This is a genomic window from Actinoalloteichus sp. GBA129-24 (assembly GCF_001941645.1).
Lineage (GTDB): Bacteria > Actinomycetota > Actinomycetes > Mycobacteriales > Pseudonocardiaceae > Actinoalloteichus_A > Actinoalloteichus_A fjordicus.
On the sequence record NZ_CP016077.1, the window covers coordinates 2,469,066 to 2,526,736 of the forward strand.

Genomic DNA, 57,671 nt, shown 5'->3' on the forward strand with positions numbered 1-57,671 from the left:
GGCCTGTCGGCGGGTGTGTTGGTAGGTACACAACTCGGCGGCTGGCCGTTGCTGGCGTCGCTGCCGCCCGGGCGCTACGTCCACGCACACGCCTTCTTCTCCACTCGCTACGACCCGTTCATGCCTGCGTGTCTGCTCCTCACGGTGCTCCTCGACGGGGTGCTGCTCGTCGTGGCGCCCACTCCGGCGCTGCGGCTGTTATGCGCCTTGGCGGCATTGCTGGCCCTGGGCACCGTGCTTATCTCGCTGATCAAGAACGTCCCCGTCAACAAGTGGATCCAGCGGCTCGACCCGGACGATCTGCCCGCCGACTTCGATCGGGTCGATCCCCGGCGGAGCTGGGGCGGCTGGAACCAGACGCGGAGCACCCTGGCGGTACTCGCACTGCTGGTCAACTGCCTCGTCGCCGGGCTGCTCCTCTGATCACGTCGATCTTCGCGTACATCACGAGAGGAAGATGATGGACCTCAATCTCAAGGGCAAGAAGGCACTGGTGACCGGCGGCACCCGTGGCGTCGGGCGGGGGGTGGTGCTGGCGCTGGCGAGGGCGGGTGTCGACGTGGTCACCTGCCACCGGCAGGAGAGCGAGGCGGTCGCCTCCCTGGAACGCGAGCTGAAGGAGATCGGCGGCAATCACCGCGTCGTGCTGGCCGACCTGGCCGAGCCGACCCAGATCGCCGAGCTGCTGGACGAGGCGGGCAAGCACCTCGGGCATCTCGACCTGGTGGTGAACAACGCAGGCGCGATCAGCCACGTCCCCTACGGCGATCTCGACCTCGCCGAGTGGCGACGAGTCATCGACACCAACCTCACCGCGTCGCACCTGGTGATCCAGCACTCCCTGCCGCTGCTGAGCGAGGGAGCCTCGGTGATCAGCATCGGCTCGAAGTCCTCCGAGGTCGGCATTCCGCTGCGCGCGCACTACACCGCGACCAAGGCGGCGCTGCGCGGACTGAGCCGGTCCCTGGCCAAGGAGTTCGGCAAGAAGGGCTATCGATTCAACGTCCTGGCCCTCGGCGTCATCGAGACCGAGGCCATGCAGGCGATGCCTGCCGAGCAGCGCGAACTGATGGTTCAGCGCTACAGCGACAAGACCGCCCTCGGCAGGCTCGGCAAGCCGGAGGAGGTCGCGGGTGCGGTCCTCTGGCTGGCCAGCGACCTGTCCCGTTACGTCACCGGCGCCACTATCCACGTCGACGGAGGAATCTCCTGATGTCTGAATCCACTGCTTTTCGCGTGATGCTTCGCATGCAGATCAAGCCGGGAATGGAGCAGGACTTCGAGCGGGTCTGGCTCGAAGTCGGCGACTCCGTCACCTCGCATCCGGCCAACCTCGGCCAGTGGCTGTCGCGCAGTGACGAGGAGGGCGTCTACTACATCGTCAGCGACTGGGTGAGCGAGCCGCTCTTCCGCGAGTTCGAGACCAGCGACCGCCACCTCCAGCACCGGCAGCAGCTCCATCCCTACCGGTCCGGCGGCTCCATGACGACCATGCACGTCGTCGCCCATCTTCGGGGCGATGGCGCCGATGTGACACATCGGGAGTGGGAGGCCGCTCGATGACGGGGGAGGTGCGGGTCCTCGTCTATCACGCGGCCGAGGACCCCTCCGCCATCGAGCAGGCCTACCACCAGGCCAGCCATCAACTTCAGGGCGTTCCCGGGCTGCGCGGCAACGAGCTGCTGCGATCGGTGCACGACCAGAGCGGGTTCGTGGTGGCCAGTTCCTGGGAGAGTCTCGAGGCTTTCCAGGCCTGGGAACAGGGCGCAACGCACCGGGACAGCACGGCGCCGCTGCGGCCCTTCCGCGACACGCGGCTGCCGGTTCCCTTCGCGATCTATCAGGTGGCGGCGGCGTACTAGTCCGCCGCTCTCCACCGCTCAGCTCTTGGGACGGGGGCACGATGACCAGCACCTGGAAGCAGACGACCCGTGCGGCCTCGGCGGACGGGACGGAGTCCGACTGGTTCCACTGCCGCGGCTGTCACACGTTGATCTACCGGAGGCGCTTCGACCGACTGGGCCAGGTCTGCCCGGAGTGCGGGCGACACGGCCCGCTGACCGCCCGGCAACGGATCGACCAGCTCTTCGACGTCGGGACGGTGAAACCCGTCGACCTCCAGGCCACGGTCGACGACCCCCTGACCTTCACCGATCTGGTGCCCTACCCGCAGCGACTGGCCAAAGCGCGGCGGGACACCGGCCTCGACGACGCGGTGACGGTGGTGCACGCCAGTCTGCGTGGGCACCAGGTCGTCGCGGCGATCATGGACTTCCGGTTCCTCGGCGGAAGTCTGGGCACGGCGGCGGGTGAGGCGATCACCTGTGCCGCCGAGACCGCCCTCGAACAGGGCTGCCCTCTCCTGCTGGTCACCGCCTCCGGCGGCGCCCGCATGCAGGAGGGGGCGCTGTCGCTGATGCAGATGGCCAAGACGAGCAACGCCATCGCGGCACTGGGTGAGGCGGGGCTGCTGACCATCAGCCTGATCACCGACCCCACCTATGGAGGCGTGGCCGCCTCCTTCGCCACCCTCTCGGACCTGATCATCGCCGAGCCGGGCGCGCGAATGGGCTTCGCCGGGCCGCGCGTGATCGAGCAGACGATCCGGCAGCGTCTCCCGGAGGGCTTCCAGACCGCCGAGTTCCTGCGGGCGCACGGCCTCGTCGACGACGTGCGTCCGCGTTCCGAGCTGCCGCACGTCCTGGACGTGCTGCTCTCGGGGGACTCCCCGGTCGCGGCCGACTGGGGAGCCGAGCGCGTCGATCCGGTCACCACCGACGTCGACCGACTGCCCGGCCGGGAGATCGGCGAACTCGTCGCCACCGCACGACACCTGCGGCGGCCGACGACGCTCGATCACATGGCGTACTGGATGGACGGGTTCATCGAACTCCACGGCGACCGTCGGGGCGCGGACTGCCCGGCCGTCGTCGGCGGAGTCGGGCTGTTGGAGGGCCTGCCGGTCGTGGTCATCGGACACCAGAAGGGCCACACCACGGCCGAGATGGTGCGCCGAGGCTTCGGGATGCCCTCGCCTGCCGGGTACCGCAAGGTGATCCGGTTGATGCAGCTCGCCGCCAGGATGGGCGTCCCGGTGGTGACCCTGGTGGACACGCCGGGCGCCGACCCCGGTCTGGCGGCCGAGGAGAACAACCAGGCGGGGGCCATCGCGGAGTGTCTGCGCGTGATCGGCGGCCTGCCCGTCCCCGTGGTCAGCGTGATCACGGGAGAAGGCGGCAGCGGTGGCGCAATCGCTCTGGCCGCCGGAGATCGCGTGCTGCTCTGCGAGAACGCGATCTACTCGGTGATCAGTCCGGAGGGCTGTGCCGCGATCCTCTGGAAGACCCCCGAGGCCGCTCCGACGGCCGCGTCCGCCCTGTGGCTGGACGCCGCGTCGCTGCTGCGGCTCGGGGTCGTCGACGGGGTGATTCCCGAGCCGCCCGGCGGCGCGCACTTCGATCCGGCCTCGGCGGCGGAGACGGTGCGGGACGCGGTGATCTGTGCGGTACGTGAGCTGCGCGGACGTGACGGTGCCGATCTCGTCGCCGAGCGGCGACGGAGGTTCCGGCGCTTCGGAGTCGCCTCGGCGGCCAACGACGTGAAGGAGATCCGGAAATGACCGGCGTAGACGTGCACCCGCCGAGGAACGGGCAGTCGCTCGACGAGAGCTCGATGGACGTCGCGGTGGCCGCGCTGGGGGCCCAGGACGCTCTCCAGCTCCTCTGCCGCAGCGTCTCCGACGTGGTGCGGACGACACCGCAGCATCCGATGCGGGTCAACGTCCGCTTCGGCTGCGCCAGCATCGAGGTCGAGTGGCCGGGTGCGGGCCAGACTCCCGCCGAGGGTGCACCCGCTTCGGCAGCCGTGGCCGCCGCCGTGCCGCCGCAGGCCGCCGAGTCGGACGGCGTCGAGCGACAGGCCGTCTGTGCCCCGTTGGTGGGCACCTTCTACCGAGCCGAGGAGCCGGGCGCCCGACCATTCGTCGAGATCGGCGACGTCGTCGAGCCCGGCCAGCAGATCGGGATCATGGAGGCGATGAAGCTGATGAACCCGATCCTCACCGAGCATCGCGGTCGGGTCGTCGAGGTGGTCGTCGGCGACGGTCAGCCGGTCGAGTACGGCCAGGCCCTGGTGCTCCTCGAGCACGTGGAGGAGGAGTGAGCAGCATGCCGGACCCGGTCCGGGAGATCGCGACGCAGGTCAGGCCGTTCGACACCGTCCTGATCGCCAATCGGGGCGAGATCGCGCTGCGGGTGGTGCGGACCTGTCGCGAGATGGGCATCCGCTCGGTGGTGGTGCACTCCACGGTGGACCGCGACTCTGCGGCGGTGCTGGCCGCCGACCACTCGGTCCAGATCGGTCCGGCCGCGCCGAAACGCAGCTACCTGTTCGCCCCGGCGATCATCGAGGCGGCGTTGCAGAGCGGCGCGCAGGCGGTGCATCCCGGGTACGGCTTCCTCTCCGAGGACCCCGACTTCGCGGAGATCTGCGCGCGCAACGGACTGGTGTTCATCGGCCCTCGGCCCGAGGTCGTCTCCCGACTCGGGGACAAGTCGTTGGCCCGAGCACTGATGGCCGAGGCAGGCCTGCCGGTGCTGCCGGGCACGATCGAGCCGGTGCGCAGCGCGGGCGAGGTGGTCGAGGAGGCGAATCGGATCGGCCTGCCGCTGATCATCAAGGCGACGGCGGGCGGCGGCGGCCGGGGCATGGCGGTGGTGCGGGACTGGGCGGAGCTGCTGCCGACCTACCGAGCGACCAGGGCGGCGGCGCGCGCGGTGTTCGGCGACGAGCGGGTCTACCTCGAACGCTTCTGGGAGAAGGCCCGGCACGTCGAGGTGCAGATCCTCGCCGACGAGCACGGCAACGTGGTGCACCTGGGGGAGCGGGACTGCTCGGTGCAGCGCAGGCACCAGAAGCTCATCGAGGAGAGCCCGGCGCCGGGGCTGAGCCGGGATCTGGCGCGCAGGCTCGCCGAGCATGCCGTGCAGGGGGCCCGCGCCGCGGGGTACACGGGCGCCGGGACCTTCGAGTTCCTGGTCGACGGCGACGAGGCGGCCTTCATCGAGGTCAACTGTCGAATCCAGGTCGAGCACCCCGTGACCGAGGCAGTGACCGGCATCGACCTCATCCGGGAACAGCTGCGGGTGGCTGCGGGGATGCCGCTGTCCTTCACCCAGGACGAGGTGGAGCTGCGAGGTGTCGCGGTCGAATGTCGGGTCAACGCCGAGGACCCGGATCGGGACTTCGCGCCCTGCCCGGGAGAGTTGAGCGAGTTCGTCCCGCCCGGCGGGCAGTTCGTCCGAGTCGACACCGGCGCCTATCCGGGCTGGCGCGTCCCCCCGGACTACGACTCGCTGCTGGCGAAGGTGATCGCCTGGGCGCCGGATCGGCCGCAGGCACTGGCCAGGATGGACCGGGCGCTGCAGGAGTTCCGCATCCGGGGTCGCGGGGTGCACACGACCAAGGAGCTGCTCCGTGAGGTCTTGGTCCATCCGAGCTTCCAGCTCGCCGAGCACACGACGTCGTTCCTGGATGAGGAGCAGTCGAAGGCGGCGGTGGAGCCGGCGGAGACACAGGTGCACGACCGAGCGAGCTGAGCACCCTCGCTGCTCGCCCAGGTCGTGCGGCAGGGGCGCAGGCACGCCGTGTCCGGGGACTGTCTCGTCACCGGGCACGGCGTGCGGTGTGCAGGTCTCGCCACTCCTGGACCCCGTCGAGCGACTGACTGCTGATGTCCTGGAGGAGGCTGCGCACCCACGTCAGCTCAGTCTCCTTGAGTGCGAGCTGGTATTCGTCCTCCACCAGGAAGAGCCGAGGCAGCGGCGGCCGGTCCTTGCCGCCCTCGCTGCTGATGCGCAGCTCCTCGCGGTCGCGTTCGACCTCCTTCTCCAGTCGATGCGCCCGCAGCGCGAGCTGGGCGGCCACGTCGTCGGGCGAGAGCGCCGTCATGAAGGTGAGCCCCGCCGCGAGCAGCGTGTACTCCTTCATGGGAGTGCTGAGCAGCTCGCGGAGTCGCTGTGCGAGCTCCTCGCGACCGTCGTCGGTGATCTCGTAGATCGTCCGTTCTGGACGGTTGCCCTGCCTTCCGGTGCTCTGCACGTCGATCAACTCGGACTTGCGCAGCGTCTCGACCGCGTTGTACAGCGAACCGAAGTTGATCTTCACTGCGGAGTCGTGATGCTGATCCCGCATGGTCGTGGCCATCTCGTAGGGATGCATCGGACGCTGAGCGAGGCAGGCCAACACTGCCAGCGTCAACGGGCTGGACGCCCGTCGCTTCGCCATGGGGGACCTCCTGGTTTATTCGTCTAGGAATATACAGCCATCGCACCGGTTGTGCACACCCTAAGACATCCCTCGGCGATTCGGCGAATCTCCCGCCGTGTCGTGCGGTGACGCAACTCTGCCGCCAAGATGACGTCATTCATGACACTATTCGCTGTTGACTTGACCCGAGTGCTTTAATTAAAGTATTTCGTATGGCGAGCGAGACGAGTTCTGCGCGTAAGCGGGCTATGATCATCGGTTGCGGTGTGGCGGGCCCGGTATTGGCGATGTTCCTCCAACGAGCTGGCATCGAGGCCGTCGTCTACGAAGGGCGACCCGAGGCGCGTGACGAGGTCGGCGCTTTCCTGGGAATAGCACCCAACGGTCGAGACGTGCTCGAGACACTGGGGATTCGAGAGGAGGTCGAAGCCGTCGGCATCCCGAGTCCGAGGATCGCCTTCCTCAATCACAAGGCCAAGGTCCTCGGCCGGAATCCGCAGCCGGTGGTCACCTTGAAGCGAGGTCGACTCACCAAGGCGGTGCGGGAGGCGGCTGAGGATCGAGGCATCCGGGTCGAGTGGAACAAGCGTCTGGTGGACCTGACCGAGACCGACCGGGACTCCGTCATCGCCCGGTTCGCCGACGGGACCTCCGCGGAGGCGGACTTCCTCGTGGGCTGTGACGGCATCAACTCCGAAGTGCGGCGGCGGATCCTGCCCGACGCGCCCCTGCCCGCCTTCACCGGGACCGTCGGGACCGGCGCCTACACCCGTGTCCCCGGCCTCGCCTCGACCGAGGGCACCATGTACATGACCTTCTGCCTCAACGGCTTCTTCGGCTACCAGGTGACGGACGCCGGGGAGGTCTGCTGGTTTGAGAACTTCCACCAGAAGACCGAACCCGGTGCCGCCGAACTGGCCGGGATCTCCGACGAGTCCTGGCAGCGGCGACTGCTGGAGCTGCACCGGAACGATCACGACCCGATTCCCGCGATCATCGCGGCGAAGCAGGAGACGATGGTGCGGTACACGGTCTCGGAGATGCCGGTGCTGTCCACCTGGCATCGGGGTCGGGTCTGCCTGCTCGGGGACGCGGCCCATGCGATGGGTCCGCACTCGGGGCAGGGCGGCTCGATGGCGCTGGAGGACTGCATCGTGCTGGCCAAGTGCCTGCGGGACATCCCGGATCTGTCGCAGGCCTTCGCCACCTATCAGTCCATCCGCAAGGCGCGGGTGGAGAACGTCGTCAAGGAGACGCGACGCAACGGCGACCGGAAGGCCCCGCCCGGACTACTGGGCCGGATCACGCGGGACCTGGTGCTGCCCTTCTTTCTCAAGAACGGCGTCGACTTGTTCACCGAGATCTATCAGCACCACATCGAGTGGGACGAGAAGGTGCTCGTCAACGGCTGACACGGCACGGGCTGGAACCGGCGGACCCCGCAGCAGGCCTGCGGGGTCCGCGGGCGCGCGGGGAGGGCGGGCACGTGCGGACGCCTGAGTGCACGAGGATCGGGGCGCAGCGGGCCTGGCCGCTGGAGGGTCTGGGCTCTGGGTGCTGCGGCGCCGGGGTACCTCGGCGAGGAAGCGCCTCGGCCTTGGCGCGCATCGGCGAGTCGGGGTGCGTGCGGATCTGACCGGGCGCACTCCCGGAAACGGTCCCGACTCGACCTCGCGCCGGGGCGCCTGTCTGCCGAGATGACGTCGCGGCCGTGGCGTCTGCGGGCGCCGAACAGGCTGTGCCGTTCTGCCGTCCGGTCTCCTGCGGTTCGGCGTCGAAGCCGAAGCAGGCCGATGATCTGAGCGCCTCGGCCCGTCCGAACTCCTCGGCCTGGGCCGAGGCATTGCGGCCGTCCCGCCGGGCCCTCCCACCGCACGCGAGACGCCGCCCGGCCTGGCGGCCCGGCGGCGTTCGTCTGCGGTGTGGCGGGGCGTCGAGCCGGGCCGCCGATCATCCGGGGCGGCGGCCAGGCGGACGGCGCCTATTCGTTGTGCGTCGAGATGTGCACGTAGTTGCCTGCGGGGTCGGAGACGAAGCCGCCGCGCTCGCCCCACCAGAAGTCCTGCGGCCTGCTCACGGGGCGGCCGCCTGCCCGGATCGACGCCCGCCAGGTCTTGTCCACGTCCTCGACGAGGACCGTGAGGTCGTTGCTCCGTCGACGGCCCGGCAACGGCCCGAAGTCGAGGCCGGTGGCATCACTGATCTCGTCGGCACTGGCCAGCGCAAGGAAGAAGGTGTCATTCTGCAGAGTCGCGAAGACCGGCGGGCCCTCGCCGTCCTCCGGCATTCGGTACAACTCCTCGAAACCGAGAGACTCGTAAAAGGTGATCATCGGAACCAGGTCGTGGCCGTACAAGGTCGGCTGTCCGTAACGCGCCACCTGCTGGGTCGGCTGTGGCGAATTCGCCGCCGCGCTCGCAGTGGCGTTCGAGTCTTGCGGGGCCGCCGTCGACGTCAGGCCGAGGGTCACTGCGGCGGCCATCGCTAATCCGGAAATCCATTGCGAGGTGACTACAGCTCTCATTCCGTCACTCCTTGCTTGCTGATTCCGGTCGCATGGCACGGAATCACTTCGGTGCCGCATTCATGAGGCTTGGTCACGATATCTGGAGAGGCCTCGTATTCCACTCGAATGCATCTTGCGTGCATCGAGCGGCACCGAAATTGCTGCGGAGAGTGAGTGAATGAACTCGTAGGGCGATGGGCGACGGACGGCCCGGCCACGGGATCGGGCGATGGGGCCGGCCGGCCGGCGCTGCTCGGTCGCTTCGAATCAGTTCCAGGCGGGCGGCGGAGTGGTCAGGCCGATGATGTTGCCGTCCGGGTCGGTGATGTCGGCCTGACGTCCCCACGGCAGGTCCTGCGGGCCGTCCACCGGGACTCCGGCCGCCGACAGTCGTGCGCAGTCCGCGTCGATGTCCGAGGTCAGCAGCATTAGTCCGCGCACGCTGCCGGGGACCAGACTCGGATACCAGGTGACCAGCACGATGCTGGTGGTCGATCCCTTCGGTGCGACCTGGAGCCATCGTCGCCCGCCCAGATCTCGATCGAGGATCAACTCGAATCCGAGCTTGTCGACGTAGAACTCCAGTGCCTTGTCCTGATCGGACACCGGAACCGAGAACAGCTGAACGCCAGTAATACTCATAATACGAATATTACGTCTCTGACTCGGGGCAGTCAACGGATCTCTGGCAGGCGGCCCGGCCCGCAGGGCAGGCCGGAACCGGATCGGATGAGGCGAACGCCACGGCCGCCGCGCAGGCAAGGCCTCGGGTCGATTCTGCGACCGTGCGCTCCACGGCTGCTGTTGCTCGCGTATGCCGTCCGGGGCACCGGCGGACGTCGTCGCGAGCGCCCTGTTCCATCGGCGGGACTCGTGGTGCGCGTGGTGCCACGGCGCGGCATGGTCAACCGGTAGCCTCACTCGAACTGATGTTCGTGGGCGGGAGGCGGCGGGGTGCGGGTGCTCGGTGTTGACCCGGGGCTGACCCGGTGCGGTCTGGGCGTGGTGGACGGCGGGTCCGGCCGAGCGATCTCCTGTGTGTCGGTCGGCGTCGTGCGCTCCCCACCGGAGGCCGAGCTGCCCGTGCGGCTGGGGCTGATCGCCGACGGAGTCGAGCAGTGGCTCGACGAGTACCGGCCGGACGTGGTCGCCGTCGAGCGCGTCTTCAGCCAGCACAACGTGCGGTCCGCGATGGGGACCGCACAGGCGGGCGGGGTCGTCGCGCTGCTGGCCGGGCGACGGGGCCTCCCGGTGCGATTCCACACGCCCAGCGAGGTCAAGGCCGCCGTCACGGGGTCCGGCCGGGCCGACAAGGCCCAGGTGACCGCCATGGTGACCCGCCTGCTCCGGCTGGACGAGCCGCCGAAGCCCGCCGACGCCGCCGACGCCCTCGCGCTGGCCGTCTGTCACCTCTGGCGGGCACCCGTGATGGATCGGATGGCCAGGGCCGAGGCGGAGTCCGAGCGGCTCGCCAAGGCCCACCGCGCCCGGCTGTCCGAAGCAGGCGTTCGGCCCGCCCGGCCCGCCTCGGTGCCCGCCGCCCGGCCCGCGACGCCGCCGAACGCCGCCGCCCGGTCGACGCGGGCTGCGGCCGAGCCGAGAGGCAGGCAGGCGGCGGGCGCGGCCGCCTCGCCCCGGGCCGCCAGGCAGGCGACCGACGCCCCGCCGCAGGCGGCTGCCTCGGCGGCCCGCCGGGCGCGGCAGTCTGATCCGAGGAAGCCTGCCGGTCGGACGCCGCCTGCCGATGCGCCGACGGCCCCGGCGCCGGGCGGGCAGCCGACGTCGGCGTCCGACGGGGACGCGCGGTCGAACAAGACGAGAGAGGTGCGGGAATGATCGCTTCGGTACGCGGCCGGGTGCAGGCGGTCGCCCTCGACCACGTGGTGGTGGAGGTCGCAGGCATCGGCTTGGCGGTTCGCACGACGCCTGCGACGCTGGCCACACTGCGGCGAGGCGACGAGGCCGAGCTGATGACCAGCCTGGTGATCCGGGAGGACTCCTGGACGCTCTACGGATTCGTCGACGCCGACGCGCGGACGCTCTTCGAGCTGGTGCAGACGGTCTCGGGCATCGGGCCCCGGATAGCGCTGGCCATGCTGGCGGTCCTGGAACCCGACCAGCTTCGACACGCGCTGTCGGACGGCGATCTCACGGCCTTGACCCAGGTGCCGGGCATCGGCAGGAAGGGTGCGGAGCGGCTCGTCGTCGAGCTGCGAGACAAGGTCGGCCCCGCAGGGTCCGCCGGAGCCGGTCTGCCGAGTTCCGCCGTCTCGCAGGTCCGGCCGAGCGTGGTCGACGCGCTGGTCGGCCTCGGCTTCACCGGCAAGCAGGCCGAACAGGCAGTGGACGCCGTGCTCGCCGAACCGGACGGGCCCGACGACACCGCCGGGGTGCTCCGGCGGTCGCTGGCGATACTGGGGCGCAAGAGATAGTCCGGTGTGACGACGTCGCAGGCCCCCGATCCCCGGTGCCAGGACCGGCGGCGCGCCGACCGGCGCGTACGACGGAGCAGGCCGCACGAACCCTGTGCAGGTCGGAGCCGGTTTTGATCACGCTGGCACGCCGAGCGGAGCCGGACGTCGTACCCGACAGATCGCGAACAGCACGGGAGCGGGGGAGCAGCTGGTGACCGAGGAACGCTTCACTGCCGAGGAGGAGCGGGTGGCCGAGGAGGACTGGGAGGTCGATGCCGTCGACCTCGACGCGGTCGGGCTGTCGCCGCACGCCGAGCCTGCGGAGCAGGACGTCGAGTCGACGCTGCGACCCCGCGACCTCCGCGAGTTCATCGGCCAGCCCCGCGTCCGCGAGCAGCTCGAACTGGTGCTCTCCGGGGCGTTGCGACGCGGCAGGCCGCCGGACCACGTCCTGCTCTCCGGGCCGCCCGGTCTCGGCAAGACCAGCCTCTCGATGATCATCGCCGCCGAGCTGGGCTCGGCGCTGCGGGTCACCTCGGGGCCCGCGATGGAGCGTGCGGGCGACCTGGCCGCGATGCTGTCCAACCTCGTCGAGGGCGACGTGTTGTTCATCGACGAGATCCACCGCATCGCCCGGCCCGCCGAGGAGATGCTGTATCTGGCGATGGAGGACCTCCGCGTCGACGTGGTGGTCGGCAAGGGGCCGGGCGCGACGAGCATCCCGTTGGAGATCGCCCCGTTCACCCTCGTCGGGGCGACCACGCGGGCGGGTTCGCTGACGGGCCCGCTGCGGGACCGGTTCGGCTTCACCGCGCATATGGAGTTCTACAGTCCCGCCGAGTTGGAACAGGTGCTGCGGCGGTCCGCTGCGATCCTGGGGGTGGCCCTGCACCCGGAGGGCGCGGACGAGATCGCGGGCCGGTCGCGCGGCACGCCCCGGATCGCCAACCGCCTGCTGCGTCGGGTCCGTGACTTCGCCGAGGTCCGAGCGGACGGCACCGTGACGAGGTCGGTGGCCAGGGCCGCACTGGAGGTCTACGAGGTCGATGAGCTCGGCCTGGATCGGCTGGACCTCGCGGTCCTCGGCGCCCTGGTCCGATCGTTCGGCGGCGGCCCGGTGGGGGTGTCGACGCTGGCGGTCGCGGTCGGTGAACAGCCGACCACCGTCGAGGAGGTCTGCGAGCCGTTCCTGGTCCGGGCCGGGATGCTGGCCAGGACTCCGAGGGGCCGGGTCGCCACCGCCGCTGCCTGGCATCACCTCGGTCTCACACCGCCGCCGGAGGCCGTCGGCGGCACCGGATCACTCTTCGCGATGGATCAGGACTAGACTCGGTGTCTGACCTGACGTCTCAGTGCGCTCACCGGAGTCGGGGAGTGTCCCGCAGGCACGGGTGGTGGGTCATCAGCACAGCAGGCCTGGCACACTGGGTAGTCGATACCCGAACAACCGGACGAACCGTGCGTCGAGCAGGCGTCCGCTGAACGGAGAACGATGGAATCCTTCATCTTTCCGCTGCTCCTGCTCCTGCTGGTGCTGCCGCTGTTCCTGGCCAGCCGAAAGCAGAAGCGCGCGATGCAGGAGATGCAGCAGCTGCAGAGCTCCCTTGCTCCTGGCGACCGTGTGATGACCAGCTCTGGCCTCTACGGAACCGTCACCGACACCGCTGAGGACACCATCGACGTGGAGATCGCCCCCGGCGTCACCACGACGTGGGTCCGGGCGGCCGTCCGCGAGAAGGTGGTGACCGCCGACGAGCTTCCCGAGAGCATCGACGAGACCGACGACTCCGACGACCTCGAGCGTTCGCTCGACGCGGACGCCGACACCACGAAGGCCACCGACTCGGCTGATGTGACCGAGGACACGGTCGACGCCGAGAAGGCCACCTCCGGTGCGGGCGCGAAGTCCGCCGAGGCGGGCAAGACCGCCTGACGACGCCGAGCACGACCGGTCACGATCGCCCGCAGTTCGGCCTGCTCCCTTCGGGGGAGCCGGGTCGAGCAGGCGGGCGATCGTCGTCAGCGGGCGTGCCGCCGTGACGGAGGCCCATGCCATGGGGTGTCCCCTGCCGTGGGGAGAGTTCGACACGGCTGCTTCACCCTGACGGAACACGGCGGTCGGGATCGGCGTTATCCTCGTCATCCGGGTCACCCGGAGACGGACTCGGGTCGTGCCCCCCGCGCGGGGACAACGAACAACGCAATGAGTCTGGAGCATGCCGGTGAGTCAGGACGTCGAACAGGCCTCGCCGGGCCAGGCTGAGGCGCCGAGGCAGCCGTCGGCCACCCGTCGCGTCCGGGCCAGGCTCGCCCGCCGCATCACGGCTCAGCGGTCCTCTTCGGTCAAACAGGTGCTCGAGCCCCTGGCGGCCGTGCACCGGCAACTGCACCCGAAGGCCGATCTCGCGCTTCTGCAGGGCGCCTACGACGTGGCCGAGGAGAAGCACCGCAGTCAGCGACGCAAGTCCGGCGACCCCTACATCACCCACCCGCTCGCGGTGGCCACCATCCTGGCCGAGCTGGGCATGGACACCACCACCCTGGTCGCGGCCCTGCTCCACGACACGGTTGAGGACACCGACTACTCGCTCGACCGGCTGCGCACCGACTTCAGCGACGAGATCGCCCACCTCGTGGACGGGGTGACCAAGCTCGACAAGGTCAAGCTCGGCGCAGCCGCCGAGGCCGAGACGATTCGCAAGATGGTCATCGCGATGGCCCGTGATCCTCGGGTCCTGGTCATCAAGCTCGCCGACCGGCTGCACAACATGCGCACCATGCGCTTCCTCCCGCCGGAGAAGCAGGCCCGCAAGGCCCGCGAGACCCTGGAGGTACTGGCTCCGCTGGCACATCGGCTAGGCATGGCGACCGTCAAGTGGGAACTGGAGGACCTGGCCTTCGCCATCCTCCAGCCCAAGAAGTACGACGAGATCGTTCGGCTGGTCGCCAACCGCGCCCCCTCGCGCGACACCTACCTGCGAGGCGTGGTCAGCCAGCTCACCGACAATCTGAACAGCGCCCGGCTGGTCGCCAGGGTCGAGGGCAGGCCCAAGCACTACTACTCGATCCACCAGAAGATGATCGTGCGGGGCCGCGACTTCGACGACATCCACGATCTGGTCGGCGTGCGCATCCTGGTCGACGAGGTGCGGGACTGCTACGCGGCGATGGGCGTCGTCCACGCACTCTGGCAGCCGATGCCCGGCCGGTTCAAGGACTACATCGCCCAGCCTCGGTTCGGCGTCTACCAGTCGCTGCACACGACCGTCATCGGCCCGGACGGCAAGCCGCTCGAAGTGCAGATCCGCACCCACGAGATGCACCGCACCGCCGAGTACGGCATCGCAGCGCACTGGCGGTACAAGGAGACCAAGGGCAACAACGGCAGCGGCACCTCCGCCGTCGAGGTCGACGAGATGGCGTGGATGCGCCAGCTGCTCGACTGGCAGCGCGAGGCGGCCGATCCCGGCGACTTCCTGGAGTCGCTGCGATACGACCTCGCGACCCGCGAGATCTTCGTCTTCACGCCCAAGGGCGATGTCATCACGTTGCCCACGGGTTCCACGCCCGTCGACTTCGCCTACGCCGTGCACACCGAGGTCGGCCACCGCTGCATCGGCGCCAGGGTCAACGGCAGGCTCGTGGCGCTGGAGCGCGAGCTGGAGAACGGCGAGGTCGTCGAGATCTTCACCTCGAAGGCCGAGGGCGCCGGGCCCAGCCGGGACTGGCTGTCCTTCACCGCCTCGCCGCGCGCGCGGGCCAAGATCAAGCAATGGTTCGCCAAGGAGCGCCGCGAGGAGGCCATCGAGAGCGGCAAGGAGGCCATCGCCCGCGAGCTGCGGCGGGTCGGCCTGCCGCTGCAGCGGCTCGTCTCGGCGGACTCCCTCGGCGCGGTCGCGCGCGAGCTGCACTACACCGACATCAGCACGCTGTACGCGGCGGTCGGGGAGCATCACTCCTCGGCCAAGCACGTCGTCACCCGCCTGATGGCGCTGGTCGGCGGCGAGGAGCATGCCGAGGAGGAGCTGGCCGAGCGGTCGACCCCCTCCACGATGCATCACCGCAGGCGGGCCACCGCCGACGCGGGCGTCGTCGTGAAGGACGCGGGCGACGTGTGGGTCAAGCTCGCGCGCTGCTGCACGCCCGTGCCCGGCGACGAGATCCTCGGCTTCGTCACGCGGGGCGGCGGGGTCAGCGTGCACCGCACCGACTGCACCAACGCCGACGAACTGCGTGCCACGCCCGAGCGGCTGCTCCCGGTGGAGTGGGCGCCGTCCTCCTCCTCGGTGTTCCTGGTGGCCATTCAGGTCGAGGCGCTCGATCGGCACCGGCTGCTCTCCGACGTCACGAAGATCCTCGCCGACGAGCGGGTCAACATCCTCTCGGCCTCGGTCACCACCACCAGGGACCGGGTGGCGGTCAGCCGCTTCTCCTTCGAGATGGGCGACCCGAAGCACCTCGGCCACGTGTTGAAGGCGGTCCGCAACATCGAGGGCGTCTACGACGTCTACCGGGTGACCTCCACCGCCTGAGGCCCGGAGTCCTCGGCGCGAGCTGCGCAGGCCGTCCGGCGCGTCAGCGGGAACTGCGGTGTGCCGCCCGAGCCGCTTGGGGAGGGGAGGCGTCGGGCGACACGCCGGGTCAGTCCGAAGCGTTTCTTGGGCGTGTCGGTCACGAGTCGGTAACCTGGGGTCGCTTGATCACGCAACACCCCTGGAAGTACAGGGTGGCACCGGCCCTCCGGGGCCGGTGAGGATCGCAACGAGGACGTCCTCGCGGTAGGTGGCGAGGACGTCGATGGTGGCACCGGCCCTCCGGGGCCGGTGAGGATCGCAACCCCGACCGCCGGTGACCGCGCGGCCGAGATACTGGCCGTGGCACCGGCCCTCCGGGGCCGGTGAGGATCGCAACAGGTCGGCGATGCGGATCTCCACATGCGGATCGAGCAGGTGGCACCGGCCCTCCGGGGCCGGTGAGGATCGCAACGGCGGGATAGGACCGGGGTCGGCCGGTGCGGCGGCAGGTGGCACCGGCCCTCCGGGGCCGGTGAGGATCGCAACCGTGCCTTCTCCTCCTTGGCCGCAGCGCGGCGGGCGGGTGGCACCGGCCCTCCGGGGCCGGTGAGGATCGCAACCGTGCCTTCTCCTCCTTGGCCGCAGCGCGGCGGGCGGGTGGCACCGGCCCTCCGGGGCCGGTGAGGATCGCAACGCCCGCGTTGAGCGGTGCGGGCCGCGACTCCGCTCGGGTGGCACCGGCCCTCCGGGGCCGGTGAGGATCGCAACCGCAAGACCCGGTTCCGACCAGCGCAGCTCGCGGTCGGGTGGCACCGGCCCTCCAGGGCCGGTGAGGATCGCAACCACCCCCGGCGACGCCTGCGATTGCCGCGAGCCGTGGGTGTGGCACCGGCCCTCCGGGGCCGGTGAGGATCGCAACTACCGGCGCGAGAAGGTGCGCCACGTCGCCGAGGAGTGGCACCGGCCCTCCGGGGCCGGTGAGGATCGCAACCTCGCTGGCTGGACGGCGCGGCACACGCCGAGGGCCGGTGGCACCGGCCCTGCGGGGCCGGTGAGGATCGAACGCCCGCCGCCGAGCGAGATCGCACCAACGCCGCCGAGCGACCCGCAGCCCGCCCACCCCGGCCCCTGCACACACCCGAACATGCAGACAGCCCCGGCCCGCCGTCAGCGGCGTCGACCGGGGCTGTCGTGGTCGTGCGGGGAGAGGATCAGCTCGCGATGCCGACGCTCTCGATGATGGTCTCGGTGTTCGGCGGACCGTCGCCTGCACCGGTGGCCTCGCCTGCCTCGGCGATCTCGTCGACCACGCCGAGTCCGGCCTCGTCGACGGTGCCGAAGACCGTGTACGACGGGGGAAGCTCGGAGTCGCCGTAGACGATGAAGAACTGCGAGCCGCTGGTGTCGGGGCCCGCGTTGGCCATGGCCAGCGTTCCCCGGCCGTAGGTCTCCTCGCCGGTCAGCTCGTCGGCGACGGCGTAGCCGGGGCCGCCGCTGCCGGTGCCCGTCGGGTCGCCGCACTGGAGGACCTCGAGGGAGCCCTCCGAGGTGACCAGCCGGTGGCAGGGCGACTCGTCGAAGTAGCCGCTCTCGGCGAGGTGCAGGAAGCTCTGTACCGTGCACGGCGCTGCCGCACGATCCAGGCTCACTCCGACCTCGCCCTGATTCGTCGTCAGCGTGGCCTCGACGGTGCCCTCGGCGGGCGTCGGATCGACGTCCTCGGGGACCGCGACCTCCTTGGCGGGCGGCTCGCCGCCGATGATGTAGCCGCAGGGGCCCTCGGTGGTCTCGGTCGGGGGCATCTCGTCCGAGGCGGCGGGCGGATCGGTCTGTCCGGCGGCCTCCGCGTCGTCGCCCCCGCCCTGGGTGGCGAAGAAGTAGACGAGGCCGACGACCAGGACCGTCCCCAGCACCGTCGCGCTCATCGCGATCGTGCGACGGCGTTTGGCACGTTGGGCACGGCGTTGGAGCTGCCGTTCAAGCTTCCGCTTGGCGGCTGCGCGACGTTGCTCGTTGGTGGGCACCGGCTCCCTCCTAGGGATGCTGGAGACGGGGGTGGCAGGCGGCAGTCTAGAGCGCCCGGGTGTGGTCTGTGTGTACCGGGAGGCGCCGGCTAGGCTGACCTGTCTGCGGGGCTGGTCGACGACTCGCCCCGATCACCGGTTCACACGAAAGGCACCTCGTGCTCGTCGTCGGCTTCCCCAGCGGTCCGTTGCAGGCTAACTGCTATCTGCTCGCCGGTGGACCGGACAGACCGTGCGTGATCATCGATCCAGGTCAGCATGTCATGGGGGAGCTGGCCGACAGGCTGACCGAGCATCGGCTGACTCCCGTGGCCGTCCTGCTGACCCACGGCCACTTCGACCACGCCTACTCGGCGACCGAGGTGTCCGAGGCGTACGACATCCCGGTGTGGGTGCATCCCGGCGACCGGACGCTGCTGTCCGAGCCCCTGCGCGGCGTCGGCTCGGAGCTGGCCAGACTGCTCGGACCCGAACTGGCGATGAGCGAGCCGCAGCGGATCGCCGAGCTGACCGACGACCAGGCGATGGACCTGGCGGGGCTGCGGATCACGGTCCTGCACACGCCGGGTCATACCGAGGGGTCGGTGTGCTTCCGGGCCGCGACCACAGGGGGCCCTGCCGTGGACGGCGGCGTCGAGCCGGACGTGCTGGCGGCGGGAGACACCCTCTTCGCGGGCACGGTGGGCCGCACCGACCTGCCCGGCGGCGACCCCCAGACGATGATCGAGACACTGCGTCGTCGCATCCTGCCGCTGCCGGACGACCTGGTGGTGCTCCCCGGTCACGGTCCGGCGACGACCATCGGGCGGGAACGGAGCCGCAATCCCTTCCTTCGCGGCCTGACCCCTCCGGAGGGCTGAGCCCTGTCGTCCCGCCGTCCGAAGACGCAGGATGCCGCCCTCCGACGGCCGGCTGTGCGGGAGCCTCTCCTGACGAGCGGTCCTCGCGGGCTCGAGACCGGGTCTTCGTCGAGCCCCGCTGGCGCTGGTGGATCATGCGAGAGGACACGCCGAAGATGAAGGAGACATCGATCCGGTGACCGAGAACGATCCTGGTGAGCTCGACCGGCCTGGCGGTTCCGATCGGCCCGAACGACCGGCGGTGCCTGCGGGCATCGCGTTGAACCTGCTGCCACCGGAGCTTCTCCGCCGCCGCGCGCTGTCGATAGCGCTGGGGGCACTGATCATCGGTGCGGCGATGGGCGGACTGTTCGGCCTGATCGGCGGGCGGGTCGCCGGGCTGGTGGCGGCGGGGGTGATCACCGTGCCGTTCCTGCTGCTGGCCCTGTCGGAGGCCAGGAAGCGGACGCGGCTGGACGGCCGTGTCGTGTCCGTCTCGTCCTTCGGCACCCGGCGGGTGGATCTGACCGAGCTGCGCGAGATCGACCTCCTGGTCTCCGATCAGCGCGGGGTGCGCACGGTCGCCCTGTTGATCCAGGGCCATGGCCGGACCCTGAACGTGGCCCTGGCGATCTACGCGGGCGCAGGCGGCCGGGAACTGGGCATTCTGGAGCTGCGTCGACTCGCCGACGCGCTGGCGGGCGTCGGGGACACCCGGACGCTGGCGCTGTCTCAGCTGCTCGTCAACCAACTGCGGGCCGAGGCACGCGGCGAGGCTGCGGCGAACCGACCGCTCTATCAGATCGCCTCGGCAGCGCCCGGCGGACGACTTCCCACGCGTCTCGACCCGGCCGCCGTAGCCCGGTTCGTCGCGACGCTGGACTGATGCCGGGCCGGTGAGCCGTGGCCGGGCGGGTGAGCCACGGTCCGGCAGGCCGGGGTCGCAGGTCGTTCGACGCGCGGCGAGTGCGGCTGGCGGATCGTGCCGCGCCGCATCTCGGCCTATGGGGTGAGCCCGGCTGCGTTCGCCCGGCCGCCCACGACCGGCCGAGGTCGTCTGAAGCGGATCGCCTGGGCAGGTGAACGCAGACCTCCTGCGGACCCCACCTGCGCGACGCCGCATCTGACCGGATCGGCGGGTCAGCGAGCGACGCCGCCGGGCCTGCTGCGTCGGCGCCCACTCCGGAGCACAGACGCAGTGCGGACGACGCAGTGTCGGCAGGGGAGCCCGTCGGGTAGCAGCCCGGGCCGGAGCGGGGCGTTCGAGACGAGGACGAGGCGGTCTGGGCTCAGACGATCTCCACGGACGAACCGCAGGACCGGCGCTATCGAGGGGCCCCGTCCGGCGGCGGTCGCCTCGGTCGTTGCGGCCGCCGCGTCGTCGTGTCCCGAGACTGCTGGGCAGGCTCGCCAGCAGCGGCTGCCGACCTCGGGTCCGCCCCGGTCTCGGGCGGTCCCGCCCGCCTGCCGCGATCCGGGCGCGGCCTGCCCTCGCGGGGCGGCGGCTCGTCCGCAGCGCCTGCTCCGCCGTCGTCCGCCGCCCTCCCTCGCGAGGCTGCCTGCGGCCCCGCAGCCTCCCTGCTCACCGCCCCTCGCGGCGGCGTGTCGGACGGACCTGCGGTCGGAGCCTCGGCAGGCGGCGCCGTTGTTCTCGACCGGGTCCCGGGTCGCTCAGGCCGGACCGTCGCCGTTCGCCCGGCTCCACGAGTCTGCCGAGCACCGCCGGACGCCGCCGTGGGTCGAGCCGAGTCCGGACGCGGCGCCGCATCCGCGCCGTCGTCCGCCGCCGCGTCCTCGTCGGGATCGGCGGCGTCCCGGCCGTCGGGGTCGTCCGGACCGTCGTACTCGGCCGTGCCTGCCCGGCCGGGCGGTTCCCTGGTGATCACCAGCGCGGCGAGCGCCGTGGTGATCGGGACGGCGGCCACCAGACCGATGCTGCCGACGAGCGTTCGGACGATCTCCTGGGCGACGACCTGCGCGCCGACCAGGGTCGACAGGTCGACGCCGGACAGCGAGTAGGCCAGCAAGAGTGGCAATGCCGCACCCGCGTAGGCCAGCGCGAGGGTGTTCACGGCCGCCGAGATGTGGTCTCGGCCGATGCGCACCCCGGCGGCATAAAGCGCTCGCCAGCCCATCGACGGGTTTGCCTTGCGCAGTTCCCAGACGGCGCTGGTCTGGCTGATGGTCATGTCGTCGAGGACACCGAGCGCGCCGATGATCACCCCGGCGAGCAGCAGACCCCTGGCATCGACGTCGGTGCCCAGGATGGTGATGAGGTTGACGGTCTCCTCGTCCAGCCCGGTGAGGTGGGTCAGCTCGGCGAACAGGATGCCCAGCCCGGCGATCAGCGCCAGGCTGAGCAGGGTGCCCAGCACGGCGGCCGAGGTCCTGGCCGAGATGCCGTGCGTCAGATAGAGGACGACGAACATGATCAGCCCCGCGCCCACCACCGCGACGGTGACGGCGTTCTCGCCCGCCAGGATCGCGGGCATGATGAACGTCGTCAGCACGCCGAAGCTCACCGCGAGCCCCGCGAGCGCTGTCAGGCCCTTCCACCGGGCCAGCAGCAGCACGGACGCGGCGAACAGGACCGCCAGCCACAGCAGGGAGCCGCCCCGCTGGAAGTCCACGATGCGATAGGACGTGGGCTCGGTCGGCTCGGCCCCCGCGTAGGACAGCACGACCTGGTCGCCCTGTTCGAAGGTGGGCGTGCTCGGCTCGAAGGCGATGACCTGGCCGATGGTCTGCCCGGCCGCCTCGCCGTCGTCGAGCCGTACCTCGAGCACCTGGCATTCCGACTCGTCCGGATTCGTGCCGATGTCGGGCGACGCCTGCTCGGCTCCGGACTGACAGCTCCCCACGGCTGCGGAGACGACCTCGCCGTTCACCGGCTGCTGGAAGAAGCCCAGATCGCTCTCCGAGCGGGGCTGCTCGCCGAAGGGATAGAGCAGCAGCACCCCCAGCACGGTGGCGAGTGCGGCCGGGACCAGCAGCACGGCCAGCAGGAGGCGGACCCGCGAGGACGACGGCCCGGCGGGGCCGTGCCCGTGGCCGTGGCCGTGCCCCACGGAGCCCGCGCCGCGTCGTGCGCCGCGTCGCGCGGCCTGCTCCGCCGAGGGCGCGTCCGCATCGGCCTCTCGCCGTGCTGTCTCGGCGCCGCGCCGCCGCTCGGGACGTCGGGCCGGTCTGCGTTCGGCAGGGGCGTCCTCGTTCATAGCGGCTGCCGCGTGCCGGTCCTCGGCCCCGCCGCGCCGGGGCCTGCCCGGCGGGTCGTCGCGCCGCTGAGCCTCGGCTGGTCGACCTGACGGCTGCTCCGCGCCGCGTTCCCCGCCCGGGGATCGGCGACCTCGATCGCCGCCGCCGGAGCGAGGTCGTCGCGCCGCGTCCCCAGCCGGTCGCGACCGGCCACCCGGGCTGTCCGCCTGCGGGTCGCCCGCCTGCCCTGCCCGGCCGCCTGGCGGCTCGGCCTCGCGGTGTGCGCGCGGCTCCGATGTCTCCTCGCGATCAGCAGGCGGGCGGCCGCCCGCCGAGGGCTGCCCCTCGCCGCCGTCGCCGGTCCGTCTCGGCCTGCGCCGGTTCGGCGGCGCACCGGCCCCGCCATCCGGCGGCCTCGCCCGTCCGCCGCTCGGCGGCCTGTCGTGCCTGCGGGGCTCCTCGGCCTCGCCGGGTTCGGCGGGTCGGGATCGACGAACCTCGGGCGGCGGCCCGCCGTCGTCGGGGCGGCCTCGACGGCGCGGGGTCCCCTCGGCATCGACCGAGGGGAATTCGTCGGTCGTCTCGCCGGGCGGCGGGACATCGGGGGAGGGGGGACGCCCGAACCAGTCGTCGCCCCGGCGTTCGTCGCTCACACGACCCTGCCAACCGGCCTCACGTCGATCATTCCGCGCATCTTATGGGGTGGACGACATCACGGCGCGGTCAGCGCGACCGCCCGGCTGCCGCGGCGGCTTCGGGGGCATACGCTGCGAAGACGTTCCGATCGAGGGCCGCAGCGGGAGCCCGTGGCGGCGCGACCGCCGATCCCGTCGAGATCGACCACGACGGTCGAGCACCGGGCGGGTAGGCTGGTCGCTGCGTGTGAACAGACGCGAGGCTGGAGTCACTCCCCGGTGCACATGAGTGGCGGTTCCGCCGCAGGGTTGAGGCACTCCTGTTCATCGATCACCGAACGCCTCCGACGCCCGCGATGTCGAGCGTCCTCACCATGCCGAGCCGGGCGGCAGAACCGAGGACCGTCATGTCACGAACTTCTCTGACCGATCGACTCGTCGCCTTGCGTCGCGACTACACCGGCGAGAACACCGGCGAGGCCGCCCCCGAGGTGGCCGCCGCCCTCGCCCGACTCACCCGCGCGCAGCGGGAGTCCCTGGTCGACGTTCTGCGCTCAGACGATGCCGCGCTCGAGGGAATGAGCGTCGGCGAGCCGGTCCGCCGGGCACTGTTCCCGATCGCCGAGACGGCGGGCCAACGGCGGCTGGAGTCCGCCCTGCTGACGGCCGCGACGCGGGTGGTCGATCACCTGCATCTCCGCCCGCCCGCGACCCTGCTGCGGCCCGCGCACGCCTTGCGCGCCGTGCGCCCGACGGCGGCCGGTCTTGTCCTGCACCTGCGACCGGACGCGCTCGGACCGCTGCTCGTCGAGCTCCTGCCCGGAACCGGCCCGAACGGCCTCGCCGGGCTCGCGGGCCTGCGCTACCGGCGCAGACATCGATCGGTCGAGCTGATCCTGCTCGGCGACGAGACGCCGGGGCGGGCCGTGCTGGCGGGAGTGACCGGGCGGAGTTGGCAGGCGGGCATCGCGTTCGTGCGACGGTGGACGGCGGAGACCGGACGCGGCACGCGGCTGTCCGGCGCGGACCTCGCCGATGGGCTCGGCGAGGAGGAACGACGGCAGCGTGCGGCGGCCGCACCGGACCCCGGCGGCCTCGGCAGCGCCCTGCTCCGGCGCAGCGGGCTGCTCTCGGCCGGACTCTGGTTCACGGCCTGGGAGTACCCGGCGTCAGGGGTTGCGGCCGGGGACGGCGAGCAGGGCGACTGGTGGTGGGAGTGGGCAGGCGGCCCCGAACCCGTCGACGTCCACCGGCGGCTGCGACATCCGATCCTGGGCCTGCCCGACCCGGTCGGCGTCCTGCTGTCCGGTGACGGGCGTATTCCCACTCGTCGGCGTGCTGATGCGCGCCCGGGACCGACGGTGTGGCTGCGCACGGTCCCGGCCCCCACCGAACAGGACGAACGACGCCTGGCCTCCTTCGCGTGGCCCGCCGAGTTCCAGGCCTGGCGGGAGTGGGACTCCCGGATCGGCTGATCGGGGCCGGACCCTCGATCTCGCGGCCGCGTCGGCGCACTGCCCGCGAGACGTCGGGGCGGCCGGTTCAGCCGAGTGCCGTCCGCCCCGACGTGCCCACGCGCCCGGCGAATCAGCGATCGGCGGGACCGAACTCCTGGATGACACGGCCGCTGTGGCGCGAGTCAAGCGGGGGAGAAGACGTGGCACGGCTGGGGCCATCGCCACCCCGGACCGCGCCGCCCCCGGACTGCGCGGACTCGGCCCGGCCGGGCCGCAGGGCGCAGGCACGCCCGGAATCGCCGCCGGGAACCGCTGTCGGCCTGGCGGGTCTCCGCGCGGCGACCGCGCGCTCCGCTGCACTGCGTCGCACGCACACTTCGTAGACTCTGGTGCCGTCGTCGTCGGCTGGGCGCGGACGCCGACTCTCCCGAGGTGCCCGGGGCAGCCTGGCCGGTCTCGATCTGCCGGGTGAGCCCAGCGGTGCGCCGGTACACCCGGCGGTGGTCGGCGATTCCGGCCCCGTCGCTGCGTAGGCTGACGATCGAGAGAAGGCCGACCGACCCGCCAGGGCCGATCCACGAAGGAAGGACCGGCGCGAGTGCGATGAAGAGGTCGGCGGCAGGCTCCCCCCTCGGCAGGATCGGCCGCCTCGCGGCGCAGGCCGACGGCGACCGGGACCGGGTGGTGGATCTGCTGCGGGCGGCGAGCATCGTGGTGGTGATCCTCTGGCACTGGACGCTCTCGGTCACCCAGCAGCGTGCCGACGGCGTGCTCGTCATGCCCAACCCCATCCCGCAGATCCCCTTCGGCTGGGCGGCCACCTGGCTCCTCCAGGTGATGCCGGTGTTCTTCCTGGTCGGCGGGTACGCCAACCTCGCGGGCTGGCGATCGGTTCGACGAGCGGGCGGCGGCACCGGACTCTTCCTCTCGCGCCGGGTGCGGCGACTCCTCATCCCGGTCGTGGTGTTCCTGATCGTGTGGGCGGTGGTCGAGACGGTGCTGTGGGCGGTGGGGCTGACGGGGGTGGCGGTCTACGGCCCGGTGCTCGTCTCGCCGCTGTGGTTCATCGCCGTCTACCTGGTCGCCGTGCTCCTCGTTCCCCTCACCGCGCGGCTGCACGAACGGTGTCCACTCCCGACCCTGGCTGCGCTCGGTATCGCGGTCGCCCTGTTCGACTTCGGCCGATTCGCGCTGGGCATCTCGGCGCTCGCCTGGGTGAACACGGTGCTGATCTGGATCTTCGTGCACCAGCTCGGCTACTTCCACCGCGACGGCACCCTGCCCGGCCTCGCCAGGAGCAGGCTGCTCCTGCTGACGGTCGGCGCACTGGCGGGGCTCGTGCTGCTGACCGGTCCGCTGGGGTATCCCCGGTCGATGGTCGCGCACGAGGGTGCGGAGCTGAGCAACATGTATCCGACGACGGCGGTGATCGCGGTGCTCGGCGTCTTCCAACTCGGCGTGCTGATGCTGGCCGGGCCGTTCCTCGCGCGCTGGCTGCAGCGCCGCCGGGTCTGGACGGCGGTCGTGGCGGCGAACATGGTGATCATGACGATGTTCGTCTGGCACATGACGGCCCTGCTGCTCGCCCTGGGCACCTACCACGCACTCGGGTTCGAACTGCTCCGGGAGCCGACGGCCGAGTGGTGGGCTCAGCGGCCGGTCTGGCTGCTGCTGCCTGCGGTGTTCCTCGCCCTCTTGGTCGTCGTCTTCCACCGGGCCGAGACCGGGTCGCGGCGACCGAGGGCGGACCCGGGGACCGCCCTCGGCACCGCAGCAGGTCGGGGCCCTGACGCCTGAGGCCGGGACGGCCCTGGGCGAATCCGGCCGCATCACGACCGGCAGTGCTCGCCACACCACCGCCGGCCGAGGCCTCACGCGCGCCGGGGCGCGTTCACCACCTGCGGAGACCGCTGCGGTTCCGACGCGACGCCCGACGGCCGGGGCCTGCGCACCGTCGGACGCCGGTGGTGTCGGGGTGCGATCCTCAGCCGCCGCTGAGGTCCTCCGGTGGACCAGGCAGGAGCCGCGTTCGGTGCAGCCGGGGCGGCTCCCACTCCGCCGCGGCCCGCCGAGCGCTCGGCCGGTGACAGCGCCCCCGGAGTGCGCCCGCGCCGCTGATCGCCTCCGCACCTCGGCCACGACGACGCCGATCCCTCCCACCGCCAGAACCAGCCGACTTGCTGCGTCCCGATCTCGCGGGGATATCGAGGGTGGGCGTGTGCACCGGACAGGCTGACCACGGCGGGGTGCGGGGTCCGAACCGGGGTGCACCGGCTCGCACCCCGTAGATCACTCGTGCTCGGGCGAATGCGTCCGTTGCCACTCGCGGAGCAGGATGCGGAAGCGTTCCATCGAGCGTCCGGCGTGCTCTTCGAGTTCGGCGAGGTACTCGATGGTGTGGGCCACCTCGCTGTGGCGGACCGGCCGGGTGAGCGCCTCCCGCATCGCCCGTGTCGCGGCCTCCTCCTCGCCCAAGGCCGCGAGGTAGGTCGCGATGCTCAGCCGCACCCGGTGTCTGGTCTCGTCCTCGGCCAGCAACCGCCGGTCTCGATCGAGGGCATCCACGAAGTGCGCCTCGGCCTGCTGCTCGTCGCCGAGCCCGAGCCGCACGACGCCGATCAGATAGCGATCCCACCCGGTGCCGCCGCCGGTCCGTTCGGCCTCGGTGAAGTCGGCGATCGCCCGCTCGTGATCGCCCCTCTCCTGAAACAGCCTGCCCCGCAGAATGAGGGGGCGGACGTCGTTCGGATCGAGCGCGATCACCGCGCCGAGGTCCGTGATGGCACGCTCGGTCTGCCCCAGCTCCTGATGAAGCTCGGCCCGCTCGATCAGCACCCAGTCCAGGGCGGGATCGAGTGCGAGTGCCTGATCGAGGTCGGAGAGTGCTCGGCGGGGGTCACCGAGCGCGCGATGCACCTGGCCTCGGCCGCCCAAGGCCCACGCGTAGTCGGGTTCGAGTGCGAGGGCGGCGTCGAAGTCGGCGAGACCCTCGGCGAGGCTGCCGTCCAGCCGGTGGATCTCGCCGCGGCGGGCCAGCGCCCAGGAGTAGTCGGGTCGCAGCGTGATCGCCCGGGTCAGATCGGCCAGCGCCCGTGGACGGTTGTCGAGGGCCTCATACGTCTGCCCTCGGCTGGCCAGCGCCCAGGCGTAGTCGGGGTCGAGCGCGATCGCCCGATCGAACTCGGCGAGTGCCTGCGTGAGGTGATCCGCCAGCCGATGTGCCTCCCCGCGATGCCCGTGGCTCGACCGCAGCTCCGGTTCCAGCCCGGCCGCCCAGCCCGGCCCGGCCGCCGTCCAGTACTCGTCACGCCGGTGCAGGGACGGGACGGCCTGCGCCGACTCGATCTCCGCCGGGAGACCAGGGGAGAGCTGCTCCGCCCTCATCAGATCGGCCGCCGCCCCCTGCTCGTCACCGAGGGCGCGGCGGGTGCGAGCGCGGCTGCACAACGCCCACGGGTCGTCCGGGTCGAGTTGGAGGGCCCGGCCGAGATCCGCGAGCGCCCGTGCCGGTTCGCCCGTCAGCCGGTACACCTCGCCCCGACCGGCCAGCGCCGCGACGAGATCGGGATCGATCTCCAACGCCCGATCGAAGTCGGCCAGCGCCTCGGCCGCGCGGCCCGTCGCGCGGTGGACGTGCCCGCGTGCCGCGATCGCCGCCAGGAAGCGGGGACGCAGCTCGACGGCCAGATCGAAGTCGGCGAGCGCGAGTTTCGGGCTGCCGAGCAGATGATGCGCCTGACCGCGTGCCGCCAGCGTCCACTGATAGTCCGGGTCGAGTTCCAACGATCGATCGAAGTCCGCGACGGCGGCGGGAAGATCCCCGAGGAGCCGATGCAGCCTGCCCCGCTCGTCGAGCCCCCAGCCCAGCTCGGGGTCGATCTCCAAGGCTCGATCGAGGTCCACGAGCGCATGGGCGGTCTCGCCGAGGGCGCGGCGGACCTGCCCCCGGCTGGCCAGCGCGTAGGCGTCGTCGGGGTCGATCTCCAGCGCACGGTCGAAGTCGGCCATGGCGAGAGCCAGATCGCCCGCCATCCGGTGCGTCTCGCCGCGATGCCGGTACGGCGCCGCATGGCCGGGGACGTCGTCGACCGCGCGGTCGTAGTCCGCGATCGCCTGCCGGTAGTCGCCGCTGCGACGATGCAGCCTGGCGCGTGCCGCTCGTGCCCAGATCAGCGCCGGGTCGATGTCGAGCGCCGCGGTCAGATCCGCCATGGCCTGGTCGTCGTGGCCGAGCAGGAGGTGGGCCTGTCCTCGGCTGCCCAGTCCCCACGCGTTCTCGGGGTCGAGTGCCAGCAGGCGGTCGAAGTCGGCCACCGCCCGTTCCCCGTCACCGGCCAGGCGGTGCGTCTCTCCTCGGTCGGCGTAGGCGAGCGCCAGCCCGACCTCGACCCCGGCTGCGGTCTCGCGCTCGACGGCCACGTCGAAGTCGCGGAGCGCGGCCTCGAAGTCCCCGAGCGAGCGGTACACCTTGCCGCGTTCGGAGCGTGCCCAGACCAGCATCGGCTCCCGCGCGATCACCTCGTCGAAGTCGGCCAGCGCCGCCGCGTCCTCGCCGAGGGCATGGTGGGTCCGCCCTCGATTCATCCGGGCCCACAGATAGTCGTCGTCCAGTTCCAACGCCCGGTCGAAGTCGGCGATCGCCGCCACCAGGCGGTCGGTCTCGCGATAGGCCTCCCCTCGGCTCGCATAGGCCGCGTCGAACTCGGGGTCCAGCGCGACGGCCCGGTTCAGGTCGGCGAACGCCTCGTCGAAGCGATCGAGCATGCGGTACAGCTCGCCTCGGTGGTAAGCGGCACCCGCGTGATCCGGGTCCAGTTCCAGCGCGCGGTCGAAGTCGGCCAGCGCGAGATCGACCTCGTCACGCCGGTCGTGCAGCCTGCCGCGCCGGACGAGTACGTCCGGGTCGGGGTCCACCAGGAACAGCCGGTCCAGATCGGCCAGCTCGGCCTCGGTGTCGAGCCGCAGACGGTGGACCTCGATGCGTTCCCCGAGCAGCCAGGGCAGGCCAGGGGCGAGTTCGATCGCCCGGTCGAGGTCGGCCATCGCCTGATCGAGATCGCCCCGCGCCCGATGGACCTGCGCCCGGCCGCCTAAGGCCCAGGGATAGTCGGGCGCCGTCGTGAGGGCCCGGTCGAAGTCGGCGAGGGCCCGATCCAGGTCGCCCAGCAGCCGATGCGTCTCGGCACGACTCGCCCGCACGGCGGGATGATCCGGGGTCAGCAGGACCGCCTGATCTCCGTCGACCAGCGCCGCCGAGAGGTCGCCGAGCGCCCGGTGCACCCTGGAGCGCTCGTCCCATGCCCAGCCGATGGCCGGATCGAGCCGCAGCGCCCGGTCGAGGTCGCGTAACGCCTCCTGGTGCCTGCCGAGCGAGTGATAGGCCTGACCGCGCGAGGCGAGGGTGAAGGCGTGGTCGGGGAGGCGGTCGAGTACCACGTCGAAGTCCAGGACGGCGTCCTCGTCGTGGCCCAGCACTCGGCGAGTCTCACCGCGTTCGATGCGCGCGTACAGGTAGTCGGGGTCCAACTCCACGGCCCGATCCAGATCGCGGAGGGACTCGGTCAGCCGGCCGGCCATGCGATGCGACTCGCCGCGCCGGGCGTAGGCGACGGCGTACTCCGGACTGTGGCGGATCGCCGCGCCGAAGTCCGCACAGGCCTGGTCGTACTCGCGAACCTCGTGCCGCAGGACCCCGCGCTCCACCAGCGCCCAGTCGAGATCCGGATCGAGGTCGATGGCGCGATCGAGATCGGCGAAGGCCTCCACCAGACTGCCCAGGGCCCGATGCACCTGCCCCCGACTGGCCAGCGCCCACGGCTCGTCCGGCTCGATCTCCAGCGCCCGGTCGAAGTCGGCGACGGCCGCCTGATTCTGTCCCAGCAGCCGGTGCGTCTCGCCGCGCTGGGTGAGCAGCTCGGCGGAGTCGGGTTCGAGCCCCAGCGCCCGGTTCAGATCGGCCATGGCCGCCTCGTCACGACCGTGAGAGCGGTGCAGCTTGGCTCGCAGGGACAGCGCCATCACCGGCTCGGGATCGTTGGCGATCGCGCGCTCCAGATCGGCCGCGAGGTCGTCGAGGTAGCTCATGGGGTGTTGATCGTCCTCTCTGGACGGTAGACGCCGGGCAGCATCCCACGGCAGGCCGTGCGGCTGCCTCGGGATTTCGCACGCGAAGGGATGGGCCCATTCTGTCGGCAGCAGCCGACAGGAATCGCTGCGGGCGGGGCTCGTCGGCGCGGTGGAGGTGGGTCGGGGAGCCGCTCGGCGACGTGCGAGGTCAGGCGAGGACGGGCGTGGTGCCTACGGTCTCGTTCAGGCGGTGATCTTCCCGCACCCTGAACAGCTCAGGGTCGATTGACTCAGGGCTGAGCTGGGAAGGTCGACAGGCACCACCGGCGGGGTCACGGGTCGATCTCGGACCCCTGTTCGAGATCCGGCCCGGCGGGCTCGACCGCCAGTGTGGGATCGAGGGCGGCGCGCGCGGCATCGTGACGCTCCAGCAGGAGGCGGAGTTCGCCCAGGATCGTCAAGGCTCTGACGTTCTGCGGATCAAGGCCGACAGCATGTTCCAGGTCCTCAGCAGCGCGTTCAGGCTCGCCGAGCATCAACCTGGCGTATCCACGAAGTTCGAATATGGCGGCGTCGGCAGGCGCCTGTTCGACGACGTGATCGAGATCTATCAGGGCCTGCTCAGCTCGGCGAAGGGAGAGAAGCAGGCTTCCTCGAATGCGGCGAGCCTCCATGCGTTGGTGATCAGATGCGACCACGCGGTCTAAATCGGCGAGAGCGCGCTCGTCGTCGCCGAGTACCCGGTGGAGCGCCGCACGGATGGAGTAGGCGCCGATGTGGTCGGGATCGAGGTTGATCGCCCGGTCGAGGTCCGCAAGCGCCTGTTCGAGATCGCCGAGTTCCCAGTGAGTGCTACCGCGTTGAATGTGGGCCAGTACGTGCCTGGGGTCGAGGTCGATCGCGCGGTCGAGGTCGTTGAGGGCGCATCGATGGTTGCCTGCCTCTCCATGAGTGATGCTGCGCCTTATGTAGGCGTGGACGTGGTCGGGCTCAAGTGCGATGGCGCGATCCAGATCCGCGAGCGCACTTTCGTGGTCGCCTGCGTATTCGTGGGTGATGCCGCGGTGGATGTGGGCGAACACATGATCGGGATCCAGGGTGACTGCGTTGTCCAGGTCGATGAGGGCGCGTTCGTGGTCACCGACTTCCCGGTGGGTGATGCCGCGTTGGATGTGCGCCAATACGCGCTCGGGATCGAGCTCGATCGCGCGGGTCAGGTCGACCAGGGCGAGGTCATAGCGACTGCAGTCTCTGTGGGTGATGCCGCGTTGGAGGTGAGCGAGCACGTGTTCGGGGTTCAGCTCGATCGCGCGATCGAAGTCGTGCAAGGCACGTTCGTGATCACCGAGTTCCTGCTGGCTCATGCCACGCCAGACATGGGCGAGGACGTGACTCGGATTGAGTGCGATCGCCTTGTCATAGGAGATGACTGCTCCCCGGTGATCCTTCTGCCGGTCTTTCGCCATTCCGCACTGCAGATGCGCGGTACTCCGTGCCTCCCGGTCTAGCGTGCGATCGCTGGCCAACTGCGTCAGCAGTGCAAGCTGCTCGGTACTGCCTGTCGGCCCGAGCGCTGACAGCTTCCCGGCCCGCTGCTGAAGTGCCGGGTCGTCGACCACCGCCACCGCCTGTTCCATCATCTCCACCCATGCGCCCGCCGCCGAGTCCTCCCAGTACAGGACGCTGACGAGGCCGCTCAGCGCGGCGGGCAGCTCGGCGGCGGGTCGGGCACACAGTCGGTGGTAGTGCTGCTCCATGGCGAGCCCGCGCCACGCGGCGTCGGCCCAGGCTCGCCCGGCGGGCAGCTCCAACGCCGCCCCGGCCGCCGCGTAGTGGTCGGCCAATGCCTGATGCATCGCACGCCAGCGGCTCGGTGAGCGCCGTCGCAGGTCGCGCAACATCACCGAGCGCACCACCTGGTGGTAGCGGTAGCCGTCGGGGTGCTCGGTGACGAACGGCAGCGAGTACAGCCACCGGAACACCGCGTCCGGGGCGCCGTCGAGGTCCGCACCGGCCACGCCCGCCAGCTCCGCGAACAGGTCCGCATTCAGCGTGCGGGGCAGCGCGCCGAGCAGCGCCGCTGACCGGCGGCGCTCGTCCGGCTCGCCGCCGAGGAAGCGCGCCACCGCGCCCGCACTGGGATCGGCGACCTCCGCCGCCGTGGCCGGGCCCGCCTCGGCGAGCATCGCCACCAGCACGGGCAGCCTGCCGGACAGCCGCAGGATCTCCTCGATCACCGGCTCCTCGGTCACGCCCCGCCGAGCGAGCAGCTCCTGGCACTCCGGCTCGGTGAACGGCGCCAGCGCCAGATCGACGCGGAAGCCGAGATACTCGCCCCAGTGGTGCGCGTTCAACGGCTCCTGGCCTGCGATGGTCAGCACCAGGTTCGGCGGCAGGTCGCCGTGTCGGCCCGCCAACAGATCCAGCAGCCAGCGCTCCAGGAACCGGCCGACCTGTTCGAAGGTGTCCACGAACAGGGCGAGCTGGGCGTGCTCTGCCGCTGCGCCGAGATCGACGAGCAGCGCCGAGGTCAGGACGTTCACCGGCGCGAGCAGCAGCTCGACGTCCTCACTTCGGGAGAACTTCCGACTCAGGTAGGCACGGACCTCGTCGACGTTGGTCGCGACGGTGTCCGCGTCGATCTCCGCCGCCAGCGCCCCGAGCACGGGAATTCCGCCGCCCGCCCGCAGGCCCAGCCGCACGGCGGAGCGGGTCAGCATCGTGGGCAGCCCGTCCGGCGCGGCCGGGTCGCGGTCCACCTCGTGCCGTCGTTCCCGGTAGGTCGTCAGCGCCGCCCTGGCCTTCCGACAGCGCACGTCCTGCCGCTCCAGATCGGCCACCAGCTCCTCGATCGCGGTGGGGACGTCCTGCGCGCTCTCCTGCACCAGCGCGGTCCGGCAGCCCTGGTCGCCGGCCGCCTTGCGGAACTGCCGCAGCAGGGTCGACTTCCCGACCCCGGACGGGCCGTGCACGCTGAACAGGAATCGGCGACGCGGGTCCTCCGCCGAGAAGCCGAGGTTGGTCTGGAAGCCGCCGAGCTGCTCCGTGCGGCCGACGAAGGTGTCCTGCTGTCGTTGCCGGATCACGTCCTGCAAGGACAATCGCGTCTTGCTCATGCTCGCTCCCGCACGCCGGTGTGCACCCAGTGTCGTCTATCGATCACCGACGCCGGGAGCGCTCCGCAGGAACAGCGCCTGCGTGGTTTCGGCAGGCGAGTCGGCTCCCCGGCACCCGTTGCGTCCAGCGTGTTTCGGCTCCTTCGGCCCGTCGTTCCGCTGATCACCGACGGTGATCATCCACGGTCGGCCCGCGTGTCGGACGTCGACATCCGGCGTGGCACGGCCTGCAGAGCACCGTTCGGCGACGGCTGCGGGCAGCCTGCCGACCGGCCGCGACTCGCGCGGCGGCGTCCGCCGGGCTCCTGCAATCCCGTGACCTGCCGTTCTGCCAGGTCACGCCGTGGATGGCGTCGTGCGCACTGCGGATGTGATCACAGTCGGTGATCGGTTTACCGTCCGTCCGAGTGATCAAGACGGAACTCTCCGTCGGAAGAGTGAGGTGGCATTCGTGCGACGTGCGCTGGTGCTCGGCGGCGGCATCGCGGGACTGACGGCGGCCGTGGTGCTCGCCGAGTACGCCGAGGAGGTGATCGTCGTGGATCGTGACGACCTCGCGACGGACTCCGCCCCCCGGCGCGGGACCCCGGCCGCGCCGCACTCCCTCGGCATCCACGAACTCGCCCGCAGGCAGTTCGACCGCTGGCTGCCCGGACTGATCGAGACGCTCGTCGACGAGGGTGCGCGACCGGTGGACTCCGGCTCGCACTGGCACGTCGACGGGGTACGCAAGGCCCCGGTGGTCGGCGAACCGCTGATCTGTCTCACCGCGCCCTTCCTGGAGCGGCACCTGCGGGACCGGGCCGCCGCGCTGCCCGCCGTGCGCTTCGTCCGGGGCAAGGCCACCGGACTCACCCATCACGGGTCCCGAGTGGACGGTGCGCTGGTCGCCGAGCCGGGCAGGCGGGGTCCCGGCGACCGGATCAGCGCCGACCTCGTCGTGGATGCGATGGGCCGCTCCAGCAGGCTGGGGGAGTGGCTGGGCCGGGCGGGCTATCCGACGCCGCCGACTCGGCGCGTCGTCATCGACCTCGGCTACGCCACCCGGCTCTACCGCCGCGACCCCGGCCAGCGCGTCGACGACACGGACAGCGTGTACTCGCTGCGCACGGGCAGGCTCGGTCCGGCGGGCGGTCTGCTGCTCCTGCCGGTCGAGGGCGACCGATGGAGCGCCACCGTCGTCGGTTACGGCGACGACCGGCCGACCAGGGACGTCGAGGACTTCGAGGCACGGTGCAGGACCGAGCCGGTGTCGGCGTTGAACCGGTTGGTCCAGTCCGGCGAGCCGGTCTCCGAGGTGTCGGCCTCCCGTCATCGGGACAGCCGACGCCGCGACTTTCACCGGATGCGCAGGCTGCCCGCCGGACTGGTGGCCCTCGGCGACGCGGTGGCCTCGCTCAACCCCATGTACGGGCAGGGCCTGAGCGTCGCGATGCTCCAGGCGAGTGCTCTGCATGCCTGGCTGCGCACCCGGCCCGCGATCGACGAGCCCGCCGAGGGCTACTTCGATCGCAGCCGCGTCGTCGTGGACGCGGCCTGGCAGCTCTCGGCCGCCGAGGACCTCCTGCTGCCCAACGCCGAGGGGCGCGGGGCACTCGGTCTCCCGCTGAGCCGGGGCTTGGCGGGGCTGTTGGCGAGGGCGACGATCACCGACGCGGGCGTGCATCGGCAGTATCTCGACGTCGCCGCGATGCGCCGTCATCCCCGCGAACTCGCTCGCCCCCGCTTCGTGCTCAGCACCATGCGGGCCGCGCTGCGCTCCACCTCCTGAACTCCAGGGCGCCCCGGCTGAACTCCGGACCTGTTCCGACGCCCCCAGCAGGCCCGCCGGCTCGGCTCGATCGGCGAGACGGCGGCGGGCGAGCCGTGAACTGCCGGGTTGTCCGCCCTGCTCCCGCGACTCTCGGCGTCTGGCTGCGGCGACCGGAAGAGGGGCGACCGGAAGCGGGCAACCGCGAGCGGACGCCCGGGAGGAGGCGCCGGACCGGGGCGACCGCCACCGATCGAGCCGAGACGACCCGGCCCGGCGGACGGGCAGACGAGATCGAGGCGATCCGGGACTGACGACCCGCTGCCGGTCGCGCGGTCGGTTGACTGTGCCTGCGGGCGGCCCGACGTCGGTCGGATCGGGCCGCCCGCCCGGGCATCGTGTCGCCCGGTGACGCGGCGCCGATCTACCGCTCGTGTTCACCGGCCGGGCAGCTGCCCGGCCGAGCCCGACCGGTCCCGTTGTGCGACGAGTCGTGCGGATCGGACCCGAGGAGATCGGGACCTGAGAACTCGGACCCTGCGAGATCGGACCCTGCGAGATCGGACCCTGCGAGATCGGACCCGACAGGCTCCGACCCGACCGGACCGGCTCGATCCGCGCCGCTCGTCGGACAGGCCGCAGCACAGGTCCCGTCGTCGGCGGGACCGATCAGCCCGGCCGACTCGGCGGGCTCCGTCGCCCGCCCGCGGGCCGCGGACATGTCGGGCGCCTGCGCGGTCGATCCAGACCACACCGGCGCGGCCTTCCAGGCAGGCTCACGGCTCGCCGCCTGGTCGACGACGGTGGTCGGAACCTGATGGACCGACAACAGGCGCAGCCCGAGCGTCTGCACGCGGACGAGCAGCCCGTGCAGCGCCGCATCGTCGAGGACCATCCCGCGCAGGATCGCCTCCTGCGGGGTCCGCCCCACGCTCATCTCGGGGAACACCTGGGCGATGCGGTGCACCGACCTGCCTGCCACCCGCAGCTCGTAGCAGCGGGTCGTACCCGGTGGCAGCCCTGCACCGGGACTGTTCGGGGGCGGTGATGCACCGGCGTTCACCACGGCGCACCCCCGTCCCGCATCACCGGAGGACGGCCCTCGGCTGGCTGACGGCGGATGGTGACGGGGAGGGAAACAGAACTGGTCATCGTCGACTCCTTCGGCGAACGGGTGACCTGAAGACGTCCGGAGCGTGATCGGACGCTGATTCCGACGGTGCCTCAGGGGCAGGACGATGTCTGTGATTCACGAGGGAAACCACCCGGTCGATGGGCGCGCCGCACCGCAGATCCACACCCCGGGAGTGGCGTCACTCCGTCGGACGGTGATCGGTTCGCCCTGCACACGGCTCGGAGTGACACCGGAGCGGAGGACCCCGCGCGACCTGCATGGGCCCGCGTGTGACACAGTGGTGGGCAGGAGGCCGGTCCAGGCCTCGGATTCGCGGCGTGAGCCGACGGTCGAGGCGGATCAGGCGGAGTCGACGGCGGACCGACCTCATCACACCACGCAGCTGTAGACGGTGTCATGCCGTGCGTGCCCGGCTCCTCGGGTGCGCTCGGCCCACGGGCCGTGTTCGGCGATCGGCGTGGTGTAGAATTCGTCGGCGAAGTGTACGAAAGGTGAGGGGTCGTAGGTGCCACCCAAGCAGCGCAAGACGTTCGAGGCGACACTCGAACTTGAGGCTGGCAATGCAGCCATGGTCGATCTCGGAAAGATGCTCGGCCCGACGGGTGTCAACACCCGGAACGTCAAGCTCGAGTACGACGAGAACACCTCCGCTCACCGAGGCGAGATCGTTCCCGTGGTGGTCTCGGTCTTCGAGGACCGGACCTACAAGCTCCGGTACAAGACTCCGCCCACGAGCTTCCTGATCCGTCAGGCCATGGGTGCGAAGTCCGGCTCCGAGCGCCCCGGTCACGTTCCCGGCGGCACCATCTCCAAGGAGCAGGTGCAGGCGATCGCCGAGCGCAAGATGCCCGACCTGAACGCGGGCGGCGACCTGGAGGCCGCGATGAAGATCGTGGCGGGCTCCGCGCGTTCCATGGGCGTCACCGTCCAGGCCTGAGGCCTGCGGTTCCACCCTGAGCGAGGCTGACTGAAGGGGGCCACCCGAATCGGGTGGCCCCTTTCGGCATGTCCGGACGTCTCCCGGTTGGGCAGTGCGGAACGAGGTCCGCCGGAGTCCGGCCGCCCTGGGCGTCGGACCCGGCCCGACGCCACCGGTCTGTCCCCCGCCTGCCACGTACAGGTCCGTGTCGGGGGCCACCGGCGCCGCCGGGCACTCGACGAGGAGCCGGCATCCGGCGCCGTCCCACGCCGAGGAGTCGACCACGGCCGTCGTCACCCGCGCGGCCGCAGTCGAAACTGGATCGCAGGCGGGCCGCGCGGGGCGGGCGATCAGACACCGCCCGCGAGGCTCTCCAGCTTCACGTCGGGATGGCGGCGGAGCAGCAGCCGCAGCGTGATGTCATCGGTGAACAGAGCAAGTTCCGCACCGTCGCCCCTGGTCAGAACCTCGCTGCTGGTGCCGTCGACCAGCTTGCGCTCGGCAGGGTCGCCCAGCCTGCGGACCACCGTGTAAGGCAGGTGATTCAGCAGGATCGTCACGCCGAACTCGTTCTGCAGCCGGTCGGTCGCGACCTCGAACTGCATGGGACCCACCGCCGCGAGCACCGGGGTCGCCTCGCCGCGCCGATCCGAACGCAGGACCTGCACGACGCCCTCCTGCTCCAGCTGCTCGACGCCGCGCCGGAATTGCTTGGCCCGGCTGGGGTCCTTGGCCGAGGCGGTGGCGAAGTGGCGGGGCGCGAAGCTGGGCAGTCCGGGGAAGGTGACCTTCGGCCGCCCGGAGTACAGCGTGTCGCCTACTCGCAGGTTCGACGCGTTGACCAGGCCGATCACGTCGCCGGGATAGGCGACGTCCAGCGTGCTGCGCTGTTGCCCGAACACCTGCTGCGCGTACTTGGTGGCGAAGGGCCGTCCGCTGGCGGCGTGGGTGACGACCATGCCTCGGTCGAAGCGGCCGGAGCAGACTCGGGCGAAGGCCACCTGATCGCGGTGCGCCCGGTCCATGCCGGTCTGCACCTTGAAGACGAACGCCGAGAACGGCGCCTCCAGCGGCCGCGCGCCGCCGTCGACGTCCGGGCGAGGGGTGGGGCGGGGCGCCAACTCGACCAGCAGGTCCAGCAGGTGCTTGACGCCGAAGTTGAGCACGGCGGAGCCGAAGAGCACCGGGGTGGCCCGCGCCTGGAGGAACTCCTCGTAGTCCAGGTCGGCCCCCGAGATGGACAGCAGCTCGGACTCCTCGCCCGCCTGGGCCCAGTCCTCCCCGACGGCCTCGGCCGCCTCGGCGGCCGACATCCGCTGGACGCCCGCCCGACCGGCACCCGCCGCGTTGCGCGTGAAGCCGATGAAGCCGCCCTCGGTGCGGTCCAGGACGCCGTGGAAGCGGCCCGCCTCGCCGACCGGCCAGGTCAACGGCATCGGGCGCAGGGAGATGCGCTCGGAGATCTCGTCACACAGCTCCAGCGCGCCCCGGCCGGGACGGTCCCACTTGTTGACGAAGGTGATCACCGGGATGTTCCGGTGGCGGCAGACGTCGAAGAGCTTGAGGGTCTGTGGCTCCAGGCCCTTGGCCGCGTCGAGCAGCATCACGGCGCAGTCGACCGCGGCGAGCACCCGGTAGGTGTCCTCGGAGAAGTCGGAGTGGCCCGGCGTGTCCAGGAGGTTGATCACCGAGTCGCCGTAGGCGAACTGGAGTGCGGCCGAGGTGATCGAGATGCCTCGGGCCTTCTCCATCTCCAGCCAGTCCGAGACGACGCCCTTGCGGCCCGCCTTGCCGTGCACCGCGCCCGCCTCCGAGATGACCTGCGCGTGCAGCGCGAGCGCCTCGGTGAGGGTGGACTTTCCGGCGTCGGGGTGGCTGATCACCGCGAAGGTTCTCCGGCGGGCGGCCTCTCGTCTCACCAGCGACTCGTCGTTCTTCGTCTGTCGCCCGAGGGCCGGATCGTTGCCCGCCACTGTCCGCTCCCTGTCTTGTGCCGTCGGTGCGTGCGGCCGCCGTCGGATGCGCGCCGCGCGCCGAGTCACTCTACCGGCCCGTCACCTTCCGGCCCGACCCGCCGCAGGTCAGCGCCCTGCCGTGCAGGTCGTCCGCCTGCGCGGGCCGCGAGTCGTACCGGGACGGCGTAGGGGCCGACCGCCGGACACGGCACGACTGCTTCGGCCGAGGGTCGGTGCCCACGGCGCAGGCGCCCTGGTGCGCACGGGGACGGTGTCACGGGAGTGACGAGGTTTGCTCGACGCATTGCTTCTGGTCGAAGTCACGGTTAACGTAGGTTTTACGGTCAATTGATGGATCTAGAGGAAAAAATCCTGGAGGGAGTCGGCATGACTCAGGGCAGCACGACGGCACTCGACGCGACGATCGCACCGAAGGACGTTCATCGGCTGCTGGGCAGGCACCTGCTCGTGGACGGCTTCCCCTTCGTCCTGGACACCAAGGCCAGCGCGGGCTCATGGCTCGTCGACGCGCGCAACGGCGACCGGTACCTGGACCTCTACTCCTTCTTCGCCTCCGCGCCGCTGGGCTTCAACCCCACGGGGATCGTGGACGACCCGGAGTTCATGGCGGTGCTCGCCGAGGTCGCGGCGAACAAGCCCGCGAACTCCGACATCTACACGACCCACTACGCCGCCTTCGTCGAGACCTTCGCCAGGGTGCTGGGCGACCCGGAGCTGCCGCACCTGTTCTTCGTCGAGGGCGGGGCGCTCGCGGTGGAGAACGCCCTCAAGTGCGCCTTCGACTGGAAGAGCAGGCACAACGAGCAGCACGGCCGGTCCCCGGAGCTCGGCACCCGCATCCTGCACCTCACCCGCGCCTTCCACGGCCGCAGCGGCTACACGATGTCGCTGACCAACACCGACCCTGGCAAGACGGCCCGCTACCCGGCCTTCGACTGGCCTCGGATCGAGTCCCCGGCACTGCGCTTCCCGGTCGCCGACCACCTCGACGAGGTCATCGCCGCCGAGCAGCGGTCGCTGGCCGCCGCCGAGGCCGCCTTCGCCGCCCACCCCCATGACATCGCCGCCTTCATCGTCGAGCCCATCCAGGGCGAGGGCGGGGACAACCACCTGCGCCCCGAGTTCCTCCAGGCCATGGAGCGGCTCTGCCACGCCAACGACGCGTTGTTCATCGTCGACGAGGTGCAGACCGGCGTCGGCGTCACCGGGACCGCCTGGGCCTACCAGCAGCTCGGCCTCCGACCGGACATCGTGGCCTTCTCGAAGAAGACGCAGGTCGGCGGCGTGATGGCAGGCCGTCGGGTGGACGAGGTGGCTGACAACGTCTTCGCCGTCGGCGGCCGCATCAACTCCACCTGGGGCGGCGGGCTGGTCGACATGGTCCGTTCTCGCCGGTACCTGGAGATCATCGAGCGGGACGGCCTGTTCGACAAGGTCGCCGGGGACGGTGTCTGGCTGATCGAGCAGCTGACCGCGCTGGCGGGCCGCCACCCCGGCCGCATCGACAACATCCGAGGCCGAGGCCTGATGGTCGCGCTCGACCTGCCCGACACCGCGACTCGCAACGCGGTGCTGGGCAGACTACTGGAGCAGGAGGGGGTGCTGGCGCTGCCCAGCGGCGAGCGGTCGATCCGCTTCCGCCCCGCGCTGACGATCAGCCGGGACGAACTCGGCGTGGCGGTGACCGCGCTGGACACGGTGCTCGGCGCGACGGGCTGAGTCGTCGATTCGCCGTGGCCGGTGGGCGTGACCGTTGTCGGGCGGGGCCGGGAGAGGGAGTCGGCCCGCCCGCCCGGCCCTGACCGGCCGGGCGAGTCGATGATCAGAGCGGGGGCGGCGCCTGCGGGTGCTGTCCCTCGCCGTCGTCTGCGGCCCGCTCCGTGCGGCGGCGGATCTCCTCCTCGGCGAGCTGCCGCGCGGTGTCCGGATCCAGCGCCATCGCCTGGAGAACCGTCACCGCTCGGCCGTGCACCTGCTGCTCCAGCGCCCCGGCCGCCTCGTCGATGAACACCTGCGGCGCAGGCTCGGCCTCGCCGGGCATGAGCAGACCGGCCGCCCCTCTCATCCGCTGCGGCTCGCCCATCGTGACGTCGGTGCCGTCGACGATGGCACGGACCTGCCACCAGGCGAACGGATGGACCTCCTCGCCGAGCAGCCTGGTGGTCTCCAGCTCATACGGCTCGCCCAGCGCGGCCAGCCACCCCTCGGCTTGGGCGCGATCGAGGGTAGCGGCGATGATCGAGATGTTGGTCTCGCGGTGGCGGCGCGTCAGCAACCAGATCCGGTTCGCGTCGTCATGGTCGGTCATCGGGAGTCCCTTCACGGGCGGTGCGGGCGGGGTCGGCGCAGTCGGTCGAGGAAGCAGCGGAGCGGGCCGGTGGCCACGGAGTACGAGGCGAAGATTCTGGACGTGTCCGTCGACGCGGTCCGACAGGCGCTGCGACGGGCCGACGCCGAGTTCATCGGCGAGACCGCCCAGCGCCGCTACGTGTTCGACATCGTGGAAGGCGACGCCGCCACCTGGATGCGGCTGCGCGACAACGGCACGGTCGCCACGCTGTCGGTGAAGAAGATCGAACATGACGGCATCGGCGGCACGCACGAGTGGGAGACCGCCGTCGGCGACTTCGCCGAGACGCTGACCTTTCTGTCCCGGCTGGGCTACGAACCGAAGTCCTATCAGGAGAACCGGCGCGAGTCCTACCGCTGCGACGGCGCGGAGATCGAGATCGACACCTGGCCGCTCATCCCGCCCTACGTCGAGATCGAGGCCGCCACGCGCGACCGGGTGGTGGCGACGGCCGCCCGGCTGGGCTTCGTCGAACACCAGCTCACCGGCGAGAACACCACCAAGGTCTACGCGCGCTACGGCATCGACCTGACCCGCATTCGGGAGCTGCGCTTTCCGGAGTAGCGGGCGTCAGGCGCGCGCTAGCGAACAGCCCCGCGCATGCGTGGGAGGACACCGACCACGGAACATGTTCGGCTCGGCGGAGGGAACAACCCCGCGCGTGCGGGGAGGACGTCTGCGAACGTCGATCACGAGCAGGGTGACCGGGAACAACCCCGCGCGTGCGGGGAGGACACTTGCTGACCTGGGGTTCTACTCGCCGGTAACCGGATTCTCGTTCACTGCTAATCGGCCCAGTGCCCGGATGTCGATTCCGAAGCGCGAGCGAATCTCCATGAACGGTGACGATACGCGATCGTCGTCGACGGCCGTCGGACGCTGATCCGACCCTGCCCGTCACCCGTTCGTGGTTGCAGCTCGAGGTGTCTCGTGCCTGGGCCGAGACCGCCGCCGGGCACTTCATGGAATCGTCACGCCAGGTCGATCGGCCGCAACACGCTGTGGCAATCCTGGGAACGTGACCAGTGACAGGACGGCGCAGAGGCGCGATCACTCGACCCGGCACACAGTCTCACCGATGCACCCGCCCCAGGCGCCAGGGTCGCCGCAGGCCGTGCCGCCACGGGTGCCGGGATGGGCCAGGGAGGCGCTGGAGCTGGCGGGCGTGTTCTTCGCGGCCGCCGTCGCCCACGTCTTCGCGGGCGGGCTGGCCGAGCAGGAGGACGGCCCGGCCCTGCTGATGGTGACCGGCGCGGTGCTGGTCGCCGCCTCGGTCCTGGTGCGAGCCTGGCATTCCCGACGCGGTTCCGGTCGCCGCCCGGCGGTGCTGCGTACCGGACGTCGGCGGGATCGGGCCCTCGCCTGGATCTTCCGCGCCCGCAGGCGCAGGCTCGCAGGCGGAGGCGGGACGATCACGGGTGAGGCAGGCCCAGCCGAGTCCGGCCCAAGAGAGTCCGGCCCGGCGCAGCCGCACCCGGCCGAATCCGACACCCGGCCCGCAGCCGACGGCCTCGTGGCCGAGACCGAGCGCGGCGCCGACGCGGCAGCGACGGCCGCGTCCGCAGCGCCGAGCCCTCGTCCCCTGTTCGTGCCGACGCAGCCGGGAGCCGCACGGGAAGCCGTCCTCTGGCGGCTGCGCGTGTCCGTCGAGGACCGGCCGGGCAGGCTGGCCTTCCTCACCGGCGTCCTCGCAGGCCTGTCGGTGGACATCCGATCGCTGGAGGTGCACCCGACCGATGCCGGGATCGTCGACGAGCTGCTCGTCGATGCGCCGACCTCGGTGACGGCAGCCGATCTCGCCGAGGCCCTGCTGCGCGCGGGCGGGACCCAGCCCCATGTCGTGCCCGCCGACCGCCATGAACTCACCGATCCGCCCGCGCGGGCGTTGGGACTGGCCGCCCGGATCGCGGCCGATCCCGACGAACTGGTCGCGGTTCTGGCCGATCTCCTCGACACGGCAGAGATCCGACTGGACGAGGTCGCGATCGGTGAGTCCGACGTGCTGGCGGGCACCCGGCTCACCCTTGCCGAGGCCCGGATCGGCACGCTGCGGCTGTCTCGGCCGGATCTGGCGTTCACCCCGGCCGAGTTCGCCAGGGCGCGGGCCCTGCGCGACCTGGCCGTCCAGATTCGGGCAGGCCGACGTCGGGACGGCGTCACGATGCTGGCGGCGGGGCGGGAGATCTCCGTCGAGCAGGCGGATCGACTCGACCTCGCGGCGGTGCGGGACCTCCACCGTCGATGTTCCCCGGACTCCCGGTTCCGCCGCTACCGCACCGCAGCCGGTCCTGGTCGGGACGGACTTCGGCGGCTGCTCACGCCGGGTCACGCCCACACCCTGCTGGCCAGGGACGCCGACGACGGCGTGATCGCCATGGCCTGTCTCGTCTGGCGCGACGGCGAGGGCGAACTGGGGTTGTTGGTACGCGACGACTGGCAGCGCCGTGGGCTGGGCACGATGCTGGCCCGCGAGCTGATGCGCACGGCCGAGGCACGGGGAGCCCGGTCGGTCCACGCCTACGTCCAGGCGGACAACCTCTGCATGATCAGGATCATGAACCGGGTGGTCCCCGAGCCCGCCCGCAGCTGTCGGGACGGCATCCTGCACCTGACCGCCGATCTTCAGGACCAGCCCCGCACCTGAGACCGAGGCCTCGGCGTCCCGCATACTGCCTGCCGCCGGGCGGTGCTCGGCGACACCAGCCTGGCCCGGCGACACCGGTTCGGCTCCGCGCCGGGTCCGGTCTGTCGCCTCCTCCGCCGGCGAACCCGCCGGCGAACCCGCCCACGAATCCGCCGGACGTGATCGAGCAGACACCTCGGCCGTCACGTCGTCCGACATCGCCGGATCGGCCTTTCCCGTGGCTGTCGATGTCGCCGCTGGTCGGTTATTCACCGCCTGTTCCTTCATTTCGTTTCCCGGTGGTCGGGAAATCGGTCGATCGGCCGCCCGATTCGGGGACTGATTCCTGCATTCGGGTGGATTTCCGGTGCCCGAAAGTCTTGGATTGCTCGGCTTCTCGGCCCTTCTCTGGTAAGTCGGTCAACTGTTTCGAGCCGGTTAAGCGTTTCAACTGAATTGAACAGTCTGCGCTGCTGCGCTGGTGGTGACCGCGCATTCGGGAATGCTCGGGTATTCCGCCGAATGGTCTCTTGTGGGACGTGAGACCAGCGAGGTTAGGTCGAAGACGGTTTCCGTTCACGGCAACTTTATGTGGCCTGGACGGTGGCCCCGGTGTCTGGCCTAAAAGGAGGCTTGGTGTCTAGAACACTCGTCTCGGCGCGCCCGAGAGGACGTTCCACAACCCCGATCGGGTCGCGTGGAGCAATGGGTCTGGTATTCACGGTGGTGGCCGCGTTGATCGCGGCCACCGCTGCCCCGTCGGTCGCACAGTCGGCGGACGAGCACAGCGCGGAACCGGCTTCGATCGATGCCGACGTGGTGGAGACATTGGCGGAGAAGGGCGCCGCCGACGTCTGGATCGTCCTGGAGGAACAGGCCGACCTGTCGGCGGCGGCAGGTGTCGCCGACTGGGCGGAACGCGGTCAGGCCGTGGTCGACACGCTGCGCGGGCACGCCGAGCAGACGCAGGCCGACGCCGTCGCGTTGTTGAGCGATGCGGAGGCGGACTTCACGCCGTACTGGATCTCCAACCGCATCCTGGTCCGCGACGCCTCCGAGCCGTTGGCGAACTCGATCACCACGGTGCCGGGCGTCGAGCGGATCTCGCTGCCCACCGTGCTGGCGGTCCCGGAGCCGACGGAGGCCGATGAGGACGGTTCGTCCGTCGACGCCGTCGAGTGGGGCGTCAGTTCGATCAACGCCGATGACGTGTGGGCCGATTACGGCGTCACCGGTGCGGGCATCGTGGTGGGCAGCGTCGACACCGGCGCGCAGTTCGACCACCCGGCGCTCGTCGGCTCCTACCGGGGCAATCTCGGCAACGGCGGCTTCGACCACGATTACAACTGGTTCGATCCCTCCAACGCCTGCGGCTCGCCGTCGGTGGTCCCCTGCGACAACAACCGCCACGGGAGCCATGTCACCGGCACGATGACCGGCGACGACGGTGCGGGCAACCAGATCGGCGTCGCCCCCGGCGCCCAGTGGATCGCCGCGAAGGGCTGCGAGAGCAGCGGCTGTTCGGACACCTCCCTGCTGGCCTCCGGTCAGTGGATGCTGGCCCCCACCGACGTGGGCGGCCAGAATCCGCGTGCCGACCTGCGCCCCCATGTGGTGAACAACTCCTGGGGCTCGGCCAACGGCTCGATCATCGACCCGTGGTACGACGAGATCGTCGGCGCCTGGACCGCCTCGGGCATCTTCGGCCTGTTCTCCAACGGCAACTCCGGTCCCGGCTGCAACACGACGGGCTCCCCGGCCGACTCGGCGTTGTCCTACGGGGTCGGCGCCTACGCGGTGAACAACACCATCGCCTCGTTCTCCAGCCGGGGCCCCGGAGCCGAGGGCGACATCCGCCCGAGCATCTCCGCCCCTGGCGTCGCCATCCGCTCCTCGGTTCCCGGCAACAGCTACGCGCTGCTCAACGGCACCTCGATGGCGGCCCCGCACGTCTCGGGCGCGGTGGCGCTGCTGTGGTCGGCCGCACCGAGCCTGGTCGGCGACATCGAGGCCACCAGGGACCTGCTCGATGTCACGGCCATCGACGTCAATGACACGACCTGCGGCGGCACCGCTGCCGACAACAACGTCTGGGGCGAGGGCAGGCTCGACATCCTGGCCGCCGTCGACGCCGCACCGCGCGGTGAGACCGGCGCTCTCGCGGGCACCGTCACCGATGCGGGCACCGGCGAGCCCGTCGCAGGAGCCAGGGTGACCGTCGCCGGTCCGCAGGACCGGACCGTCATCGCAGGCTCGGACGGGACGTTCGCCCTGACGCTGTCGGTCGGCGACTACACCGTCACCGGCTCGGCGTTCGGCTACGGCGAGGCGAGCGGCACCGCCGCCGTCGGAGCCGACGAGACCGCCACACTCGACCTCGCCCTGACCGCCGTCCCGGCCAGGACCGTGTTCGGCCAGGTGTCGGACTCCGGCGGTGCGGGCCTCGCAGGAGTCGAGGTCGGCTTCGGCGGCGGCGTGCTGCCCTCGACGACCACGGACGCGGGCGGCGGCTTCGTGTTCCAGTCCGTCCCGGAGGGCACCTACGAGCTGGCCGCAGCAGGTTCGGGCTGCGTCGGCGCGCTGACCAGAGAGCTGGTCGTCGCGGGCGGTAACACGGTCGCCAACTTCACCCTGCCCGACGTGACCGACACCCACGGCAACTACTGCCGCAACGAGGGCGACGCCTTCGTGGCGGGCGACACGCGGGTGGCGCTCAGCGGCGACGACGCTTCGGCCACCGTGGCCCTGCCGTTCCCGGTCGGCTTCTACGGGCAGCAGTACAGCGAGGCCTTCGTCGCCACCAACGGGTTCCTCAGCTTCACGGCGCCCTCGACCGCCTACAGCAACGGCCGTCTGCCCACCGCAGGGGCGCCCAACGGCGCCGTCTACCCGTTCTGGGACGACCTGACGGTCGACGCGTCGGCAGGTGTCTACACCGGAGTCTCTGGCGCGGACGGCGAGCGGGTCTTCGTCGTCGAATGGCGCAACGTCCGGCTGCTCAGCTCGCAGACCAGACTGACCTTCGCCGCGCAGTTCCACGAGGACGGCGGCATCGTCTTCGCCTACGAGAGCCTGCCCGCCGACCTCCCGGCCGCGCTGGGCTCCTCCGCCACGGTCGGCATCGAGAACGCCGCCGGAACCGACGCCCTGGAATACTCCTACAACTCGCCCGTCCTGTCCTCGGCGACGTCGATCCGCTTCGGCGAGCCCGACTTCGGCTACGTGACCGGCACGGTCGTCGACGCCAACGACGGGCTGCCCGTCGGCGGCGTCTCGGTGGCGATCTCCCAACGGGACTCGGTGCTGAACACGGTGACGACCGCGGACGACGGCACCTTCCGCGCCCAGCAGCTCCTCGGCTACTACACGGTGACCGTCGGCAAGGAGAACTACTCGGAGTACGTCACCACCGCGTACCTCGGCGACAACCGGGAGACGGTGACCGTCGACGCCGAGCTGACCACCGCGCGCGGTGAGGCCAGTCCGGGTGACGTGTCGTGGGTCGTCCCCCAGGACGCCACCCGCAGCACCTCGGTGACCCTGAGCAACACCGGCGACCACGACCTGAGCTGGGAGATCTCTGAACGCGGCGGCGACCGCGTGACGCAGGCGCCCGCACAGGCCGAACTGCTGTCCGAGGTGCGGTCGGCGGCGGAGGACACCGCCTTCGACACACGGGACAACTACACCGAGGAGGAGATCGAGGACCTCGCCGAGGCCGCCCCGCTCGCGGCGGGCGACGTGCTGTCCTCCTGGTCGGTCGGACAGGTCGACACCGCATGGGGCGTCGGCGTCGACGACAGCCTGTGGATCTCCGACGCCGTCGGGCTCACCAACACCGAGTTCGGCACGGACGGCGGTCCCACCGGTCGATCCCACGACGCCGACTGGGCGACCTCCTGGAACGCCGACCTGGCCTACGACACCCGTAACGATCTGTTCTGCCAGGTCAACGTCGGCGGCGACAACGGAATCCACTGCTGGGACGAGTCGGACGGCGACGTCGGCTACAACATCACCGGCTCGCCGTGGAGCGCGATCTCGCAGCGGGGCCTCGCCTACCGGGCCGACGACGACTCGTTCTACATCGGCGGCTGGAACGAGGGCGTGATCTACCACGTCGCGGGTTCCTCGCACGCCGAGCCGGGAACGATGCTCGGCCGGTGCACCGCGCCGGAGACGGGCGTGGCGGGTCTGGCGTATCACCCGGAGGCCGGGACGCTGTGGATCACCACCAACAGCCCGACCAACACGATCTACCAGGTCGACCCCGCCACCTGCGCGGCCGTCTCGACGGTCGGCTTCCCGGAGAACGAGCAGTTCGCGGGCGCGGGCCTCGAGTTGGACTCCGCTGGCGCGCTGTGGGCGACCTCGCAGGTCTCCAACACCGCCTATCTGATCGACAGCGGCGTGCCGATGTCGACCGACGTGCCGTGGCTGCGGCAGAAGGTCTCCACCGGCACCCTGACGCCCGGTGACGAGATCGACGTCGAGGTGGAGATCGACACGACCGGTCTGGAGGCGGGCGTCTACCGGGCGACCCTCCTCTTCGACACCAACGCGGGCAGGCAGCCCGTCGTCCAGGTGCCGGTCGAGGTCGTCGTCTCCGGTTACTGGCAGGGCGTCGCGGTGGGCGGCACCGAGGAGCACGTCGCGGCCGACGAGATCGCCTTCGCCCCCGACCAGACCTACACCGAGGGATCGTGGGGCTGGATCGGCGAGGACTCGACCACGGGCAGTGTCGGCGCGAACGTCGACATCACCAACACCAGGGAGGACGCCCTCTACCGCAACCAGCGGACGAACCTGGAGGCCTACCGGTTCGACGATCTTCCGGCGGGCACCTACGAGGTGACGCTCGGCTTCGCCGAACTCCAGCGCTCCCCGAAGGTGGACTGGCGCCGGTTCGACGTCACCCTCAACGAGCGGGTGATCCTGCTGGGCTACGACATCGCCCAGACCGTGGGCGGCCGGGCGGCCGACACGCGGGTGTTCACCGTGACGATCGCCGAGGGCGAGTCGCTGGACCTCGAGTTCCTCAACCGGCGCAGCTACCGGCCCGCCGCGATCAACAACATCGAGGTGGTGCACCGGCCGGACTGGTGATCGACCGGGTCGGCGGGGATGGAACCCGCCTGCGGTCGCAAGCGAGGTGCGCGGGCGTCGGACGGATCATTCGTCCGGCGCCCGCGCCGCGCGCCGGGGTCACCTGGGTTCGGTGGCCCGCCTGCTTCCGGGCAGGCTGGTCCCGCCGCTCCCGGCACTCGGCGAGGGAGACTGTGTGGTCTCGGCGAGTCTTCCGGGCCTGCTGCATCACGCCGAATCGCTATCCGGCCGTCGTGCCGGTACCGCCGCCGTTTCCCGATTCCGGCGTTCGACTTCTGCCCGAAAGACTCGAGTTCGACGGTTCTTCCTGTGCTGAGCGACGGGTCGTTCTGTTCCCTAATCGGGCGGGATCACCGCAGATCACCAGCCCTGTTCCGCGTTCCGCCGAATGGTCTCTTGTCGGCGCAGGCGGCAGGAAGTTAGGTCGAAGGCGGTCGCCGTTCACCTCGACCTCATGTCGAACACGCCGACCTTGCCGTCTCGCTCGACAAGGAGGATCGGTGTCTGAAACCCGCACCTCGGCACGATGGTCAAGACGGGGCACGAAGGGATTGCGCGGTGCATCCGGTCTGGTGCTCGCCATGGCGGCCGCATTGTTCGCGGCTGGCACGGTGCCGTCGATCGCGCAGCAGACCGACATCGACGATGACCGGGCGTCGATCGACGCCGACGTACTCGAGGTCCTCCACGAGCAGGGCACCAGCGACGTCTGGATCGTCCTGGAGGAGCGGGCAGACCTGTCGGCCGCCTCGGAGGTGTTCGATTGGGCCGAGCGGGGCCAGGCCGTCGTCGACACCCTGCGCGCGACCGCCGGGCAGAGCCAGGACGAGGCGGTCACGCTGCTCACGGCCGAGGGTGCGGACTTCACGCCGTACTGGATCTCCAACCGCATCCTCGTCCGGTCCGCCTCCGAGTCACTGGCCGACTCGATCACCCGGATACCCGGTGTCGACCGGGTCTCGCTGCCGACCGTGCTGGCGATCCCGGAGCCGGTCGATCAGCCTGCGGCGGACGCGGCCGTCGACGGAATCGAGTGGGGCATCGACTCGATCAACGCCGACGACGTCTGGGCGGACTACGGCTTCACCGGCGAGGGCATCGTGGTCGGCAGTGTGGACACCGGCGTCGAATTCGACCATCCAGCGCTGGTCGGCTCCTACCGGGGCAACCTCGGCAACGGCGGCTTCGACCACGATCACCACTGGTTCGACCCCTCGAACACCTGCGGTTCGCCGTCGACCGTCCCCTGCGACAACCACGGCCACGGCACCCACGTCACCGGCACCATGATCGGCGACGACCGGGCGGGCAACCAGATCGGCGTGGCACCCGGCGCGCAGTGGATCTCCGCCAAGGGCTGCGAGGGCGGCACGGGCTGTTCGGAGAGCGCGTTGCTCGGTGCGACCCAGTGGATGCTGGCCCCGACCGACACCGACGGGCAGAACCCGCGCGCCGACCTCCGGCCGCACATCGTCAACAACTCGTGGGGGGTCCCCAACGGCCCGGCCGTCGACTCCACCTTCGACGAGGTCATCGCCGCCTGGGACGCCTCGGGAATCTTCGCCCTGTTCTCCAACGGCAACTCCGGTCCCGGCTGCGACACCATCGATTCACCGGCCGATTCGATGCTGGCCTACGGCATCGGCGCCCACTCGGTGAACAACACCATCGCCAACTCCTCCGGCCGGGGGCCCGGTGCGGACGGCACGATCCGGCCGAACATCACCGCTCCCGGCGTGAGCGTCCGCTCCGCCCTGCCCGGCGCGCTCTACGGCGCCGCCAGCGGCACCTCGATGGCCGCCCCGCACGTCGCGGGATCGGTGGCCCTGCTGTGGTCGGCCGCGCCGAGCCTGATCGGCGACGTCGAGGCCACCCGAGCCCTGCTGGACACCACCGCCATCCCGGTCAACGACACCAGTTGCGGCGGAACCCCCGAGGACAACAACGTCTGGGGCAAGGGCCGACTCGACGTCCTGGCCGCCGTGGACGCCGCGCCGCGCGGTGACGCAGGCGTCCTGACCGGCACCGTCACCGACTCGACCACCGGAGAACCTGTTGCCGCCGCCAGAGTCGCGGTGTCCGGCCCCCAGAACCGGGCCGTGGTCGCCGCAGCGGACGGCACCTTCACGCTGATGCTGCCCGTCGGCGACTACGCGGTGACCGGCACCGTCTTCGGCTACGCCGAGAACGGGGCATCGGCCACCGTCCTCGCCGACCAGACGGCGACGGTCGACCTGGCCCTGACCGCCCTGCCGACCCACGCCGTGTCCGGCCGGATCTCCGACTCGGGGGGCACCGGGCTGGCCGGTGTCGAGGTGGTCTTCGGCAATGGCGAGCTGCCCTCGTCGACCACCGACGCAGGCGGCGACTTCGTGTTCGACGCCGTCCCGGCAGGCACCCACCGCCTCGCCGCCCAGGGCTCCGGCTGTGCCGAGCCGCAGGCCAGGGACGTGGTCGTCTCGAACGGCGACACGGCCGTCGACTTCACCCTCGCCGACGTCACCGATGCCTACGGCAACTTCTGCCGCGTCCAGGACGGCGCGTTCCCTGCCGGGGACACCCGGTTGGCGTTGAGCGGCGACGACGCCTCGGAGACGGTCGCCCTGCCCTTCCCGATCACGTTCTACGGGCAGCGCTACGAGCAGGCATTCATCGCGACCAACGGCTTCCTCAGCTTCGTCTCCGCCGCCACCGCCGCAGGCAACACCACACTGCCCAACCCGCTGTTGCCCAACGGCTCCGTCTACCCGTTCTGGGACGACCTGGTCGTCGAGGGAACGGGCGGCGTCTTCACCGGGGTGTCCGGCGCCGAGGGCGACCGGGTGTTCGTCGTGGAGTGGCGGGATGTCCGGCTGGTCGATTCGCAGGCCGAGATCACCTTCTCCGTCGCCTTCCACGAGGGTGGCGGCCTGGTGTTCGGCTACGCGGACCTGCCCCCCGACGAGCCGACCGCGCTCGGCGGCTCGGCCACGGTCGGCATCGAGAACTTCCGGGGCAGCGACGCGTTGCAGTACTCCTTCAACACGCCGGTCCTCACGGCCGGGACCTCGATCCGGTTCCACCAGCCCGACACGGGCGTCGACCGGATCTCTGGTCCGGCACCCGCGCCGTCGGCGTTCCGAGGCCGAGATCGGCCCGCCTGACCGGGTGGATCGAGTGGGCTGAGCCCGCCGGGGCGGCAGGCAGCCCCGGTGTCGTGCCTGGACTCGGGCGGCCCGGCCGACGCTCCGGCCGGAGATCAGCGCTTGTCACCCGCCGGCCGCTGCTGGGCGACCATGGCGGCCAGTGCCGCCCGACTCTCGGCGAGTGCCTTCTCATACTTGGCCTGCTGAACCTCGCGGGTGTGCAACAGCGAGTCGAGCAGGACGGCGTAGGACGAGTGATGCAGGTCCAGCATGACCCGCTGGTTCACCCCGAAGGACACGTTCACCTCGGTGCCGTCCGCGCTGACGTGGACCTCGACGGGGGTCTCCTCCGGGATGGTGATGGACGAGTGCGTGCTGATCGCGTCATCGCTGACGAACGAGGCCATGGCGATACCTTCTTCCCTGGTCGATGCAGTCTGATCACCCGTCGGCCCCGGATGGGGTGGGCGATAGGGTTTCGTGAGAGATCGAAACCAAGAGACTTATGTCTCTTGTCATGAACCTAGTGAGACTTATGTCTCTTGTATGTCCCCTGTTCGAGTGGTGCTTGTGGCGTCTCCGGCCAGCAGGATCAGGGCTCGACAGTTTCGACCCCGACGAGCTCTGACCGAGACGAAGTCCTGACCCAGACGAGGAGAAGGTGTGCGGTGAGCAGCGGCAGGCAGACCGTGGAGAGACGCCAGCTCGGCCTCATGCTCAAGCGGCTGCGTGAACGCGCGGGTCGTTCGCAGGCCGAGACCGCCCGCGCCATCGGCAAGGATCAGGCCCGCCTGAGCCGTGTCGAGCTGGGAACCGGTTCGCTCAGTCCCGATGAGATCGCTACGCTGCTGGACTTCGTCGAGGTCGATGCGGAAGAACGGGCGACGGTGCTCTCGCTCGGTGCCGAGACACGCAAGCGGCAGCGTCGGCGCGGTTATACAGACCTGCTGCCCGGCGATTTCGCTCGGCTGGCCGATCTGGAGGCTGATGCAGTCGAGATTCGCGGCTATGATGCCGGTGCTGTTCCAGGCCTCATGCAGTCACCTGAGTATGTTCGGGCATTGTTGAACGCGGGAAACAGTGTCTGGTGGGAGTCTTCTGAGGAGGAGCTGGCCCGGCGGGTCGATTTCCGGCTAGCTCAACAGAGGCGGGTCATCGAGGCGACGTCGCCGAAGAAGCTCCATTTCGTTTTCACGGAAGATGCTCTGCATTACGTCGTCGGCTCGCCTGCCGTGATGCGTGGTCAGGTGCTGCACCTGCTTCAGCTCGGCGAGCTAGTCTCGGACATCACGATTCAAATTTTGCCGTTTGGTGCAAAGGATAATCCGGCTCCTGGCGGCGGCCTGATCCTCTTGGACTTTATCGCTGCGCCCGCCATTGGCTTTGTTTCGGTCTTGTTTGGGCCGTGTACCTATCATGATCAGAAGCAGGACATCGACGCAATGGCTCGGGCCTTCGGCCGGGTATCTCAGCTGGCGTTGTCACCCGAGGAATCACGGGGTCTTCTGATCAAAAGACTGAAGGAGCAGTAGATATGCCATATGACACTGGTTGGTTTACCAGCAGCAGAACTACCCCTGCCAGTAACAACTGCGTTGAGGTGCGAATGACCGAACCGACGGTCTTCGTGCGCGATTCCAAGAATCCGGGTGGCGGTGTTCTGGCGGTGACGCCCGCAGCGTGGGCCGCGTTCTTGCGGCGATCTGCGGGCTGACGCTCGCCTCGTCACTCTTACGGGTGGTCCGTTGCCGATCTTCACGTCCGGGTTGATCAGCTTTGGCACGCTCAGGCCGCGAGGGGTGCGCGGTGTCGTTGGAGGAAGTGTCTGCCGGGTTGGCTCGAACGCTGGCGCTGATCACGGAGGCGCGATCGGCTGCGGTCGTGGCCTCGGCTGCCGCACGCGACGGGGCGGAGCTGATGGCTGTGGGAACTCAGGGGTCCCACAGTGACGCAGTGGCCGCCGCGTCGCTGATGCACGATCGGACACAGCCGGAACTGGGTGCGGCGGTGGAGACCTTGACCGCAGCGGAGGAGCTGATTCGCGGCTATCGCCGAGACGTTCTCGGCGAAGTCGGCGACCCTTCCGTTGTCGTCGCCGACATTGCAGACACCTCCGCCGCCGACCGCGGAAATCATGACGACTTGCCGCGCGCAGTACCAACAGCCACGACGGAAGCCGAAAACTCACGCCGTGCCAAGTTGATTGCCGAAGCCCGCCGCCAAGGCCTGAAGATCTCGGCTGAAGAAGTCCGGTTTATCGGCGTAGATCCGAACGGTCGTATTGTCTGGATTGAGAACGGTTGGCATGACGAAGAGTCGAATGAGGGAGCTGGCTTGGCGCATATCATGTCTCACGCGAACGAGTTCACGGAGAAGGGTATCGGACGCCCGGCGATTGGCGCATTCGTACTTGCCGCCATCGTGCGTGGCCAATACAGCGGATATGATCAAGGGAAAAGGCGGACTTCTCGTCCCATTTTCAAGGTGAACATCGATGATGAGGATCGATATGTAGGTGTTCAGGTGGGAAGTAACGGATTCATCATTGGGGCGAATATGCGCAGCTCGCGAAACCCCTATCGGGGAGCGCGTCGAAATGAAAGAGCTAATTACGATGCGACTTATCGCGGGTGGTGAGAGTAGTGCCAGACGATGAGATCGTCTCTGTGACCCTCTGGGCTGAGCTTGGTGCAGGCCCCCTGTGGGTCACCTTCGCGGACGAACCTCAGATGAGAGTGCCGCTGGACGTCGAGGAGTTTCAGCGTTACCTACCGCTGCCTGCTTCTCTGGCACAGGCGATCACGTCCTGGGACGACGAGTTGACCGCGATCTACCGGGGTGACGACCCTCAATTGTGGCGGTTCGAGTCCCCCGCTGTCCGGCAGGACTGGCAGGGCCGTGGTCGAACACTGGCCGAGCACCTTGCCCGAGAACTACCCGACGACATGACCATCGGTTACTTCGGCACCGAGATCATCCGGCGTGGAACACGATCTTTTTAACATGCTGCCGCTCGGAGGACGGCAGTTTGATCCACTACTGAAGCTGGATTTTGGTCCAGGGCACCTGATTTCTTCTCGTCAAGGGCCACACACGATAAAGTGAGGCCCCGATGGAGGCCGATCGCGATGTTTTCGTCTCGGTGCATGTCAGTTCCGAGTGGGGTGCTGATCCTCTCTGGGTGGTGACGACGACGAACTCGGTCCGCACGCCGTGTCCGATCGACGCCTTCCGCACGAGATACGGGATCTCGGCGGGCCTCGCGGACGAGCTGGCCGGCTGGGATCAGGCATTCCTGGACACCTACCGTCCGAATGATCCGCTCGAATCGGGGTTCGACACCGAGGCCGAGGCGGTGGCGTGGGATGAGACCGGCCGGAGACTGGCGATCAGGCTCGCCGGGGAGCTGCCGGACTCGGTTCGGGTGATCTACCGCTCGGACACCGATGAGGTGGTGCGTGCGTGACCGGACCGCCAAACAAGAGTCGCCTCGTCGCCTAGGTGGATTATCGGGCCAACGGGTCGGTCGGTCCGGCAGCGTGTTCCGCCCCTTGATATCTCGGAACCGGACAGCCCGCTGATTCGCGGCGCAGGCTTTCGGGCAGGGTTCCGATGCCCGAAAGCCTCTGGTTCGCAGGCTGAGTCTGCTCGACTCGTGATCGGCGGGCAGCCGTGCGTTACGTTGCCGTGGCCGTGGTGAACACCCGATTTTGTCACGCCGACAATGACCCTGAATTCGGGTCCCGTCGGGCATTCCGCCGAATCGTCTCACTAAGACCGTGCGACCAGCGAGGTCAGACCGATGGGCGGGCCCTGTCCCGTCGGCGATTTCAGAGTGACCGGTAGCGGCGTCGGTATCCGGCTTACCAGGAGGATCTTCAGTGTCTAGAACAGTCATTCCGAAACGCGCGAGAAGACGTTCCGCGACCTCGCCGAGGTCGCGGAGGTCGATCGGTCTGGTGTTCACGTCGGTCGCGCAACAGCCGGACGAGCACGGCGCCCAACCTGCTTCGATCGATGCCGACGTGCTGGCGGCGTTCGCCCAGCAGGACTCCGCCGATGTCTGGATCGTCCTGGACGATCAGGCTGATCTGTCGGCGGCGGCAGGCGTCGCCGACTGGGCGGAACGCGGTCAGGCCGTGGTCGACACGCTGCGCGGCCACGCCGAACGCACGCAGGCCGATGCCGTCGCGCTCCTGACCGAGTCGGACGCGGACTTCACGCCGTACTGGATCTCCAACCGCATTCTGGTCCGCGACGCCTCCGAGTCGCTGGCGGATTCGATCGCCACGGTGCCCGGCGTCGAGCGTGTCGCGCTGCCCACCGAACTGGCGGTGCCGGAACCGACCGAGACCACCGAGAACACCCCGGCCGACACCGTCGAGTGGGGCATCGAGTCGATCAACGCCGATGACGTGTGGTCCGAGTACGGCGTCACCGGCGAGGGCATCGTCGTGGCGTCCATCGACAGCGGTGCCGAGTTCGACCACTCGGCACTCGTCGACTCGTATCGGGGCAACCTCGGTGACGGACGCTTCGACCACGACTACAACTGGTTCGACCCCATGGCGGACTGCGCCGCTCCGTCGCTGGTGCCCTGCGACAACCACCGGCACGGCACCCACGTCACCGGCACGATGGTGGGCGAGGACGGTGCGGGCAATCAGATCGGCGTCGCGCCCGGTGCCCAGTGGATCGCCGCGAAGGGCTGCCTGTACCTCGGCTGCCCGGACGTCGGCCTGGTGGAGTCCGGGCAGTGGATGCTCGCACCCACGGACCTGGCCGGCGAGAATCCTCGCCCCGACCTGCGGCCGCACGTGATCAACAACTCCTGGGGCTCGCCCGGCGGCACGGTCCTCGACCCGTGGTACGACGAGATCAGCGCCGCCTGGACCGCTTCGGGCATCTTCGGTCTCTTCGCCAACGGCAATTCCGGTCCGGGCTGCACCACGTCGGGGGCGCCTGCGCACTCGCCCGAGTCTTACGCCGTCGGTGCCTACGCGGCGGACGGCGGCATCGCCGCGTTCTCCAGTCGGGGACCCGGGCCTGCGGGCGACATCCGTCCGAGCATCGCCGCACCGGGCGTCGCCGTCCGCTCCTCGGTCCTCCGGGGCGGCTACGCGAGCCTCAACGGCACCTCGATGGCCGCCCCGCACGTGGCGGGCGCGGTCGCGCTGGTGTGGTCGGCGGCGCCGAGCCTGGTCGGCGACATCGAGGGCACCCGGGCGCTGCTGGGCGCCACGTCGATCGACGTCGACGACACGAGCTGCGGCGGCACCGCCGCCGAGAACAACGTGTGGGGCGAGGGCATGCTCGACGTCCTGGCCGCCGTCGACGCGGCACCGCGCGCCGAGACGGGCGAGCTCACCGGCACCGTGACCGACGCGGACACCGGCGAGCCCCTCGGCGGCGCGAGGGTGACCATCGCGGGCCCGCAGCACCGGAGCATCGTCGTGGGGACGGATGGAACCTTCACCCGACGGCTGGCGGTGGGCGACTACACCGTCACCGGCTCGGCGTTCGGCTACGGCGAGGAGAGCGGCGCCGCGACCGTCGTCGCCGACGAGACCACCACGTTCGACACGGTCTTGACGATCCTCCCCACCCACGACGTGCGAGGCACGGTGTCGGACTCCCGTGGTGTGGTCCTCGAC

41 protein-coding genes, 1 pseudogene and 1 CRISPR repeat array (2 of these 43 cut by a window edge) are annotated in these 57,671 nt (G+C 70.4%); of the genes and pseudogenes, 30 read left to right on the forward strand and 12 right to left on the reverse strand.

Annotated features, from left to right (window positions below):
* The 7 genes in view from UA75_RS11150 to UA75_RS11180 are tightly spaced (at most 41 nt apart) and all read left to right on the forward strand, a layout consistent with a single transcriptional unit that may run on beyond the window.
* Positions 1 to 423: the 3' portion of a DUF1772 domain-containing protein gene (locus UA75_RS11150; protein WP_075740188.1), read on the forward strand. 39 nt of this gene lie to the left of the window's left edge; the window shows 423 of its 462 coding nt (coding positions 40–462); its start codon lies beyond the left edge, outside the window; the stop codon is at positions 421 to 423.
* 37 nt (positions 424 to 460) lie between these two features.
* Positions 461 to 1,213 carry an SDR family NAD(P)-dependent oxidoreductase gene (locus UA75_RS11155; protein ID WP_075743670.1) on the forward strand — a complete coding sequence of 251 codons (753 nt, stop codon included), beginning with the start codon at positions 461 to 463 and terminating at the stop codon, positions 1,211 to 1,213.
* On the forward strand, positions 1,213 to 1,563 hold the full coding sequence (locus tag UA75_RS11160; protein ID WP_075740189.1) for an antibiotic biosynthesis monooxygenase family protein: 351 nt from the start codon (positions 1,213 to 1,215) through the stop codon (positions 1,561 to 1,563). The genes UA75_RS11155 and UA75_RS11160 overlap by 1 nt, the downstream gene beginning before the upstream one ends.
* Positions 1,560 to 1,862: an antibiotic biosynthesis monooxygenase family protein gene (locus UA75_RS11165; protein WP_075740190.1), complete on the forward strand. Its 303-nt coding sequence runs from the start codon at positions 1,560 to 1,562 to the stop codon at positions 1,860 to 1,862. Before UA75_RS11160 ends, UA75_RS11165 begins: the two co-directional genes overlap by 4 nt.
* 41 nt (positions 1,863 to 1,903) lie before the next feature.
* Complete coding sequence (gene accD / locus UA75_RS11170) at positions 1,904 to 3,619, forward strand: acetyl-CoA carboxylase, carboxyltransferase subunit beta (protein WP_075740191.1); 1,716 nt, start codon at positions 1,904 to 1,906, stop codon at positions 3,617 to 3,619.
* Complete coding sequence (locus UA75_RS11175) at positions 3,616 to 4,161, forward strand: acetyl-CoA carboxylase biotin carboxyl carrier protein (RefSeq protein WP_075740192.1); 546 nt, start codon at positions 3,616 to 3,618, stop codon at positions 4,159 to 4,161. The genes accD and UA75_RS11175 overlap by 4 nt, the downstream gene beginning before the upstream one ends.
* A gap of 5 nt (positions 4,162 to 4,166) precedes the next feature.
* On the forward strand, positions 4,167 to 5,597 hold the full coding sequence (locus UA75_RS11180; RefSeq protein WP_075743671.1) for an acetyl/propionyl/methylcrotonyl-CoA carboxylase subunit alpha: 1,431 nt from the start codon (positions 4,167 to 4,169) through the stop codon (positions 5,595 to 5,597).
* A gap of 67 nt (positions 5,598 to 5,664) precedes the next feature.
* On the opposite strand, the gene UA75_RS11185 is transcribed toward UA75_RS11180, so the two are convergent.
* Positions 5,665 to 6,285 (reverse strand): PadR family transcriptional regulator, encoded by a 621-nt coding sequence (locus UA75_RS11185; protein WP_075740193.1) that lies wholly within the window; start codon positions 6,283 to 6,285, stop codon positions 5,665 to 5,667.
* A gap of 248 nt (positions 6,286 to 6,533) precedes the next feature.
* Between UA75_RS11185 and UA75_RS11190 the strand changes: the two genes are divergently transcribed.
* Complete coding sequence (locus UA75_RS11190; RefSeq protein WP_198042989.1) at positions 6,534 to 7,679, forward strand: FAD-dependent oxidoreductase; 1,146 nt, start codon at positions 6,534 to 6,536, stop codon at positions 7,677 to 7,679.
* A gap of 569 nt (positions 7,680 to 8,248) precedes the next feature.
* Here the strand turns inward: UA75_RS11190 and UA75_RS11195 are convergent.
* Positions 8,249 to 8,791: a VOC family protein gene (locus UA75_RS11195; protein WP_075740195.1), complete on the reverse strand. Its 543-nt coding sequence runs from the start codon at positions 8,789 to 8,791 to the stop codon at positions 8,249 to 8,251.
* 249 nt (positions 8,792 to 9,040) lie between these two features.
* Complete coding sequence (locus UA75_RS11200) at positions 9,041 to 9,415, reverse strand: VOC family protein (RefSeq protein WP_075740196.1); 375 nt, start codon at positions 9,413 to 9,415, stop codon at positions 9,041 to 9,043.
* 312 nt (positions 9,416 to 9,727) lie between these two features.
* On the opposite strand from UA75_RS11200, the pseudogene ruvC reads away from it, so the two are divergent.
* The 5 genes and pseudogenes from ruvC to UA75_RS11225 form a co-directional block, all read left to right on the forward strand.
* Positions 9,728 to 10,285, forward strand: a pseudogene (ruvC, locus tag UA75_RS34430) (crossover junction endodeoxyribonuclease RuvC); the annotation flags it as partial.
* Positions 10,286 to 10,605: 320 nt separating this feature from the next.
* The gene (ruvA, locus tag UA75_RS11210) at positions 10,606 to 11,205 is read left to right on the forward strand and encodes a Holliday junction branch migration protein RuvA (RefSeq protein WP_075740197.1); all 600 of its coding nucleotides are present in this window, start codon (positions 10,606 to 10,608) and stop codon (positions 11,203 to 11,205) included.
* A gap of 280 nt (positions 11,206 to 11,485) precedes the next feature.
* Complete coding sequence (ruvB, locus tag UA75_RS11215) at positions 11,486 to 12,514, forward strand: Holliday junction branch migration DNA helicase RuvB (RefSeq protein ID WP_075743672.1); 1,029 nt, start codon at positions 11,486 to 11,488, stop codon at positions 12,512 to 12,514.
* A gap of 165 nt (positions 12,515 to 12,679) precedes the next feature.
* Positions 12,680 to 13,120 carry a preprotein translocase subunit YajC gene (gene yajC / locus UA75_RS11220; protein WP_075740198.1) on the forward strand — a complete coding sequence of 147 codons (441 nt, stop codon included), beginning with the start codon at positions 12,680 to 12,682 and terminating at the stop codon, positions 13,118 to 13,120.
* Positions 13,121 to 13,403: 283 nt separating this feature from the next.
* Positions 13,404 to 15,719 (forward strand): RelA/SpoT family protein, encoded by a 2,316-nt coding sequence (locus UA75_RS11225; RefSeq protein ID WP_157434112.1) that lies wholly within the window; start codon positions 13,404 to 13,406, stop codon positions 15,717 to 15,719.
* Positions 15,720 to 15,913: 194 nt separating this feature from the next.
* A CRISPR array of direct repeats spans positions 15,914 to 16,766; the repeat unit is 37 nt; unit sequence GTGGCACCGGCCCTCCGGGGCCGGTGAGGATCGCAAC.
* Between the two features lie 146 nt (positions 16,767 to 16,912).
* On the opposite strand, the gene UA75_RS11230 is transcribed toward UA75_RS11225, so the two are convergent.
* Positions 16,913 to 17,725, reverse strand: coding sequence for a peptidylprolyl isomerase (locus UA75_RS11230; RefSeq protein WP_075740199.1), 813 nt, complete (start codon positions 17,723 to 17,725; stop codon positions 16,913 to 16,915).
* 158 nt (positions 17,726 to 17,883) lie between these two features.
* On the opposite strand from UA75_RS11230, the gene UA75_RS11235 reads away from it, so the two are divergent.
* Together UA75_RS11235 and UA75_RS11240 are read left to right on the forward strand one after the other, a co-directional pair.
* On the forward strand, positions 17,884 to 18,585 hold the full coding sequence (locus UA75_RS11235; RefSeq protein ID WP_075740200.1) for an MBL fold metallo-hydrolase: 702 nt from the start codon (positions 17,884 to 17,886) through the stop codon (positions 18,583 to 18,585).
* 175 nt (positions 18,586 to 18,760) lie between these two features.
* Positions 18,761 to 19,450 carry a hypothetical protein gene (locus UA75_RS11240; RefSeq protein ID WP_232237722.1) on the forward strand — a complete coding sequence of 230 codons (690 nt, stop codon included), beginning with the start codon at positions 18,761 to 18,763 and terminating at the stop codon, positions 19,448 to 19,450.
* Positions 19,451 to 19,889: 439 nt separating this feature from the next.
* Here UA75_RS11240 and UA75_RS11245 read toward each other — a convergent pair whose 3' ends face one another.
* Together UA75_RS11245 and UA75_RS32745 are read right to left on the reverse strand one after the other, a co-directional pair.
* Positions 19,890 to 21,779 (reverse strand): YibE/F family protein, encoded by a 1,890-nt coding sequence (locus UA75_RS11245; RefSeq protein WP_075740201.1) that lies wholly within the window; start codon positions 21,777 to 21,779, stop codon positions 19,890 to 19,892.
* Positions 21,776 to 22,315: a hypothetical protein gene (locus UA75_RS32745; protein ID WP_157434113.1), complete on the reverse strand. Its 540-nt coding sequence runs from the start codon at positions 22,313 to 22,315 to the stop codon at positions 21,776 to 21,778. The genes UA75_RS11245 and UA75_RS32745 overlap by 4 nt, the downstream gene beginning before the upstream one ends.
* A gap of 486 nt (positions 22,316 to 22,801) precedes the next feature.
* Here UA75_RS32745 and UA75_RS11255 point away from each other — a divergent pair, with 486 nt between their 5' ends.
* Together UA75_RS11255 and UA75_RS11260 are read left to right on the forward strand one after the other, a co-directional pair.
* Positions 22,802 to 23,869: a hypothetical protein gene (locus tag UA75_RS11255; RefSeq protein ID WP_157434114.1), complete on the forward strand. Its 1,068-nt coding sequence runs from the start codon at positions 22,802 to 22,804 to the stop codon at positions 23,867 to 23,869.
* 585 nt (positions 23,870 to 24,454) lie between these two features.
* On the forward strand, positions 24,455 to 25,648 hold the full coding sequence (locus UA75_RS11260) for an acyltransferase family protein (protein WP_083683117.1): 1,194 nt from the start codon (positions 24,455 to 24,457) through the stop codon (positions 25,646 to 25,648).
* Positions 25,649 to 26,140: 492 nt separating this feature from the next.
* Here UA75_RS11260 and UA75_RS11265 read toward each other — a convergent pair whose 3' ends face one another.
* Positions 26,141 to 29,935 (reverse strand): tetratricopeptide repeat protein, encoded by a 3,795-nt coding sequence (locus tag UA75_RS11265; RefSeq protein ID WP_075740204.1) that lies wholly within the window; start codon positions 29,933 to 29,935, stop codon positions 26,141 to 26,143.
* Between the two features lie 314 nt (positions 29,936 to 30,249).
* Positions 30,250 to 33,033, reverse strand: coding sequence for an ATP-binding protein (locus tag UA75_RS11270; RefSeq protein WP_075740205.1), 2,784 nt, complete (start codon positions 33,031 to 33,033; stop codon positions 30,250 to 30,252).
* Between the two features lie 451 nt (positions 33,034 to 33,484).
* Between UA75_RS11270 and UA75_RS11275 the strand changes: the two genes are divergently transcribed.
* Complete coding sequence (locus tag UA75_RS11275) at positions 33,485 to 34,804, forward strand: FAD-dependent oxidoreductase (RefSeq protein ID WP_075743676.1); 1,320 nt, start codon at positions 33,485 to 33,487, stop codon at positions 34,802 to 34,804.
* Between the two features lie 403 nt (positions 34,805 to 35,207).
* Here UA75_RS11275 and UA75_RS11280 read toward each other — a convergent pair whose 3' ends face one another.
* On the reverse strand, positions 35,208 to 35,846 hold the full coding sequence (locus tag UA75_RS11280; RefSeq protein WP_157434116.1) for a pentapeptide repeat-containing protein: 639 nt from the start codon (positions 35,844 to 35,846) through the stop codon (positions 35,208 to 35,210).
* 577 nt (positions 35,847 to 36,423) lie between these two features.
* Between UA75_RS11280 and UA75_RS11285 the strand changes: the two genes are divergently transcribed.
* On the forward strand, positions 36,424 to 36,855 hold the full coding sequence (locus UA75_RS11285) for an uL11 family ribosomal protein (RefSeq protein ID WP_075740207.1): 432 nt from the start codon (positions 36,424 to 36,426) through the stop codon (positions 36,853 to 36,855).
* A 332-nt stretch (positions 36,856 to 37,187) separates the two neighbouring features.
* On the opposite strand, the gene UA75_RS11290 is transcribed toward UA75_RS11285, so the two are convergent.
* Positions 37,188 to 38,810: a peptide chain release factor 3 gene (locus tag UA75_RS11290; RefSeq protein WP_083683119.1), complete on the reverse strand. Its 1,623-nt coding sequence runs from the start codon at positions 38,808 to 38,810 to the stop codon at positions 37,188 to 37,190.
* A gap of 333 nt (positions 38,811 to 39,143) precedes the next feature.
* Between UA75_RS11290 and lat the strand changes: the two genes are divergently transcribed.
* Positions 39,144 to 40,532, forward strand: a complete 1,389-nt coding sequence (lat, locus tag UA75_RS11295) for an L-lysine 6-transaminase (RefSeq protein ID WP_232237724.1) — start codon at positions 39,144 to 39,146, stop codon at positions 40,530 to 40,532.
* 103 nt (positions 40,533 to 40,635) lie between these two features.
* Here lat and UA75_RS11300 read toward each other — a convergent pair whose 3' ends face one another.
* The gene (locus UA75_RS11300; protein WP_075740209.1) at positions 40,636 to 41,121 is read right to left on the reverse strand and encodes a hypothetical protein; all 486 of its coding nucleotides are present in this window, start codon (positions 41,119 to 41,121) and stop codon (positions 40,636 to 40,638) included.
* 69 nt (positions 41,122 to 41,190) lie between these two features.
* Between UA75_RS11300 and UA75_RS11305 the strand changes: the two genes are divergently transcribed.
* The 4 genes from UA75_RS11305 to UA75_RS11325 all read left to right on the forward strand — a co-directional run bounded on the left by UA75_RS11305 (position 41,191) and on the right by UA75_RS11325 (position 52,035).
* Complete coding sequence (locus tag UA75_RS11305; RefSeq protein ID WP_075740210.1) at positions 41,191 to 41,727, forward strand: class IV adenylate cyclase; 537 nt, start codon at positions 41,191 to 41,193, stop codon at positions 41,725 to 41,727.
* Positions 41,728 to 42,241: 514 nt separating this feature from the next.
* Positions 42,242 to 43,807 (forward strand): GNAT family N-acetyltransferase, encoded by a 1,566-nt coding sequence (locus UA75_RS11315; protein ID WP_157434117.1) that lies wholly within the window; start codon positions 42,242 to 42,244, stop codon positions 43,805 to 43,807.
* Between the two features lie 684 nt (positions 43,808 to 44,491).
* A complete protein-coding gene (locus UA75_RS11320; RefSeq protein ID WP_075740213.1) occupies positions 44,492 to 48,892 on the forward strand; it encodes a S8 family serine peptidase in 4,401 nt (1,466 codons plus the stop codon).
* 500 nt (positions 48,893 to 49,392) lie between these two features.
* Positions 49,393 to 52,035 (forward strand): S8 family serine peptidase, encoded by a 2,643-nt coding sequence (locus tag UA75_RS11325; protein WP_157434118.1) that lies wholly within the window; start codon positions 49,393 to 49,395, stop codon positions 52,033 to 52,035.
* 95 nt (positions 52,036 to 52,130) lie between these two features.
* Here UA75_RS11325 and UA75_RS11330 read toward each other — a convergent pair whose 3' ends face one another.
* Complete coding sequence (locus tag UA75_RS11330; protein ID WP_075740215.1) at positions 52,131 to 52,424, reverse strand: hypothetical protein; 294 nt, start codon at positions 52,422 to 52,424, stop codon at positions 52,131 to 52,133.
* A 261-nt stretch (positions 52,425 to 52,685) separates the two neighbouring features.
* On the opposite strand from UA75_RS11330, the gene UA75_RS11335 reads away from it, so the two are divergent.
* From UA75_RS11335 to UA75_RS11355, 6 genes are all read left to right on the forward strand, one after another.
* Positions 52,686 to 53,549 (forward strand): helix-turn-helix domain-containing protein, encoded by an 864-nt coding sequence (locus tag UA75_RS11335; protein WP_075740216.1) that lies wholly within the window; start codon positions 52,686 to 52,688, stop codon positions 53,547 to 53,549.
* 2 nt (positions 53,550 to 53,551) lie between these two features.
* Positions 53,552 to 53,731, forward strand: a complete 180-nt coding sequence (locus tag UA75_RS11340; RefSeq protein ID WP_075740217.1) for a DUF397 domain-containing protein — start codon at positions 53,552 to 53,554, stop codon at positions 53,729 to 53,731.
* Between the two features lie 239 nt (positions 53,732 to 53,970).
* Positions 53,971 to 54,654, forward strand: a complete 684-nt coding sequence (locus tag UA75_RS32750) for a hypothetical protein (RefSeq protein WP_157434119.1) — start codon at positions 53,971 to 53,973, stop codon at positions 54,652 to 54,654.
* Positions 54,655 to 54,746: 92 nt separating this feature from the next.
* A complete protein-coding gene (locus UA75_RS11345; RefSeq protein ID WP_157434120.1) occupies positions 54,747 to 55,019 on the forward strand; it encodes a hypothetical protein in 273 nt (90 codons plus the stop codon).
* Between the two features lie 179 nt (positions 55,020 to 55,198).
* Positions 55,199 to 55,483, forward strand: a complete 285-nt coding sequence (locus UA75_RS11350; RefSeq protein WP_157434121.1) for a hypothetical protein — start codon at positions 55,199 to 55,201, stop codon at positions 55,481 to 55,483.
* Positions 55,484 to 55,976: 493 nt separating this feature from the next.
* On the forward strand, positions 55,977 to 57,671 hold the 5' portion of the coding sequence (locus UA75_RS11355) for a S8 family serine peptidase (protein ID WP_075740220.1). It continues 783 nt past the right edge of the window; the window shows 1,695 of its 2,478 coding nt (coding positions 1–1,695); it begins with the start codon at positions 55,977 to 55,979; its stop codon lies beyond the right edge, outside the window.

Bases quoted from the DNA above. Each gene is read 5' to 3' on its own strand.
- UA75_RS11320 (WP_075740213.1), top strand. From the start codon at position 44,492: ATGGGTCTGGTATTCACGGTGGTGGCCGCGTTGATCGCGGCCACCGCT.
- UA75_RS11340 (WP_075740217.1), top strand. From the start codon at position 53,552: ATGCCATATGACACTGGTTGGTTTACCAGCAGCAGAACTACCCCTGCC.
- UA75_RS11165 (WP_075740190.1), top strand. From the start codon at position 1,560: ATGACGGGGGAGGTGCGGGTCCTCGTCTATCACGCGGCCGAGGACCCC.
- UA75_RS11315 (WP_157434117.1), top strand. From the start codon at position 42,242: ATGCACCCGCCCCAGGCGCCAGGGTCGCCGCAGGCCGTGCCGCCACGG.
- UA75_RS11255 (WP_157434114.1), top strand. From the start codon at position 22,802: ATGTCACGAACTTCTCTGACCGATCGACTCGTCGCCTTGCGTCGCGAC.
- accD (WP_075740191.1), top strand. From the start codon at position 1,904: ATGACCAGCACCTGGAAGCAGACGACCCGTGCGGCCTCGGCGGACGGG.
- UA75_RS11245 (WP_075740201.1), bottom strand. From the start codon at position 21,779: ATGAACGAGGACGCCCCTGCCGAACGCAGACCGGCCCGACGTCCCGAG.
- yajC (WP_075740198.1), top strand. From the start codon at position 12,680: ATGGAATCCTTCATCTTTCCGCTGCTCCTGCTCCTGCTGGTGCTGCCG.
- UA75_RS32745 (WP_157434113.1), bottom strand. From the start codon at position 22,315: ATGCCGAGGGGACCCCGCGCCGTCGAGGCCGCCCCGACGACGGCGGGC.
- UA75_RS11270 (WP_075740205.1), bottom strand. From the start codon at position 33,033: ATGAGCAAGACGCGATTGTCCTTGCAGGACGTGATCCGGCAACGACAG.
- UA75_RS11265 (WP_075740204.1), bottom strand. From the start codon at position 29,935: ATGAGCTACCTCGACGACCTCGCGGCCGATCTGGAGCGCGCGATCGCC.
- UA75_RS11180 (WP_075743671.1), top strand. From the start codon at position 4,167: ATGCCGGACCCGGTCCGGGAGATCGCGACGCAGGTCAGGCCGTTCGAC.
- UA75_RS11345 (WP_157434120.1), top strand. From the start codon at position 54,747: ATGAGAGTGCCGCTGGACGTCGAGGAGTTTCAGCGTTACCTACCGCTG.
- UA75_RS11195 (WP_075740195.1), bottom strand. From the start codon at position 8,791: ATGAGAGCTGTAGTCACCTCGCAATGGATTTCCGGATTAGCGATGGCC.
- UA75_RS11330 (WP_075740215.1), bottom strand. From the start codon at position 52,424: ATGGCCTCGTTCGTCAGCGATGACGCGATCAGCACGCACTCGTCCATC.
- UA75_RS11185 (WP_075740193.1), bottom strand. From the start codon at position 6,285: ATGGCGAAGCGACGGGCGTCCAGCCCGTTGACGCTGGCAGTGTTGGCC.
- UA75_RS11155 (WP_075743670.1), top strand. From the start codon at position 461: ATGGACCTCAATCTCAAGGGCAAGAAGGCACTGGTGACCGGCGGCACC.
- UA75_RS11175 (WP_075740192.1), top strand. From the start codon at position 3,616: ATGACCGGCGTAGACGTGCACCCGCCGAGGAACGGGCAGTCGCTCGAC.
- UA75_RS11200 (WP_075740196.1), bottom strand. From the start codon at position 9,415: ATGAGTATTACTGGCGTTCAGCTGTTCTCGGTTCCGGTGTCCGATCAG.
- UA75_RS11225 (WP_157434112.1), top strand. From the start codon at position 13,404: ATGCCGGTGAGTCAGGACGTCGAACAGGCCTCGCCGGGCCAGGCTGAG.
- UA75_RS11300 (WP_075740209.1), bottom strand. From the start codon at position 41,121: ATGACCGACCATGACGACGCGAACCGGATCTGGTTGCTGACGCGCCGC.
- UA75_RS11260 (WP_083683117.1), top strand. From the start codon at position 24,455: ATGAAGAGGTCGGCGGCAGGCTCCCCCCTCGGCAGGATCGGCCGCCTC.
- lat (WP_232237724.1), top strand. From the start codon at position 39,144: ATGGATCTAGAGGAAAAAATCCTGGAGGGAGTCGGCATGACTCAGGGC.
- ruvA (WP_075740197.1), top strand. From the start codon at position 10,606: ATGATCGCTTCGGTACGCGGCCGGGTGCAGGCGGTCGCCCTCGACCAC.
- UA75_RS11160 (WP_075740189.1), top strand. From the start codon at position 1,213: ATGTCTGAATCCACTGCTTTTCGCGTGATGCTTCGCATGCAGATCAAG.